This is a genomic window from Brucella pseudintermedia (genome assembly GCF_008932435.1).
GTDB classification, from domain to species: domain Bacteria; phylum Pseudomonadota; class Alphaproteobacteria; order Rhizobiales; family Rhizobiaceae; genus Brucella; species Brucella pseudintermedia.
In genome coordinates, this window is record NZ_WBWE01000014.1 from 56,696 (window position 1) to 111,696 (window position 55,001).

A 55,001-nucleotide genomic window follows, 5' to 3' on the forward strand; every position below is an offset into this window, starting at 1 on the left:
CAAACAAAAATCTGGAGCGGTTGGCGATTCAACCTGAATTCATCCCGCTCCAACAGGTTCTGACCCTAACATTTGGCACGGCTGCGCTCGTCGGCGACCCGCTTCAATATGGCAGGCGCCGCCTTGGGGTAACGTTCGGGAATCTGCGCGAAGGTCGCGCAGGCGACATCGCGATTATCCATTTTTTCCAGCGTCATGCCGAGCTTGAACATGTTTTCCGGCGCGCGCTTGGAATCGGGATAATCGCGCTGCGTATCGATGAACACGGTGGCGGCTTCCGGATAGCGGCCCTGACCGTAAAGCGATTCCCCCAGCCAGAAGCGCGCTTCCGCCGTGTTGGGATCAGCCGGATAGCGCTTCACATGCTCGCGGAAACCGGTTTCGGCTGCCTTGTAGTCGCCCGACATCAGATATTGATAGGACGCCTGATAGAGCGAATTGGGGTTATCGTCGGTGGGAAGCGATGCAACCGCATCGCCTGCCGCCGTTCCGCCCGCAGCCGGTCCCGGCTGTACCGCGCGCGGCGTGGCGTCGAGTGTTTCGCCGATTACATTGCCACTGGCGTCGAAGCGGATGGAGCCCAGCGTCTGCGGCGGCTCGCCGCGTGCCGGTCCGCCCTGTGCGGGCGCATTCGAATCAATAGCCATGGAATCGGCGCTGGAAGGCTGGCTGGCCGCCGTCTGCGAAGCGCCTTCGGAAACCCCGCCATCGAGGTTTCCGTTGTTGCCCTGATCCGAACCGGCATCGGCCAGCGACGTATTGCCGCCAGCCTGCTGAACATCCGTCTCGGCCCGTTTTCCGGTTTCCAGAAACTGGAAGCGGGTTTCGTTCGCTTCCTGCATTTTCTGCATCTGATCCTGCATTTCGAGGATCTGGAAGTTCATGGCCTCCGCCCGCGCGCTCAACGCGTCCGCGATCGCGGCCGCATTGCCGACGCCCTGTGCGCACAGATCGGCCCCCGGAGATGCCGCGGCGGGCGCGGTCTGGGCTGCGCTGCTCGAAGCAGGCGAGGTTATGCCATTCTTCTTTTCCAGTTCTTCAAACCGGAACTCATTGTCTTCCTGCGTCTTTTGCAGCTGATTGTCGGTGAACGAAATCTGGGCGTCCACATCCTCGACCTTGCCAGTCAGGTTGCGCACCAGTTCCTGCTGCAAGCCGGGGCTCTGATAGCCGCCGCCCTGCCCGCCGCCGCTACCATTGTCCCGCATGGCTTCATCAAGAATTGCCGTCGAGCCGATGCTGACGTGATGCGGTGCCCCGCCGCGCCCCTTTTCCAAGGCCTGGAAACGCGCTTCATTGTCGCGCTGGATTTTCAGCATCTTGTCGCGAAGCTGCAAGATGCGCGCATAGGACTGGGCATTTTGATGCGCCAGATTGCAGACCTGCTGCGAAAACTGATCCCCGCCGGGAGCACCTGCCTGCGCGAGCTGAATTTCCCCTTGCGAAGAAACAGATGCCGCCAGAGCCGGAGCACTCGCCAAAAGCGGCAGCATGGCAATTGCCAGCGTCACTTTCCTCATTGGTTTCCTCATTCCTTTGCCCCTGCAAATTCATCCATCCGGTTCCTGCGACCCGGATGATCGAGTGCCGCGCCTGAACAGACGCTGAATGCGTTTGCCGCACGATCAGCTCCGCTTTTAGAGCATTTCCAGCGAAAGTGCGAAGCGGTTTTGCGCCGCAAAATGCGAAAAGCGAAGGCATCTTGACGCTCACTATGACAGGGGTGACTTCGGCCAAAGTTTGTCAGAAAGCCCGCAAATGCGGTCCAAAACGAAAAAAGCGGCCCGAAAGCCGCTTTTCCGTAACACTATGCGATGCTCGCGGATTAGCTGCCTGCACCGTTGAGAACGGTGACGGCGCGGCGGTTCTGCGACCAGCACGAGTCGGCGTCGCAAACTGCGACCGGACGTTCGTTGCCGTAGGAGATGGTGCGCATACGGTTGGTCGGCACGCCGCGGGAAGCGAGGAAGTCGCGGGTGGCGGCTGCACGGCGCTGGCCGAGAGCGAGGTTGTATTCACGCGTGCCGCGTTCGTCTGCATGGCCTTCGATCGTGATCGAGTACTGCGGATAACGCTGCAGCCACTGGGCCTGCTTGGAAAGCGTCTGCTGCGCATCGGCGCGGATCAGCGAAGAATCGAGATCGAAGAAGATGCGGTCGCCGACATTGACCGTGAAGTCCTGAGCGGAACCCGGCGTCGCGGCACCTGCACCGAGACCCAGATCACCGGCATTGTTCGGGAGGTTCTTCTTGGATGCGCAACCGGCAACGGCGAGCGACATGAAAAGGGCGATAGCGATCGGGCTACGTGCAATCGACTGGATACGGCGCATGGGCCGGAGCTCCTTAAGATTTGATGTTCCTGCGTAACCATCCAATAATCATATTGAGGTTAAGACAGGCTCAAGAAGTATGGTTAATATTTTCTTGCTGCCTCAGCCCTTGAGGGCAAAATGCGGCAGAAACACGACTCGGGCCGAATGATTGTGGCAATTTGCCATGAAAAAGGCGCGAAACACCGGTTTCGCGCCTTCACATTCCATAACTGCCCGCAAAACCTATTCGAGCAGCGGCGACCACGCCGGGTCGGACGCGAAGTTCGGCGTCTGGATCTGGCGCTCGTTGCGGCCGGTCAGGTCGATGGTGAACAGCTTCGGACCGCCCGCTCCTGCAGCCTTGCGGAAGAACATCAGCACGCGGCCATTCGGAGCCCAGGTCGGGCCTTCATTGTGGAAGCCGGAGGTCAAGAGGCGTTCGCCCGAACCGTCGGTCTTCATGACGCCGATGGAAAACTGGCCCTGCGACTGCTTGGTGAAGGCGATCAGATCGCCGCGCGGAGACCAGACCGGGGTGTTATAGCTGCCGTCGCCCATGGAGATGCGGCGCGGATTGGAGCCATCGGCACCCATCACATAGAGCTGCGGACGTCCGCCGCGGTCGGAAGAGAAAACGATCTGCGACCCGTCCGGCGAATAGGACGCGCTCGTATCGATCGCCTGGCTGTTGGTCAGGCGCGTGGTCGAACGATTGCGCAGGTCCATCGAATAGATATTGGCGCTGCCGTCGTCCTGCAGCAGGCTCATCACGACCTTCTGGCCATCGGGCGAGAAGCGCGGCGCAATGGTCATGCCGGGGAAATTGCCGACAAGCTCGCGCTGGCCGGTTTCCAGTTGCAGCAGATACACCTTCGGCGAGCCGCCTTCATACGACATATAGGTGACTTCCTGACGGTTCGGCGAGAAACGCGGCGTCAGCGAAATGGCGCGGCCGTCGGAAATATAGCGCACATTGGCGCCGTCCTGATCCATGATGGCGAGGCGTTTCACGCGCTTCTGCGCCGAGCCGGATTCATCCACGAAAACGACGCGCGTATCGAAATAGCCCTTTTCACCCGTCAGGCGCTCATAGATGGCGTCAGCGATGATATGCGCGACGCGGCGCCAGTTGTCCGGCGTGGTGAAGAACTGCTGGCCGATCATCTGCTGGCCGCCGAACGTATCCCACAGGCGGAACTCGGCCTTGAGACGGCCATCGGGCTGCTTGGTGATGCGGCCCGTGACGAGCGCCTGCGCGTTGATGACCTTCCAGTCCTCGAAACGCGGAGCGGCATCCGGATTGGAAATCTTCTCGATGAAGGCGCCCTTGTCGATCGGCGCGAACAGGCCAGACCGTTCAAGATCGGCCGCGATGACCGAGGTGATATTCGGCCCGAGCTGGTCAGCCGAAAGGAAATCGGTGATGGCGATCGGCAGCGGCTCGATCACACCCTTGTTGATGTTGATTTCCACGACGGCGCGCGCCGGCATGGTGCAGACAAGGCTTGCGGCAATCATACACGCGAAAGCCGAAAAGACCGTCCGGATCTTTGTATTGATGATGCCGATTTTCATGTCTTCTGGGACCTCTTTGTCCTTGCAGTGGTTGGCGACCGGAAGCCCGGTCAGAACATTTCGCTCGGGTCGAAAGTGACGATCACTTCCGACCATGTATCATATTTGTCGACTGGCAGATTGTACGGTGCGCAGCGTGCGACAGCGCGCTTGGCGCTCTCGGCTGCTGCACGACCCACACCATCACCGCCGCCGCCCGATGTCACTTCCGGAACGCCCTGGATGGAGCCATCCTGATTGAGCTTCATCTTGACGGTCACGATCAGCCCCGGCGCGTCCGCCACACCGGCGGGAACGTTCCAGCACTTCGAAATCGCACCGCGCAGCGCGTCCATTTCGCTCTGGCTGAGCTTGGAGCCGCCGGTATTCTTCTTGCCGCCCAACGATGCCTGATCGGTGGAACGCTTGGCGCCGCCGCCTGCCGCCTTCTGCTTGTTGAGAAGGGCTGCAACCTCATCGGCAATCGCATCATTCTTCGACTGCGAAGTCTGCGAGGCGCTTTGCGTCTTCTTCTTTTCTTCCGGCTGCTTGCGCTCGTTGGTCTTGGCGGTCTGCGCCTGCGGCGGTTTCGGCTTTGCCTCCGGTGCAGGCACCTTGTCCGGCAGCTTCGGCGCCTCGGCATCCGGTGCTTCAGCCTGCTTTTCGATGGCTTCGGCCACCGGGTCAGGCTTCACTTCCTGCTTCGGTTCGGGTTTGGTCTGAACTTCGGTCGCGGGAACCGGCGTCGGCTTTTCCTCGGGCTTCGCCTCCGGCTTGGGATCAGGCTTCGGCTCCGGCTTTTTCACCGGTTCCGGCTGCGCCTTCGGCTCCTCGGCCGCCTCGATCGGTTTCGCCTTTGGATCGGGCCTTGGGGGCGTCGTGGTGTCCACGTCCTGATCGCCGACATTCTGGGCGTCGGGAACGGTTTGCGGCTTCGTCGTCGGGATCGGCGCGGCTTTTTCCTTCATGGGCGCTTTTTTGTCGCCCTGCTGGATTTGGGTTATCGACTCGATCGGTACGATATCGACCGGAAATGACTCCGAATCCTGCACGTCGAAAGCCTTCGGCGAGGAAAACGAAACCACTGCCAGCGCAACCGCAACGGCATGCAAGGCAACAGAAGATGTCAGGCCAGCCTTCATGATGGCGTCAGCTATCCTGCTCCTGGAGGGTCACAAGGCCGATATTCTTGAAACCGGCGGCGGAAATGCGGGCCATGACTTTCATGACGGTGCCGTAATCGGCAGCCTTGTCACCGCGCACGAAAATGCGCTCCTCATAGCCCGTCTTGGCGATGGCCTGGAGTTTCGGCACCACTTCTTCGATGGGGATTTCGGTTTCCTGCAGGTAGATCTTGCCCTCGCTGTTGACCGAAACGGTGATCGGCTGCGTGTCGGCGTTCATGGCCTTGGCCTGCGTATCGGGCAGGTCAATCGGCACGCCAACCGTCAGAAGCGGCGCGGAAACCATGAAGATGATGAGGAGAACGAGCATCACGTCGACGAACGGCGTCACGTTGATTTCGCTCATCAATGCCTTCTTGCGGCCGCGCCTGCGGCGTCCGCCCGACTGCATTCCCTGACTTCCGACCGACATGCCCATTGCAAGATTCCCGAAGGCTGAAACTACACTCGATGCTTGATGCCGCTTAATTACGCGGCGTCAGCTTCTCATCAATTTGGCGCGACAGTATGGCGGAAAACTCGTCCGCAAAACCTTCCAGCCGCCCGCCGATCTTGCCCGCATCCGCAGACAGCTTGTTGTAGGCGATAACGGCGGGAATAGCGGCGAGAAGGCCGATGGCCGTTGCCAGAAGCGCTTCGGCGATACCCGGCGCAACGACGGCAAGGCTGGTGTTCTTGGAAGCGGCGATGGCCTGGAACGAGGTCATGATGCCGACGACCGTGCCGAACAGGCCGATGAAGGGAGCAGCAGAACCGATGGTCGCCAGAAAGCCCAGTCGCGATTCCAGCTTTTCGCTTTCACGCGCCAGCGCGACATCCATGGCCTTGTCGATGCGCATCTGGAGGCCGATGGGAGAGCGGGCCCCCTTTTCGAATGACTTCTTCCACTCGCGCATCGCGGCCATGAAGATGGATGCCATGCCGGTGGTGCGGCGTTCACCGAGATTGCGATAAAGTTCTTCCAGCGACTGGCCGGACCAGAACGTCTGCTCGAAGCGATCAATCGCGCGCCGCGCCCGTCCGTAAGCAATCGTCTTGTCCACGATGATAGCCCAGGTCCAGATCGAAGCGAACAACAGGCCAAGCATAACGAGCTTGACGACCCAGTTCGCCTGCATGAACAGGCCCCAGAGGGTAACATCGGCGGCGGGGGCCGCTAACGCAACATTTTCCATCGATCTACCGTCCTCGAATCCAAACGCCCGGCCACTTGACCGGGCGGTATCGCAAATCCGTTACCCAGCGTCTGAAACCAGACACTCTAACCTTGCGCAGCTTTTCAACGTGAAGCCGTACCTGCCCGACGAGCGGCCGCCACTTCGCACCGCAACCGCCATCCCGGATTTCAACCTTAAATCCATCAGGCGCTTGTTACGGTTAATTTTGGTGAAAGGAAGGCGCTGCGCTTCAAGCCTGCCTCTCAACCGATTCCGTCAGGATGATTAATGGAATATTATGGTTAAAGATGCGTTAGCATCTGCCTAAATAGGACACACCCCAACAAAGGGGACGCGATTTCCCGGAGTTCAGCCCTTGCGGCTGTTGGTGAAGGCCTCTCGCCATTCATCGGGAATGCGGCGCGGATGGCCTGCCTTGGTGATCATCACCGCTTCTACCTTCGCTTCCGAAAGCAGGCGGCCCCCGCAGGTGATCTTCTGCGCCATGATGACCCGCGCGCCGCGAATTTCGCTGACGCGGGTTTCGATCAGAATGAGGTCGTCCATCTTCGCCGGCGATTTGTAGTCGATCTCCATGCGGCGAACGACCCAGACCATTTCCTCGCCGAGCGCGCCCTCGGCCAGCTCGATATGGTGAACGTCCTGCAAGCGCAGGAAGTCCGTGCGTCCGCGTTCATAGAATTCCAGATAGCGGCCATGATAGACGAAGCCGGAAAAATCCGTATCGGCATAATAGATGCGGGCATAAAGAAGATGCGCGCCGTCTTTGAGTTCGCCGGATACGGCCTGTTGCTGCTTGTCGGTCATTCGTCGTCCATGAAGAGGCCGTATTGCGACTGCTGGATGATTTCAGCGGGCGCAGGCAGTCCCAGATGCTGCCAGGCGACAGCCGTGAGCACCCGGCCACGCGGCGTGCGTTGCAAAAAACCCTGCTGGATTAGATAGGGTTCGATAATGTCTTCAATCGCATCACGCGGCTCGGACAGGCCCGCGGCGATGGTTTCGATCCCCACCGGACCGCCGCCAAAATTGCGCGCGATGATATTGAGATAGCGCCGGTCAAGCTGATCCAGCCCCCGATTGTCCACTTCCAGACGCGATAGCGCCTCATCGGCGATCTTGCGGTCGATGATATCGGCGCCTGCGACCAGCGCGAAATCGCGGACGCGGCGCAACAGCCGTCCGGCAATGCGCGGCGTGCCACGTGAACGGCGGGCAACTTCCACCGCGCCGTCCGGCGAAATGCCCATCTGCATGATGCGCGCGCCACGTCGCACAATATATTCCAGTTCCTCGACCGTATAAAAATTGAGCCGCACCGGAATGCCGAAACGGTCACGCAGCGGCGTGGTCAGGAGGCCCAGACGGGTCGTTGCCGCAACCAGCGTGAACTTGGCCAGATCGATCTTGACGGAGCGCGCCGCCGGTCCCTCACCGATGATGAGATCGAGCTGAAAATCCTCCATCGCCGGATAGAGAATTTCTTCAACTGCCGGGCTCAGCCGATGAATTTCGTCGATGAAAAGCACGTCACGCTCTTCGAGATTGGTCAAGAGCGCCGCCAGATCGCCCGCCTTGGCGATGACCGGGCCGGAAGTGGAGCGGAAATTGACGCCGAGTTCCTTGGCCATGATCTGCGCCAGCGTCGTCTTGCCGAGACCGGGAGGGCCAACGAACAACACATGATCCAGCGCCTCGCCGCGCACCTTGGCGGCTTCAATGAAAACTTTCAGATTGGCGCGCGCTGCCGCCTGGCCGACGAAATCGTCGAGCGTTTGCGGGCGCAGCGTATTGTCTTCGTCTACGCGGCTGTCGGCATTGATGAGAGGGTTGCGGTCGCTCATGCCTTCCTCCTCGCATGAACATATCGTTCAGGCAAGTCTCTCGCCCGGCAGTCCATCATCGGGAAAGTTCCTTCAAACCCAACCGGATGAGCTTTGCCGAATCGGCATCCTCGCCCGCCTCTTTCAGCGCAGCGGCAACGGCATTCGCCGCCTGATCGCGCGAATAACCAAGATTGGAAAGCGCAGATACTGCGTCAGCCACCGGCGCAGGTGCTGCGCCCGCGCCAAGCTCCTGCTTGAGCCCGATCGTGCCGCTCGCATCACCGGCAAAGGCAGGCGCCTTGTTCTTCAATTCCGTGACGATGCGCTCCGCCACTTTCTTGCCGACGCCCGGCGCGCGCGACACCATGGCGATGTCACGCAGCGCAATCGCATTGGCGAGTTCGGATGGCGACAGCGTGCCAAGCACGGCAAGCGCCACTTTCGCCCCGACACCCTGCACGCTCTGCAACAGGCGGAACCATTCGCGCTCAAGCTGACTGGCAAACCCGTAAAGGCGGATCATGTCCTCGCGGACATAGGTTTCGATGAACAACACCGCCGCCTCGCCTGCGCCACCCAGATTGCCCAGCGTCCGCGCCGAGCAAAAAGCGACATAACCGACACCATGCACGTCAATGACCGCATGATCCTCTGCGATTTCATCGATCACACCCTTGAGTTTACCGATCATGGCCACCTACGCGATAAGTTGTTGCAACCGGCGCGCACTGGCGATGCTCTGCCGGTGATGCGCATGGCAAATGGCGATGGCAAGCGCATCGGCGGCATCGCTCGTATCGAAGGATGCGCGCGGCATCAGCACTTTCACCATCATGTGAATCTGCTGCTTTTCGCCATGGCCGACGCCGATCACCGCCTTCTTGACGGCATTCGGCGCATATTCGGCAACCGGCAGTCCGGCCTGCGCCGGGGCCAGCAGCGCAATGCCGCGCGCCTGCCCCAGTTTCAGCGTCGCCGTTGCGTCCTTGTTGACGAAAGTATGCTCGACCGCCGCCTCGTGCGGCATATATTCGTGCAGGACTTTGGAAAGCCCCTCATGCAACTGGCAAAGGCGCGATGCGAGATCCATCTCGGCATTGGAGGTCACAGTTCCCGAGCCGATGAAATGCAGTGAATTGCCAAGCGATTCGACAATGCCCCAGCCGGTGCGGCGCAGGCCCGGATCGATACCAATGATGCGAATCGTTTCTTTCATAAGCGAACCCTATCCTCAGACGGATTCACTTGACAGCAGAAAAGTGAACAAAAGAGAAACATGCGCCCCGCAGGACGCATATGTTCAATGGTTATGAAGCGCCGAAAGCAGTTTTTAACAGCACGATCTGTTCCGAAACCGGGTTGCCGCGCGGCACACCTTGCAACGAAACCACCTCGCCGTAGACTTCACGGTCCATGCGGCGCACGCGGGCCTGCAGGCGCATGGACCGCTCAACCAGTTCCACGAATGCGGCGGGCAGTTCGGACCAGCCCTGCGCGGCTTCACCCGCCGACGGCGTGTCGAGGCGCACCTTGGCCTTTTCGGCGGCAACCTGCTGGCGGGACATTTCCCCGCTGCGCGCCGCGCGCTGGAGCAGCAGCCAGGAAGCAATCTGCATGAGGCGCGTGGTCAGCCGCATCGATTCGGCGGCATAAAGCGTCGCGGCCACGCGCGACAGGTTGCGCGCATCCTCGCGGCCCTCCCCATCAAGGTAGCTTGCCGCTTCCTCGACCATATCCATGCCTTGCGTATAGATCGGCTTGAACGAATCCGAGAAGACCATGCGCTCCGCGAGGCTGATCATATTGCTCGGCATCTGACCCTGTTCGCTAATCACTGCTCTGCCACCTTGCATGACCGCCGGTATCGGCGGCCCATTCCGTTGCCGCATACGCCTGTGGGATTCTCCAGACGGATGCGAATGAAACCATTGAACCGCTGTTCGACCATGGGGGAGGCTGGGACGGAACAGCTACGGTAAACAAGTCCACGACAAACTGCACCTTCATGCACGGTCGCGCAAGTTTATGTTTAACGTTCGGTTAACATTTTCAGGAGCTTTTAAAGAAAGTCCGCAAATAGAACGGATCGAAGGGCATTCCGTTCCGCCCCATGGCATGTGGAAAATCGATGTTTGCGGGATGTGCAGCAAAAAGCGCATAAAAAAAGAGCCGCAAGGGCGGCTCTCAGGAGTTTAACAGGGAGGCGTCAAACAGAGTGGCTAAACCACTCGGTAAGAATCCAGCCGAACTGGATGTAAACCATTTAACACCGTTAAGATTAATGAATGGTTAATTCCGGTCCCGCACTGTGGATAATCTCACGCGGGACAGCACTTTCCCTCAAGGAAAAGCCGCCCGAAACGGGGCGGCTGATCACTGCTCAATAACGCTGCATCGCAGGCTTGGTGCCTGAGGCAAGCTGCATCTTGACCGGTTCGGCAGCGGGCACGACGGGCTTTGCCGAAGCGGGCGCGCCCTTCTTGCTCCAGCCGATGGTCGGCAGCCATTCCAGATAATAGGCCAGCGCGAACTGCATCACGATGCCGGTTGCGATCAGCAGCGTGTCATATGGCAGGCCGCCGGGATTCACGAGCTTCATCACCTGCGCAACCATCGCCAGCAGCGTGCCGGCAATGAAGACCGGCAGCGAATGCTTGCCGAGAATGGCGAGCGGATTATCCGGCGCGGTGCGGGCGATGTTGTTCAGCGTCGGGACGACAGCAATGAGATAGGCAATCGCCAGCACGTGCAAAAGGCGCGGACCGGACAGGAAGGTCTTGTCGAAGCCGGTGATGACCATGGGCATCCCCATGGATGCATCGATGCCCCAGAGCGGGATGCGCACCCAAGCCAGCGCCAGCACCAGATAGCCGACGGCAAGGCCGATGAGCAGCGGATGCTTCGGCAGTTCGCCGCCGCGACGCACATGCATCACGCCTGCGATACCGATCGCGAACAGGAACTGCCACGACAGCGGGTTGAGGAACCAGACGCCCTCTGTCGGATAGTTGACGGGTGCCACATGATAGAGGCCCGAAAGGAACCACACCGTGCCGGAAACGCCAAGCATCAGCGGCAGGCTGATGCGCGCCAGCAGAAGCAGGATCGGCGTCAGGACCAGCATGACGGCATACATGGACAGAATGTTGTTATAGCCGAGCTGGTGCCCCATCGTGACGATGCCGAACAGCGCCTCGACCGGATGCTTGACCAGCGGGGCGATGTTGATCTGCGTGAGCAATTCCGAACGCTTGAGGAAAAGCGCGGCGGCGGCGAAAATGGCGATGGTCGCCATGGTCGTCATGATATGCGTGGTATAAAGCACGCCCGCGCGTCGCCACATCTTGAGCGACATGAGCAGCCGGTTGCCGGGAGCGAATTTCGATCCATAGGCGAGAGCCACGGCCATGCCGGAAATGAGCACGAAGGCTTCTGCCGAATCGGAGAAGCCGAGATTCTTATGTGTAATATGCTCGTAGATTGTGCCGGGCACATGGTTGATGAAGATCGTCAGCAGCGCGAGCGCACGGAACACGTCAATGCGCGTGTCGCGCATTTTTACGGTCGGTGCGGGCAACGCCTGTCCAGCGGTCGCAATGTTCATTTACCAGCCTGCCTATCGTTTAGGGAAAGTACCTGCACTTGGGATTGCGAGACTTTCCAATCTTCTTCGTGTCATTCCGAATGATGGTCGCATGTGCGGCCGGAACGGTTTCACACGTTTGTCGGGTCCTTCAGCGCCCGATCTCTGTGCGGGTTATATATCGGTAAATACGAGCAGAACCGGGTTGGTTCCGATCAACTTTCGTTCCAGTGGATAACATTATGGTAACCCGGACAGACGCGAACCGAAGGGCGCTCAGCCAATGAATACTTGCCGAAGCGCGGTCGCCTCGCATAAATGCGATAAAACAAATGGATAGAGCGCCGCTTCCGTTTCCGGTAAACACAGTGCTTCCATTGCCCGAATTCCATCACGTTTTTCCCGTTAGGCTTCGTTCATGAACACGCCCGCTCACCAGACTGAAACAGACCGCTGCCGCATCGTGCTGGTCGCGCCCCCGCTTGCCGACGGCGCGGCGCTCGCAAAGCTTTTGACGGCTGCGCTCTCGGGCGGCGACGTTGCGAGCGTCATTCTCGACACCGGCGATCTCGACGAGGCCACCTTTCAGGCCGCAGCCGAAAAGGCCATCCCCGTCATTCAGGAGAAGGGCGCTGCCGCGCTTATCCTCAATGATACCCGCATCGCAGGGCGCGTCGGGGCGGACGGGGTCCATATCGAAGGCAAGGCCGCCGATCTGGCCGAAGCGATAGAAAAGCATACGCCGAAGATGATTGTCGGCACCGGCAATCTGCGCGACCGCCATGGCGCGATGGAAATCGGCGAGTTGCAGCCCGATTACGTGTTCTTCGGCAAGATCGGTGCGGACAACAAGCCCGACGCCCATCCGCGCAACCTGTCGCTCGCTGAATGGTGGGCGCAGATGGTGGAGATTCCCTGCATCGCGCAGGCCGGAAGCGCGCTGGAAAGCATCATCCCGGCTGCCGAGACCGGCGCGGATTTCGTGGCGCTCGGACGTGCCGTCTTCGACGCCGCAGACCCTGCGCAGGCTGTCGCGGAAGCCAACCGGCTTCTTGATGAAAAAGCGCCGCGTTTTGAAAACTGATTCCTTCATCAAGGTCTTGCCGATGCCCATGAAGAGCAAACTTCTTCTCGCTGCTGTTCTGACATTCGCTCTGCCGGTCCTGCCTGCCTCGGCAGCAAACGAGCCTGCGCACAGTCAGAAAAGCGGCCAGCACGGCAAGAAGGCCGACAAGCAATCCAAGCCGGTCATGCTGCCGCAACCGGCAACCACGGAACCGATGCCGCACATCGATCCGAGCCGTTTCGGCGACAAGCCGGCAGACGAGGCTTTCGGGGCATTCCAGCGCGGTCTTTACCTGACCGCCTTCAATCTGGCCAAGCCGCAGGCCGAAAAGGGCGATCCGGCATCGCAGACGCTCGTCGCGGAGATTTATGCACGCGGCCTTGGCATTGCCGCCAATCAGAAACTGGCGGCGGAATGGTATGAGAAAGCGGCCAATAACGGGGTTGTCGAGGCGCAGTTCCGCTACGCGGCCCTTCTGCTTCAGGGCACCTACACCAAAAAGGACCCCGTCAAAGCGGAAGAACTAATGAAGAAGGCCGCCGAGGGCGGCAACGCCATGGCACAATTCAATTACGGCCAGATGCTGATGGTGAAGACACCGGGCAAGCCCGGCCTCGATCTCGCCTTTCCCTGGTTCGAGAAAGCAGCCGAGGCCAAGCTTGCCGACGCGCAATATGCAGTCAGCCAGATTTACGCCAATGGCACCCCCACCATTCCGCGCGACGACAAGAAGGCGCGCGTCTATCTCCTGCTTGCGGCTGCGCAAGGATATGACACGGCGCAGTTCGACCTTGGCCGCTGGCTGATCGAAGGGCGCGGCGGCGACCGCAATTATGAACAAGGTTTCGGCTGGATGCAGCTCGGCGCGCAGCGCGGCATGGTGATGGCGCAGGCATGGCTCGCCCGCCTCTATCGCGACGGCATCGGCACCGAGGGCGATCAGGTCAAGGCGGCGGCCTGGTATATCGTCGCCCAGCGCGCCGGTTTCCGCGCGCCGGACCTCAATGACATGATGGACGGACTGGCTGACGATCAGATCAAGCAGGCTATCGAAACCGCCAACAGTCTGCGCGTCCGCTGATTTTGGGCGAATTATCAGGCCAGACCCGCTCTCTTTTCGTGGTCAGGCTTGCGTCAGGCGCAGTTTTATGGTCTTGGAGACCCGATTATCGCGGTTCGAGTATAAGGCAGGTGCGCAATCTCCGGGACAACACCGGACGGTTGCCTTTTCGTCGTCATGCACCGGACCGCACATGGTTTCACATTTTCATTCCGGATCAAGCTCATGAAGATCAATGGTAACGAAATCCGCCCCGGCAATGTCATCGAACATGCTGGCGGCCTGTGGGTTGCGGTCAAGACCAATGCCGTCAAGCCAGGCAAGGGCGGCGCCTATAATCAGGTCGAACTGAAGAACCTTATCAACGGCACCAAGCTTAACGAACGTTTCCGCGCCGCTGAAACCGTCGAGCGCGTTCGTCTGGAGCAGAAGGATTTCTCGTTCCTCTACGAACAGGGCGACGCGCTGATCTTCATGGACACCGAAACCTACGAACAGCTTGAGCTGGCCAAGGATTTCGTTGGCGACCGCGCTGCCTTCCTGCAGGACGGCATGATGGTCACCGTCGAACTTTACGAAGAAAAGCCGATCGGCATCCGCCTGCCGGATCAGGTCACTCTCGCCATCACCGAAGCCGATCCGGTCGTCAAGGGCCAGACCGCCGCTTCGTCCTACAAGCCGGCTGTGCTTGAAAACGGCATCCGCATCCTCGTTCCGCCGTTCATCGAATCGGGCGAACGCGTGATCGTGGACACCAACGAACTGACCTACGTCAGCCGCGCCTGATCCGTCTTGGACTTTGGCGGCGTCCTCCGGGACGCCGCATGTCGTATCACTGCGACCGTTCTTTCTCAGATCGCTCAATTCCCCGACCGCCCACCGCACATGTTTGTGGCTGGACGTTCGCCCCCTCTTTTTACTAACTGCGTGATCCCTCTCCCAAATCCACGCTTCGGGATCGTGCTTACAAGGACAATGAAATGGCCCGCTCAGCCCTTCTCAACGTTATGGTACAGGCCGCTATGAAGGCCGGCCGCAGCCTCGCCCGCGATTTTGGCGAAGTCCAGAATCTTCAGGTTTCCCTCAAGGGCCCCGGCGACTATGTCAGCCAGGCGGACCGCCGCGCCGAAAAGATCGTCTACACGGAATTGAGCCGCGCCCGCCCGGATTACGGCTTCCTGATGGAAGAATCCGGCGAGATCGAAGCCAAGGACGGACAGCATCGCTGGCTGGTCGATCCTCTGGACGGCACCACGAATTTCCTGCACGGCATTCCATTCTTCGCAGTGTCCATCGCGCTTGAGCGGCAGGGACAGATCGTGGCTGGCGTCATCTACAATCCGGCCATGGACGAGCTTTACACCGCAGAACGCGGCGGCGGCGCATTCCTCAACGACCGTCGCCTGCGCGTCGCGTCGCGCAACAAGCTGGTCGATTCCGTCATCGGAACGGGCATCCCGCATCTGGGTCGCGGCCATCACGGCCATTATCTGGTCGAACTGCGCAACGTCATGGCCGAAACCGCAGGCATTCGTCGCATGGGTGCTGTCGCGCTCGATCTGGCCTATGTCGCGGGCGGTCGCCTCGACGGTTTCTGGGAAGACGGCATGCACCCCTGGGATCTCGGCGCAGGTATGCTGATGATCCGCGAAGCCGGCGGCTTCGTCTCGGACAAGAAGGGCGGGCAGGATATTTTCGGCACGAAAACCATCGTCGCTGGCAATGAGATCATTCAGAAAGCCTTGCTGAAGACGATCAACAAGCCGATCTGATTTCAGAGCGCGTTCCGGGCTTTTAAATCAGCGCGTCGCATGAAAGCGGCGCGCTGAAGCATTTTTGCCTTCATTATTTCGTAACCAGACGATTCCGCTTCACGAATTAATGAAGTAGGCTCCAGTTCAAACACGCGACCATGGAGCGCAGCGCATGAGCGATTTGAGACTTTCCCGGGACCGTCTGGATGAGGGACGCGATTACGACCCCTACCGCTTGTCGAGCCCGCGCGTCGTCATTCTCTCCATGGTGATCTTCCTCATCATCGTCGCCTTTCTGGCTGCGATCCTGATGCGCCAGATCCATACGTTTTTCGTCACCAATCCCGGCCTTAACGGGCTTATCCTGGGCGTTCTGCTGGTTGGCATCCTGCTCGCTTTCGGGCAGGTGCTGCGGCTACTGCCGGAAATCCGCTGGGTCAATTCCTTCCGCGAGGGCGACCGCGACAACGCCACGCGACCGCCCGTCCTGCTCGCGCCGATGCGCGCACTCATCGGCCGCCGCCAGTCGATGGCGCTTTCCACTGCCTCCATGCGCTCGATCCTCGATTCCATCGCGACGCGTCTGGATGAAAGCCGCGATATATCGCGCTATCTGATCGGGCTCCTGGTGTTTCTGGGCCTCCTTGGTACCTTCTGGGGGCTTCTGGAAACCGTCGGCTCCATCGGGCGCACCATCCAGACCCTCGACCCCAATTCTGGCAGCACCGGCGACGTTCTCGATGCCCTGAAAGCCGGATTGCAGGCCCCGCTTTCCGGCATGGGCACGGCTTTCTCATCCTCGCTGTTCGGTCTTTCCGGTTCGCTGATCCTCGGCTTCCTCGACCTTCAGGCGGGCCGCGCGCAGAACCGTTTCTATACGGAGCTGGAAAACTGGCTTTCCTCCGTCACTGACCTTGGTTCGGACCTGTCCGGCGATCATCATGGCGGCACGGAAGAAATCCGCGTTCTGGCGGACCGGCTGCAAAACCTGCATGGTGGCGATGCATCGACCCAGCGCACCACAGCGGCCCTTGCCAATCTTGCCGAAGGCATACAGGGCCTCGTCAAGAACATGCGCAACGAACAGCAGATCATGCGCGACTGGGTGGAAAAACAGGCGGACGAGCAGAAGGCTATCCGCCATACGCTCGACCGTCTGACCAAGGCTATCGGCGAACGGCAGCACAATCGCAGCGACAAGCCGGAGTAAGACGCCATGGCTCTTGCCCGCAACCGCCGCTCACAAAGGCATGTCGATTACTGGCCGGGCTTCGTTGACGCGCTGACGACGCTGCTGCTCGCCATCATGTTCCTGCTAACCGTCTTCGTGCTGGCGCAATTTCTGCTCAGCCGGGAAGTGAATAACAAGGACAGTGTTCTTGCGCGCCTCAATAGCCAGATACAGGAACTGACCCAGCTCCTGTCGCTGGAACGCAGCAATTCGCAGGACATGCAGGACACCATCGCCAATCTGCAAGCGTCGCTTTCCACAGCCGAAAGCGAGCGCTCGCGCCTGCAAAGCCTGTTGAACGCAGGCAGCGGCGCGGGCGCTGCCGCCGAAAAGCGCGCTGGCGAATTATCCGAAAGCCTTGAAGCGGAAAAGCAGGTGAGCGCCCGCGCCCTTAGTCAGGTGGAGCTGCTCAATCAGCAGATTTCGGCGCTTCGCCGCCAGATCGCGGCGCTTGAGGACGCGCTTAACGCTTCTGAAAACCGCGACCGCGAATCGAACGCCAAGATCGCCGATCTCGGCCGTCGTCTGAATGTGGCGCTGGCACAGCGCGTGCAGGAACTGAACCGCTATCGCTCGGACTTTTTCGGACGCCTGCGCGAAATCCTGTCGGACAAAGAAAACATCCGTATCGTCGGCGACCGTTTCGTCTTCCAATCGGAAGTGCTGTTCCCGACCGGCTCGGCCGATATCAATCCGGCTGGTCAGGACGAGATGAAGAAACTCGCCGATGCGGTCAACCAGCTCAATCAGGAAATCCCCGACGACATCAACTGGGTGCTGCGCGTCGACGGCCATACGGATAACGTGCCGCTGGCAGGCACCGGACGCTTCCGCGACAACTGGGAGCTTTCATCGGCCCGTGCCACCGCCGTGGTCAAGTTCCTGATTGCAAATGGCGTCCCGGCCAACCGGCTCGTTGCCGCGGGTTTCGGGGAATACCAGCCGCTCGACGCCTCCGACACGCCGGATGCCCGCGCCAAAAACCGGCGCATCGAGCTGAAATTGACCGAACGATAGGATGAGAACGGGAAGGCAAAGCCTTTCCCGTCATTTCATGGCAAAGGCTTCCGCGCCCGCATCGAATTGCAGCTTGGCGAGGCGGGCGTAGATGCCGCCCTTTTCGACAAGGCTTTGGTGCGTACCCTCTTCGACAATATGGCCATGGTCGAGCACGAGAATGCGGTCGGCCTTGAGCACGGTCGCAAGGCGATGCGCGACGACAAGCGTCGTACGGTCTGCCATCAGGCCATCGAGGGCCTTTTGCACCAGCATTTCGCTTTCAGCGTCAAGCGCCGATGTCGCCTCATCGAGCAGAAGGATGGGCGCGCCGCGCAGGATGGCCCGCGCGATGGCGATACGCTGGCGCTGTCCGCCTGAAAGCGTCACGCCGCGTTCGCCCACTTCCGTATCATAGCCCTTGTCGAGCGCCATGATGAAATCATGCGCAAGGGCGGCCTTCGCCGCCGCCACGATTTCCTCATCGCTCGCGCCCGGCCTGCCAAAGGCGATGTTTTCGCGCACGCTTGCTGCGAAAATCGCCACGTCCTGCGGCACGGTTGCTATGCCTGCGCGAACGGCCTGCGGATCGGCATCGGGCAAGGCCACGCCGTCAATCAGTATCCTGCCGGATTGCGGATCGTAATAGCGCATGACGAGCGCAAAGATCGTGCTTTTGCCTGCACCGGACGGACCGACAATGGCAACCGTCTCACCGGGTTTTACCGTGAAGCTGACGCCATTCAGTGACGGCGCATCAGGCCGCGTCGGATAGGAGAAGTGCACCGACTCGAACACGATCTCGCCGCGTGGCGGCACCGGCATGGCAACGGGCTTCAAAGGCGCGGCAATGCCCGGCTGCTCATCGAGAATTTCGACAAGCCGCTCCGTTGCGCCTGCGGCCTGCGCCAGCTCTCCGCCCACTTCCGACAAAGCCCCGAAGGAACTGCCCGCGAAAACGGCATAAAGCACGAATTGGCCGAGCGTACCGGCTGACATCGTACCGGCCAGCACATCACGCGAACCGAACCACAGCACGGCCACGATACTGGAGAAGATCAGGAAAATAGCGAAAGCCGTCAGAATGGCCCTCGCCTGAATGGAAGAGCGCGCTGCCTGGAAAGATTTTTCCACCGCGCTGCCAAACCGCCCCACCACCATCTTCTCGTTGGTGAAGGCTTGCAAGGTGCGCATCGCGCCAATCTGTTCGCTGGCATAGGCATTGGCCTTTGCCAGCATGTCCTGCGTCATGCGCGAGCGCCGCCGTACGGAGCGTCCGAAGGCGATCAGGGGAATGACAATGACCGGGATTGCCGCGATAACCAGCGCGGAAAGTTTTGGGCTCGTGACAACCATCATCGCCAGCGCGCCGACGCCCAGAATCATATTGCGCAGCGCCACGGACGCCGTAGCGCCGACCACGGACTTGATCTGCACCGTGTCGGATGACAGGCGCGAGACGATTTCTCCCGACTGCGACCGGTCGAAAAATTCCGGCGAAAGCGCCGTCACATGCGAAAACACTGCATTGCGCAAATCCGCCACCACCCGCTCACCGAGCGAGATCACGAAGAAATAGCGCAGGCCCGATGCCAGCGCGAGAACGAGCGCCAACGCTACGAGCATACCGAAGTAATTGTTGACGAAGATCGCATTCGAGCCGGTGAAGCCATGGTCGATCATGCGGCGCAGCGCGACCGGCACGGCAAGGGTCGTCACCGCAGCCAGCACCAGCGAAAAGAGCGCACCTGCAACCAGCCCCTTATAGGGCGCGAGGAAGGGCCCCATTCTCTTGAGCGGCTTCAGCGAGCGGCGTTTGCGATTTTCATTTGCAGTCAATTCGTGATTCATATCAATTTCAGTATCCCGGTCGGCCATTCTTGTGTTTGCGCCCTTGTTATTACCGTGCGCCTGATGTATAGGCTCGCCAACCCTTTTGGAAGCCGTTGCCGGTAGGTAATGGGTCTTCATATCTGCCATTGGGCGAAAGTGCCGCAGTTTCGATAGTCAAGGCTGCGCTTTTCACCCCAGACTTTCAGGATTGAGAAGATGAAAGCCAATATCCATCCCGACTACCACACCATCAAGGTCGTGATGACCGATGGCACCGAATACACGACCCGCTCGACCTGGGGCAAGGAAGGCGATACGATGAACCTCGATATCGACCCGACCACCCATCCGGCCTGGACGGGCGGCTCGCAGACCCTGCTCGATCGCGGCGGTCGCGTTACCAAGTTCAAGAACCGTTTCGGCAATCTCGGTATCTAATCCGGTTTGCATGGTTCAAAAGCCCCGCTTCGGCGGGGTTTTTTATTGCCTGAAATTGGCGGCCCGGCATAAAAAAACTCCCGGACAAGCCGGGAGTTTCGAAAATCAGTGAGCGTCAGAAATCAGGCGCTCAGCTTTTCCATGACTTCGTCGCTGACTTCGAAATTCGTGTAGACGTTCTGCACGTCGTCGTCGTCTTCAAGCACGTTGAGAAGCTTGAGAACGGAACGGGCCTTTTCCTCGTCCAGCTCGGTATTGGTCTGCGGCTTCCAGATCGTCTTGATCGATTCGGCTTCGCCGAGCGAAGCTTCCAGAGCCTTTGACACGTCGCCGATATCCTCGAAGGCGCAGATGATGACGTGCTCTTCCTCGCCGGACTGCACATCGTCAGCGCCAGCTTCGATGGCCGCTTCCATAACCTTGTCGGCGTCGCCGACAGTGGCCTTGTAGACGATTTCGCCAACACGGTCGAACATGAAGGACACCGAACCGGTTTCGCCCAGCGCGCCGCCCGACTTGGTGAAGGCTGCGCGCACGTTGGATGCCGTGCGGTTGCGGTTGTCCGTCAGCGCTTCCACGATGACCGATACGCCGCCCGGACCGCGACCCTCGTAGCGCACTTCATCATAGTTCTCGCCGTCATTGCCGGCGGCCTTCTTGATGGCGCGCTCGATATTGTCCTTCGGCATGGACTGCGCCTTGGCGTTCTGGATCGCCAGACGCAGGCGCGGGTTCATCGCAGGGTCAGGCAAACCCTGCTTGGCGGCGACGGTGATTTCGCGCCCGAGCTTGGAAAACATTTTCGACCGCACCGCATCCTGACGGCCCTTGCGGTGCATGATATTCTTAAACTGTGAATGGCCGGCCATGGCACCCCTGTTCTGTTTAAAATGCTGCGCACGGAAGCGTCACGCATGAAACAGAGATCAAGCAGAGAGGGCCGCATGTCCGGCCACAGTGCTTTCCGTGCAGAATGGCGGCGTTATAAGGAATTGCGGCCCATTCGTCCAGCAAAAGCGCCACTAACATCGATTCCCTGTCAATAAAGGCAATATCGCTCGACCCCGCAGGCAAAGAAGATTATCTATAAATTCATGATTCAGTCTGCCCACAACATCCCCGGCGAAACCATCGCAGCCCGCATCAGCCGCATCCTGGCCGACCGCATTATCGCGGGCGAAATCGAGCCCGGCACAAAACTGCGACAGGATCACATCGCCGAAGAATTCGAGACCAGCCATGTGCCGGTCCGCGAAGCGTTCCGGAGGCTTGAGGCCCAGGGCCTCGCAGTGTCGGAACCGCGCCGCGGTGTCCGGGTCGCGTCCTTCGATATCAGTGAGATCAAGGAAGTGGCGGAAATGCGGGCCGCGCTGGAGGTTCTGGCGCTGCGCCATGCCGCACCGCACATCACGCAGGCAACGCTTGACGCCGCCGAACAGGCAACGCTTGAAGGCGACAAGTCACGCGATGTCAGAAGCTGGGAAGACGCCAATCGCCGCTTTCATCGGCTCATACTCGAACCGTGCAAGATGCCGCGCCTGCTCGCCGCAATCGATGATCTTCATGCCGCGAGCGCACGGTTTCTTTTCGCCACATGGCGTTCGGAATGGGAAGCCCGTACCGACCACGACCACCGCGCCATATTGCAGGCGCTGCGCCAGAACGATGTCGACAGCGCCGCCACGATCCTCGCCCGGCACGTGCAATGGATCGGACACCGCCCGGTCAAGACAGCATCGGGCAAGACGCGCGATTCGTTCGCGATTGTCGGCTGACGCCGCCGCATCCTGCCAACCTGCTTCAAGCGCCCTCCCGCACCGCGCAATTTGATGCGCCGGGAACAGCTCTTGCGCGCAACGTCCACCGCAATGCGCAGTGCTTTTTTTCTCCACCTCTTGCGTTTATCGTCAGGAGCTTTAAAAATATATAGATCGAATCTCAATTTTATCTATAATTAGAGGAAGCCATGACGACTATTTCTCAAACGCGCCCGTCCTTCAGCCCGCTTAATCTGGAAGCCCGTTCCCCGGCAATGCGCCTTGCAGCCGTTGCATTGGGCACGCTGGTTCTCGCCGTCTCGTCGCAGATCGAAGTTCCGATGATCCCGGTCCCGATCACGCTGCAGACCCTGATCGTTCCGCTGATCGGCGCGCTCTATGGCTGGCGCCTTGGCATGGCCACGGTTCTGGCGTGGCTCGGCGAAGCCATGATGGGCCTGCCGGTTCTGGCTGGCGGCGCGGGCGGCATCGCGCATTTCGCAGGCCCGACCGCTGGCTATCTCGTGTCCTTCCCGATCATCGCCGCCCTCACCGGCTATCTGGCAGAACGTGGCTGGAACGGCAACCGCGTCGGTCTCGCATTCGTCTCGTTCCTTATGGCCAACGTGATCTGTCTCGCTCTGGGTGCGGTCTGGCTTTCGAGCATCATCGGCTTCGAAAAGGCTATCGCCCTCGGCGTGGCGCCTTTCCTCATCGGCGGCCTCATCAAGTCGGCCCTCGGTGCAGCAATCCTCAAGGCGGCAGCACCAAACCGTTGACCATACGTCTGCGCGGCCATCATCTTCTTTGCATGCTGACTTATGTCGGCAAGGGCTACAGCCCGGCTTTCGTGGAAAACTACGATGCGATTGCCGGGCGGCTGAGCCGGGGAGAAGATATTCTTCTGGTCGATGGCCCGGATGACATCTGTGCGCCCCTGCTCTGCGGGGGCGCCGAGGGCAATTGCCATTGCTACGACGCTAGTGTCCGGATACGCGACCAGCTTGCAATGGAGGCGGTGGGCGAACTTTTCGGCCAGACGCTTTCCACGCAGAACGCTTTCGATCTTGACGCGGAGCGGCTTGCCGCATTGCGCCGTGCTTTTGCAAAAGGCACGTTGCGCAAAGCCTGCGAGGGTTGCGAGTGGTCCGACCTCTGCACGAAAATTGCCACGGATCAGTTTCACGGCGTTAAAATAACAAGGCCACCCAGCCCGGCATGAGATGGGTAGCCTTTCCATAAAACCTTACTGCTGGTTCTTCCGCTTTCGCCGGGCCAGCATGTTGAGCGCCTCGACCAGCGCCGAAAAGCCCATGGCGGCGTAGATATAGCCCTTCGGCACATGGAAGCCGAAACCATCGGCTATCAGCGTCATGCCAATCATCAGCAGGAAGCCCAGCGCCAGCATGACAATGGTCGGGTTGGCCGCGATGAAGCGCGACAGCGGATCGGCCGCAAGCAGCATGACGGTGACGGCCGCGACCACCGCAATGACCATGATGGCGATCTCGTCAGTCATGCCGACGGCGGTGATGATCGAATCGACCGAGAAAACCAGATCGAGAATGAGGATCTGCACGATGGCGGCGCCCATGGTGAGCTGCGCCACCTTGCCGCCGATATTTTCCTTGCCATCATGGGGATCGACCGTGTGGTGAATTTCCTTGGTCGCCTTCCAGACAAGAAACAGGCCACCGGCAATCAGGATGATGTCACGCCATGAGAAGCCGTGACCGAACGCCTCGAAAATCGGGTCCTTGAGCTGGACGATGATCGAGATGGTGAAAAGGAGCGCCAGGCGCAGAATAAGCGCCGCACCGATACCGATGCGCCGCGCACGGGCCTGCTGCGAAGCGGGAAGCTTGTTGGTGAGGATCGAGATAAAGATCAGATTGTCGATACCGAGGACGACTTCCATCGTCACCAGCGTGACCAGCGCGGCCCAGCCCGCGGGGGTCGAAAGAAATCCCAGATACTCGGTAAGAAAATCCATCAGGCGGCGTCCCCTTGCAAAAAAACTCGTTGCAAGGAGATAGGAACGCGAAAAGCCCGTTCAAAGGGCAGAAAGCCGCCAGATTAAAATAGACGCCCGCTAGCAGATAACATCATGCTTCGACTGAAAATAAGACGTTATCGCCAGAACGCCGGAACAGTTTCTTCCAGATGAGGACCGATGCGCAAGGGAGCGGCCTTTTCTGCAAGCCCGGTACGGTCCGAAATCTCGATGCCGACGCCGCAGACGGTAGCAGGACCGTTCGCCGCCTCGAAACGGCCCTTCGGGACTTTGGACAGGAAACGGTTGAGCGGCTCTTCCTTGTCCATGCCGAGCGATGAATCATAATCGCCGCACATGCCCGCATCCGACATATAGGCCGTGCCATTGCGCAATATCTGGCAATCGGCGGTCGGCACATGCGTATGCGTGCCGACAACGGCGCTGGCGCGACCATCGACAAAGTGGCCGAAACACTGTTTTTCGCTCGTTGCTTCGGCATGAAAGTCGAAGAAGACAGCATCGGCCTGCTCCCCGAGCGGGCAGGCTTCCAGAATTTTCTCGGCAGCGATGAACGGATCGTCGAGATCAGGATGCATGAACACGCGGCCCATGATATTCGACACCAGAACGCGCGCGCCGTTTTTGGCGATATAAAGCCCCTCGCCTTTTCCGGCAGTCCCCTTCGGGAAATTTGCCGGACGCAAAAAGCGGTCCTCGCGTCTGGAGAAATCCAGCGCCTCGCGCTGGTCCCAGACGTGGTTACCGGTCGTCACCACATCGGCGCCGGCGCGAATGGTGTCGTGGAAAATCTCTTCGGTAATGCCGAATCCGCCCGCGGCGTTCTCACCGTTGACGATGACGAAATCCAGCTTCAGATCGGAAATCAGCCCTGGCAGTTTTTCATATACTGCGGTGCGGCCCGACCGGCCCACCATATCACCAAGAAAAAGCAATCTCATGAAACCGCCTTATAAACCTGCGCCAAGCGAACGCAAGCCGCTTTCAGTCAAGATCTGGTTGAGCGCGATATCATGCGGCTCATCGGGCACATGCTCGACTTCCTGACAGTCGAAGGCCATGCCGATCAGAAGCGGCTGCAAGCCGCGCTCGGCAAAACGCGCCAGCGCGCGGTCGTAATGCCCGGCTCCATAGCCGAGCCGATGCCCGCGACTGTCGAAACCGGCAAGCGGCATCAGCATGATCGCCGGATCGACGAGCGGCGCATCGTCTCCCGGCCCCATCGTGCCGAAACCGGTCTGCACCAGCTCGGCATCCGGCAGATATTCACGAAAGGCAATCGTTTCCTTGTCCAGAACGATGGGGAGGCAGAGCCGTGCGCCCCTCGCGCGAAACGCCGACAAAAGCGGGCGCGGATCGATTTCGGACCGGATCGGCCAATAGCCCGCGATCAACGTACCCTCGGGAACATCAATTGCGGCTTCACCGTTTTTTGCCGCAGCCAGTGAAGCCTCGTAGTGATAACGTGGATCGAGCGCATCGCGAATCGCCAAAACCCTGCGCCTGAGTTCCTGCTTTTGAATGGGATCGCGTTCCGCCGCCGTCATTCCAAGCCACTCCCTGCTGCCGTGTTCCGTCATGCAGTGGAACCGCAATACGACAATCCGTCAAGTGACTCCAACCGCCCCTTGAGCGATCTTCTCGGAGCGATCGCGAATGACCTTCAAGACAACGCCATGGAAGTCATTCAGGAACAGTTTGCCCCACAGGTCGCAATAAAAATCGATCGGCGTTGCGATCCGGTACTGGGTCGTCAGCGTAAGGCGCGTATGGCCGTTCGCCAGCGGTTCAAGACTGTAATTGCCTTGCGCGAGCTTCAGATAGGTGCTGTCGACCTTGATATGCGCTTCCACCTCCGGCGGAATGGAACCGGTGCCGAAGCGGAAGTCCCAAGCCAGCAACCGATCTTCTTCCCATCGCGTGACGATTTCCTGAAAATTGACGCCACGTGTCCACCGGAGCTGCCGCACAGCCCCGACGCCCTCCCCTTCCAGCCGCGCATCGACCGGCTGCGGCACGCCCAATATGCCATGACTGAAGGTCCACGACAGTTCATCCGGGCGCACGTTGCGAATCTCGACCGTCTGCCGCCACACGACTTCCGGCGGGGCCGCGATCTCGACGATTGTCGTGACGGAGCTGTCATGCGGAGCATAGGTCATCTGCAGTTCGGCAGGCAGCACAAGCAGCGGTAGTGCGATGACCAGCGTGGTCGAGCGCCGCGAGCGAAACTGCCGGATGCTCCATAAGGTCACCGCCGAACCGAGCGCCGAAAACACCATGAAAAACGGAGCGGCCATGGCCACGCAAATGCCGGCTTCATGGAAAAGGACCATGCTGGTGATGACGAGTCCAGCGATGATGGCCCACCCCATGCGGACATGCCGCCACAGGCTCTTTTGCGCGCGTGGATCGGACAGGCAGGAAGCAAGGCTCGCCACCGCCATCGGCAGCAGCGCCAGCCCGGCAATGACCGGCATCGCGTCCATGTAATGGCGCGACCAGATCATGACGTAAAGCAGAAGCCCGTAGACGAATGCGACGGGTATCGCGACGGCCAGTCTTTCCGATGTTACGGGCGATGCTGTTTCGGGAGATTTCATCAAGAAGCGCAAATGGTTGGAATCTGCGCCTGTTTACGAACAAATTGTCCGCCAGATCAAGCTCATAGAGGAGCTGCGGCAAATCGAGAGAAGAAAGCGGCGACCACGACGACCGATGGTAGTGATTGATCCCGGGAACCTACAAAGTAGGTGGGCGCCATATGCGAAAGCCCGCAAGCCTTCACAGGGACAGCTCCCTTAGAGATCAATAAGGCCCCGGGGATGCTGTTACACCTGTCGGGAAGCGCAGTTCGCCAGCGACCAATATAGTATCTGCCGGACGGGAACGCCAGTGGCTTGCGCTGGCTTGACAGGAAATCTTTTCAGAAAAATCCGGACGGTGATCAGGGCAGGATCATGGTCCTGACCCTAGCTGTTTCGCGGCGCAATGCGCGATGCCACCTGCTCGATGCGGGACGCCACTTCCGTCAGCAAGCCGGTCAGCGCGGCATCGTTGCTGTCGGCGCGCCCCAAAGCCTCATCGCGTGAGCGGCGCAGCGTCTCGGCCTCGTTCTCCAGCCCCGTGATGCGCTTCTGCATCTCGGCCAGCTCATCCATCACCATGATGCCCGCCATGACGGTCAGGCGCAGATCGCCGATTTCGCCGAAGGACGATTTCAGATGGGTCACATACTGGTCGAAACGGTCGGCAAGCCCGGACAGATGCTCCTCCTGCCCCTCGTCGCAGGCCATACGGTAAGCTTTGCCATCGATGGTAACGGTAACGGTCGCCATGGTAGCCTCCTATCGGTCCAGAACGGCGCGGATTGTCTCCATGGCGGTCACGAGACGACGCGAAACCTCGCGGTTGGCGGCTTCCAACCGCTCGGCGCGCGCTTCGGACTGATCGAGTTCCTGGGCAAGACGGCTGCGATCCGCATTCATGCGCTGCACCTCTTCCTCGGCTTCGGCGAAATCGCCTTCCTTGTCCAGCCGCAGGTCAACCGCCTGTTCAAGCGCGTTGAGTGCCTTTTCGAGCCGTTCCAAGACTTGCCTGAGGGTCGTATCGGGTGCCATCCATGTCCTTTCCAATGCCAATCGCAAGCCCTATTCAGGGACATCGAATCGCGCCTGCGGGACGGGCATCTTTGAAAAGATTGTAATAATCGACTGCCCGATAAGCAACAAATGAGGGGCATATACGAGCGTTCATACACCGTTATCGGTGCAAAAACGGCTTTTCGGTGATTGCATATAAGCTGCCAGCGTTACTCAATCGATTAGTCGCGGACAGTTTATTACCCAAAACTCATCGGTTTATTGACTCCTTATGTGCAGGTGCTATGTGTCCCGATGCCTTCTGGAGCGTGATCCTAAAACGCATGAAGCCGTTTTCGATACGGATCGTGCTCAGGCAAAAGGCATCGCCGCAACCCCGTTAACCCCTCCCAAGGAAAGACGGCTGAGACCATGACCAATTCCGACAAACAAAACCAGATGGCAAACGCAATCCGCTTCCTCTCCATGGACGCGGTCGAGAAAGCCAATTCGGGCCATCCCGGCCTGCCGATGGGCGCAGCCGATATAGCGACGACGCTTTACACCCGTTTCCTCTCGCACGACCCGCAGAACCCGCATTGGCCGGATCGCGACCGTTTCGTGCTTTCCGCAGGCCACGGCTCGATGCTGCTCTATTCGCTGCTCTATCTTTCGGGCTACGAAGACATCACCATCGACGAGATCAAGAACTTCCGTCAGCTCGGTTCGCGCACGGCAGGGCATCCCGAATATGGCCACGCCGCCGGTATCGAAACGACGACCGGCCCGCTCGGCCAGGGCATTGCCAATGCAGTCGGCATGGCGCTTTCCGAACGCATCCTCAATGCGCAGTTCGGTGACAGCCTCGTCAACCACTATACCTATGTGATCGCCGGTGACGGCTGCCTCATGGAAGGCATCAGCCAGGAAGCAATCGCGCTTGCCGGTCACCTGAAGCTGAACAAGCTGATCGTGTTCTGGGACGACAACAACATCTCGATCGACGGCCCGGTCACGCTTTCCGACAACACCGACCAGCCAGCCCGTTTCGCCGCTTCCGGCTGGAACACCATGGCTGTCGACGGTCATGACCAGGACGCCATTGCCAAGGCCATTGAACTCGCCAAGGTTTCCGACAAGCCGACGCTCATCGCCTGCAAGACGACCATCGGCTTCGGCGCACCGAACAAGGCTGGCACCAACAAGGTGCATGGCTCGCCGCTCGGTGCGGAAGAAATTGCCGCCACCCGCAAGGCCCTTGGCTGGAGTGCAGAACCGTTTGTCGTTCCGGCTGAAGTTCTGGACGCATGGCGTGTGGCTGGCCTCAATGCGGCCAAGAAGCGCCAGGAATGGGAAAAGCGCCTTGCTGCGGCCGACGCTGAGACCCGCGCTGAATTCGAGCGCCGGATGCGTGGCGACCTGCCTGCGAACTTCGATGCAACCATCATCGAATACAAGAAGAAGCTTTCCGCCGACAAGCCGAAGGTCGCGACCCGCAAGTCTTCGGAAATGGCGCTGGAAGTCATCAATGGCGTTGTGCCGGAAACCATCGGCGGCTCTGCCGACCTCACCGGCTCCAACAACACCAAGACGAGCCAGACCAAGGCTGTGACGCCGGAAGATTACGGCCAGCGCTACGTCCATTACGGCATCCGCGAACACGGCATGGCTGCCGCCATGAACGGCATGACGCTGCACGGCGGCCTCATCCCCTACGGCGGCACCTTCCTGACCTTCTCGGATTATTGCCGCCCGGCCATGCGTCTTTCGTCGCTGATGGGCATCCGCACCATCTATGTCATGACCCATGATTCCATTGGTCTTGGCGAAGACGGCCCGACCCACCAGCCGGTCGAGCATCTGGCTGCGCTGCGCGCTATTCCGAACCACAACGTGTTCCGTCCCGCCGACGCGGTCGAAACCGCCGAATGCTGGCAGATTGCCCTGCAATCGAAGAAGACCCCGTCGACGCTGGCGCTCACCCGCCAGAACCTGCCGACAGTCCGCACCGAGCATCGCGACGAAAACCTGTCGGCCTACGGCGCCTATGAGCTTGCTGCGGCAAGCAAGGACGCCAAGGTGACGATCTTCGCAACCGGCTCGGAAGTGGAAATCGCGCTCAAGGCCCGCGACCTTCTGGAAGGCAAGGGCATCGCGACCCGCGTCGTTTCCGTCCCCTGCTTCGAGCTTTTCGAACAGCAGAGCGACGCCTACAAGACGGCAACCATCGGCGACGCGCCGGTGAAGGTGGCCATCGAAGCAGCAATCTCGCTCGGTTGGGAACGCTTCATCGGCGAAAACGGCATCTTCATCGGCATGAAGGGCTTCGGCGCTTCGGGTGAGATCAACGATCTCTACAAGCATTTCGGCATCACGGCAGAACATGCCGCCGAAGCTGCGGAGAAGAAGCTCAACGCCGCATGATTTGGAAAACGCCGGCGTTGTCAAAACGTCGGCGTTTTATTTTGACCCGCAATTATGCACATCGGGAGAATGAAAGAAAATGGCAGTTCGCGTCGCAATCAACGGCTTTGGCCGCATCGGTCGTAACATCCTCCGCGCCATCGTCGAGTCGGGCCGCACCGATATCCAGGTCGTCGCCATCAACGATCTCGGCCCAGTCGAAACCAATGCGCATCTCCTGCGCTATGACAGCGTTCATGGCCGTTTCCCCAAGGAAGTGAAGGTTGCAGGCGACACCATCGACGTCGGCTATGGCCCGATCAAGGTTCACGCCGTCCGCAACCCGGCTGAACTGCCGTGGAAGGAAGAAGGCGTCGATATCGCTCTGGAATGCACCGGCATCTTCACCTCGCGCGACAAGGCCGCCATGCATCTAGAAGCAGGCGCCAAGCGCGTCATCGTTTCGGCTCCTGCCGATGGCGCCGACCTGACCGTCGTCTATGGCGTCAACCACGACAAGCTGACCAAGGATCATCTGGTCATTTCCAACGCCTCGTGCACCACCAACTGCCTTGCGCCGGTGGCTCAGGTCCTCAACGATGCCATCGGCATCGAAAAGGGCTTCATGACCACGATCCATTCCTATACGGGCGACCAGCCGACGCTGGACACCATGCATAAGGATCTCTACCGCGCCCGCGCAGCCGCTCTTTCCATGATCCCGACCTCGACGGGCGCAGCCAAGGCTGTCGGCCTCGTCCTGCCGGAGCTCAAGGGCAAGCTCGACGGCGTCGCCATCCGCGTGCCGACCCCTAACGTTTCGGTCGTGGACCTGACCTTCATCGCCAAGCGCGAAACGACTGTCGATGAAGTCAACAATGCGATCCGTGCCGCCGCCAATGGCCGCCTGAAGGGCATTCTCGGCTACACGGACGAGCCGCTCGTCTCGCACGACTTCAATCATGACTCCCATTCCTCGGTCTTCCACACGGACCAGACCAAGGTCATGGAAGGCACCATGGTGCGCATCCTGTCGTGGTACGACAATGAGTGGGGCTTCTCCAGCCGCATGGGCGATACCGCTGTCGCCTTCGGCAAGCTGATCTAAGCTTCCGATCATGTTTCGCGCCCTTCTCCCCACCGTTGCGCGCTGGCGTCCGCTGGAAGGAGAAGGGCTCGAACATCTCAATCTCGGTCTCACGGGCCGCACGATCCATGCCGAAAGCGTGGTGATTGGCGATCGCGGCAGCGCCCCTTACGGCGTGCGCTACAGCATCGACTGCAACAGCGCCTGGCATGTCCTCCATTTCCTGATCGAAACCACGTCCGGCCACCGGCTGGAGCTTGTTTCCGACGGCGAGGGCCGCTGGAAAACGATGGCTGGCGATGCACTGCCCGAATTTGACGGCTGCATCGATATCGATCTGGCGGGAACACCCTTCACCAACACGCTGCCGATCCGCCGCCTTGGCCTGACACCGGAAAGCGGCACCGTTCAGCTCGACATGCTTTACGTGCCGTTTGACAGTTTCCGCCCGTTGCGCGACCAGCAGCGCTATACTTGTATCGAGGAAGGACGGCGCTATCGTTACGAGGCAGCCGACCGCACCTTCACCGCCGAATTGCCTGTCGACGAGGACGGGCTTGTTACCGACTATCCAACCCTTTTCCGGCGCCTGCCTGTCTGAGCGATCCCTGCTCCACCGGCACCCGAAAGACAGTTATGGGAGAAAGACCATGAGTTTCCGCACTCTCGACGATGCCGACGTCAAGTCCAAGCGCGTACTGGTCCGCGTTGATCTCAACGTGCCGATGGCGAATGGCGAAGTGACCGACCTGACCCGTATCGAGCGCATCGTGCCGACCATCGCCGAACTTTCTCGGAAAGGCGCCAGGGTCATCCTGCTCGCCCATTTCGGTCGTCCCAAGGGCGTTGCTTCGGATGAGAACTCTTTGAAGCACGTCGTCAAGCCGCTCTCCAAGGTTCTGGGTCACGGCGTTCATTTTGCCGAGGACTGCATTGGCGACAAGGCCAAGGCCGCTGTCGATGCGCTCAAGGACGGCGACGTTCTGCTTCTGGAAAACACCCGTTTCCACAAGGGTGAGGAAAAGAACGATCCGGAATTCGTGCAGGCGCTCGCCGCCAATGGCGATCTTTATGTCAACGACGCCTTTTCCGCCGCCCACCGCGCCCATGCCTCGACCGAAGGTCTGGCGCATGTCCTGCCTGCTTTCGCTGGCCGCGCCATGCAGGCCGAACTCGAAGCGCTGGAAAAGGGTCTCGGAAATCCGGCCCGCCCGGTTGTCGCCATCGTCGGCGGCGCAAAGGTCTCGACCAAGCTCGACCTCCTGTCAAACCTGATCGAGAAGGTCGATGCGCTCGTCATCGGCGGCGGCATGGCCAACACCTTCCTTGCAGCCAAGGGATACGATGTCGGCAAGTCGCTCTGCGAACACGAACTCGCTTCGACCGCCCGCGAAATCATGGCCAAGGCCGAAACCACCAAATGCGCGATCATCCTGCCGGTCGACGCCGTTGTGGGCTGGCACTTTGCAGCCGACACGCCCAATCAGACCTATGGCGTCGATGCAGTGCCGAGCGATGGCATGATTCTCGATGCAGGCGCGCTTTCGACCGACCTGATTGCCTCGGCTATCGATGACGCCGCCACCCTTGTCTGGAACGGCCCGCTCGGTGCTTTCGAACTGCGTCCATTCGATGCCGCCACGGTCAAGACCGCCAAGCACGTCGCAGCGCGCACCAAGGCAGGCAAGCTGGTTTCGGTCGGCGGCGGCGGCGATACGGTCGCAGCCCTCAATCATGCAGGCGTTGCCGACGACTTCACCTATATCTCGACCGCAGGCGGCGCCTTCCTTGAATGGATGGAAGGCAAACCGCTTCCCGGCGTCGATGTGCTGAAGAAATAATGCAATAAATCATATCCACATGAGCCCGGTTGATGCCGGGCTTATTTTTTGGGCGTCAGTTTCAACAGCCGCCCCGGATTATCATCCTCAATCAGCCAGATGGCGCCATCCGGCCCGACAGCCACGTCGCGGATACGGTTTTCCATTTCAAACCGCTCGGCTTCATCCGCCTTGCCGTCCTTGTCGATCACGACCCGCACCAACGACATGACCGAAAGCCCTCCGATGAGTGCCGAACCGCGCCATTCGGGGAACATATCTCCGTCATAAAAGGCAAGTCCGGCCGGGGCGATAACCGGCGTCCAGTAGACCAATGGCGGCTCGAATTCGGGGCGCGTGCTGTGGCGCGGGATCGGCCTGCCGCTGTAATTGTCTCCGTTGGAGACCAGCGGCCAGCCGTAATTGAGACCCGGCTTGATGAGATTGAACTCGTCACCGCCCCGCGGCCCCATCTCATGTTCCCAGAGTTTTCCATCGGGACCGAAGGCGAGCCCGTAGGGATTGCGATGGCCAGTCGACCATGTCAGCGCCCGCACACCGTCCGCATCGGCATGCGGATTATCCTTCGGAACGGAACCATCGAGATTCATGCGGAGAATTTTGCCCATCGGCGCTGCATCGTCCTGTGCCGTTGCCGGCAACATGCGATCGCCGACGGAGAAGAACAGATGTTTGCCGTCCGGCGCGAAGGCGATGATGCCGCCCGGCTGTCCGCCGCGCGCCGCCGCATCCTGCTTCCAGATGGTGGTCCTGTCCTTCAGCGCTGCCTTGCCGTCACTTTCATCCAGAACAGCGCGTACCAACACCACACTGCTGCCACCCTCCGCCGGTTCATTATAGGAAAAATAGACCGCCCTGCTCTTCTCGAAGTCAGGCGCGGGCGCAATGTCGAGCAGTCCGTTCTGGCCGCCAAAGGCCACTTCCGGCACACCATCGACGGCGGTCTTGTCACCCGTTTGCGTGACGATGAAAACCTTGCCGCCTTTCTCCGTCAGCAAAAGCCTGCCATCGGGCAGGAAGGCGATTGCCCAAGGCGTGTCGAATTCGGCAACGGGAGTTGCAGCAAACGGGGCATTTGATGCAGCTTGCCTTCCGCCAGCGTTGATGCTCTCCGCCGAAGCATTCAGCACCGGCAGCACAACCATCGATGCAGCCACCGCAAAAGGCAGGCTAAATAGGACGCGTCGCATATTTCCTCCTCAAATCTCATCGACCGGAAACAGGCGGGGTTTCCTCACTGGTTTCTTACATGGGGTCCAGGCCCCGGATATAAAACCAGTTTCGGCAAAAAACTGCGACAGGAAGTATGAAATACCTAAACCGTTTGAAAAATATTTCAATCGTTTCAAAGACTTGCGTTCGCCATAGTTTTAACCAACACTCCCTCATCGCCTTGACAGAAGGAGGGATGCATATGACTGATCGTCTTGAAGATATTGCGATTGCACTGGTCACGGCAGGAAAAGGCATTCTCGCTGCCGACGAAAGTTCGGGCACCATCAAGAAGCGGTTTGACGCGATCCGTCTCGAGTCCACCGAAGACTCGCGCCGCGACTATCGCGAAATGCTGTTCCGCGCCGACGATGCGATGAAGAATTATATTTCAGGCGTCATTCTCTATGATGAAACGATAAGGCAGAAAGCCAAGGATGGCACACCGCTTGTTGAAATCATCCGCAACGCTGGCGCGATTCCGGGCATCAAGGTCGATGCGGGCGCGAAGCCGCTAGCGGGTTTCGAGGGCGAAACCATCACCGAGGGACTGGATGGCCTGCGCGAACGGCTTGCGGAATATTATGGCCTGGGTGCGCGTTTCGCCAAATGGCGCGCTGTGATTTCCATTTCCGATGGCCTGCCGACATGGGGGGCGGTGAAACAGAATGCGCAGGCGCTCGCCCGCTATGCAGCGCTTTGTCAGGAGGCGAACATCGTCCCCATCGTCGAGCCGGAAGTGCTGATGGATGGCAAACCGGGCGATCACACCATCGACCGCTGCTATGACGTAACGGAGTGGGTCCTCAAGACGGTATTCAGCGAACTCTATGATGCCCGCGTCAGGCTGGAAGGCATAATCCTGAAGCCGAACATGGTAGTTGACGGCAAGAACGCCCGCAAGGCTTCTGTTGAGGAAGTAGCGGAAAAGACCGTCCGCGGTTTCCGCAACACGGTTCCAGCAGCGGTTCCCGGCATCGCCTTCCTCTCTGGAGGCCAGACCGGCGAAGAAGCGACGGCCCATCTTTCCGCGATGAATGCCGGCTTCGACATGCCATGGAAAATGACTTTCTCCTATGGCCGCGCATTGCAGGCGGCAGCACTGGAAGCCTGGGGCGGCAGGGACGAGAATATCGCGGCCGGGCAACGCGCCTTTGCCCATCGCGCAAGGATGAACGGCCTTGCCGCCACCGGAGGCTGGAAAAAGGAACTGGAAAAGGCGGCCTGAGCCGCCTTTCATCCCTTGTGCAGGTGGTAGCCGACCGCCAGCGCCATCACCAGGATGGCGATGGCGGCGATTTTCCAGAAATCACCGCGCCGCTTCAGGCCGGGCAGTCCCAGCGGTTTGATGATGTGGAGGCCCATCAGAAGAACGAGCAGCACGGGCAGGATTTTTGTCACAGGTCACCTCTCTGCCTCCTTGTGCCGCAGAGAGGCGTCTGCAGCAAGACGGATCGGGACAGACGATTTGCCCGCATGCTTCATTCTTCATCTTAAGTTTCATGGACGCGTTACCGTGCGAAGGCGTAAACTGCAGATGGAGGGGATGAGCGCACGGAGGCGATGGGCTGAAAAAGGAGGCCGTCTTCCGTTTTCGTCATCAGACTAATCACGCGCCCGCCGCTGGCGCTGCGCGTGCTTCTGGGAGGAAGAGCATGACTTCGAAATATGCCGAAACCTATGCCGCATGGCAGGCCGATCCTGAACGCTTCTGGGCTGAAGCGGCGCAGGCAATCGACTGGTTCAAGCCATGGGACCGGGTTTTTGCGGGCGACGAAGGCGTCTATGGCCGCTGGTTCAAGGGTGCTGAGTGCAATACGTGTTATAATGCGCTTGACCGCCATGTCGCCAAGGGGCGCGGCGAGCAGGTCGCGCTGATCTATGAAAGCCCGGTGACCGGCAAGGTCCGGAAGTTCACCTATCGCGAATTGCTGGAAGAAGTGGAAGCGCTCTCCGCCGTCATGCTTGACAACGGTGTGACAAAAGGCGACCGCGTTCTCATCTATATGCCGATGGTCCCCGAAGCAGCCGTCGCCATGCTGGCCTCGGCCCGCATCGGTGCGGTCCATTCGGTGGTTTTCGGCGGATTTGCCGCCAACGAACTTGCCACCCGCATCGACGACGCCAAGCCGGTGATGATCATCGCCGGGTCCTGCGGCATCGAGCCGACACGCGTGGTGCCCTATCAGGCCATGCTCGACAAGGCGATTTCACTTGCGCATCACAAGGTTGATCATTGCATCATCCTGCAGCGCGAACAGCACCGCCACGAACCGGTGGCAGGCCGCGACATCGACTATCGCGAGGCCGTCGATGCAGCGCGCGGTCGCCATGTTCCTTGTACGCCGGTAGAGGCGACCGATCCGCTTTACGTGCTCTACACCTCCGGCACGACCGGCGAGCCGAAAGGCGTCGTGCGCGACAATGGCGGACATATGGTGGCGCTTGCCTGGTCCATGAAACATGTTTTCGGCGTCGAACCCGGTCAGGTATGGTGGGCCGCGTCCGATGTGGGTTGGGTCGTCGGCCATTCCTACATTGTCTATGCGCCGCTGATCCATGGCGCGACCAGCATTCTGTTCGAAGGCAAGCCGGTCGGCACGCCGGACGCGGGCATCTATTGGCGCATCATCGCGGAGCACGGCGTCGAGGTGATGTTCACCGCGCCGACGGCGCTGCGCGCCATCAAGAAAGACGATGCGGACGGCAATTTCGTGCGCCGCTACGACCTTTCAAAATTCCGCGCCCTTTATCTTGCGGGCGAACGCGCCGACCCGGATACGATTCACTGGGCCGAAAACCTGCTGGGCCGTCCGGTGATTGATCACTGGTGGCAGACGGAAAGCGGCTGGCCCATGGTCGCCAATCCGCTCGGCCTCGGTCTTCTGGAAACCAGATACGGTTCTCCCGCCGTCTGTCTTCCGGGGTACGACATCCGCGTGCTTGATGATGAAGGCCATGAACTCGAACGCGGCCAGCTTGGCAATATTCTCATCAAGCTGCCGCTGCCGCCGGGTTGCCTGCCGACGCTCTGGAATGCGGACGAGCGCTTCCGCAAGGCCTATCTGAACGAGTTTCCGGGTTACTATAAGACCGCGGATGCGGGCTATATGGATGAGGACGGTTATCTCTACATCATGAGCCGCACAGATGACATCATCAATGTCGCCGGCCATCGCCTGTCGACGGGCGCGATGGAAGAGGTGCTTTCGAGCCACCCAGACGTTGCCGAATGCGCGGTGCTGGGCATTTCCGATCCCCTGAAGGGGCAGGTTCCCTGCGGTTTTCTGGTCCTGAAATCCAACATCGAACGCGATCCGCAGGAGGTGGAGAAGGAATGCGTCAGCATGGTGCGTGACGTCATCGGTCCGGTTGCAGCCTTCCGGCTGGCACTGACCGTAAAACGTCTGCCGAAGACGCGCTCCGGCAAGATCCTGCGTTCTACAATCCAGAAGATCGCCGACGGTCAAGAATGGAAGATGCCGGCCACAATTGACGACCCGGCCATTCTCAATGAGATCAGCGCTGTTTTGCGCGAACGTCACACTGGCCTCGCTTTCGCCTGATCCGTTCCCGGCTATTGACCGGCGGTTTCCGCCGGTCCACTCTCCGTGTAAACTGGAGAGCAATCATGCAATTAGAAGGCAAGGTGGCCATCGTCACCGGCGCTGCCCGCGGCATCGGCTACGCCATAGCAAAGCGCTTCCTGATGGACGGCGCAAGTGTCGTGCTATCGGATATCGACAATGCCGCAGCCATGCGCGCAGCCAGGGATCTGGAACAGTTTGGCCCGGTGCATCCTATGGCGGCGGACGTTGGCGACAAGCTCGACGTCCACAATCTCCTGACCTTCACGCTGACCAATCTGGGTGAGATCGATATTCTCGTCAACAATGCCGGTATCGTTCATCAGGCGGATTTCCTCGATCTCAAGGAAGAAGATTTTGACCGCGTGATGCGGGTCAATCTGAAAGGTGCGTTTCTGTGCGGACAAGCCGTGGCAAAACGCATGGTGGAGCGGGTCGAATCGGGCGGCGATCCGGGCACGATCATCAACATGTCGTCGATCAATGCCATCTTCGGCTTGCCCGAGCAGCTCGCCTATTCCGTCTCCAAGGGCGGATTGAACCAGTTGACACGCGCCATGGCAGTAGCGCTCGCGCGGTGGGGGATTCGCGTCAATGCGATCGGCCCCGGCTCCATCGAGACAGACATGCTGTCCGCCGCAAACACGGACGCCGATGCCCGCGACACGATCCTGTCGCGAACGCCGCTCGGACGCATCGGCCAAGCTTCTGAAATTGCTTCGATAGCGTCATTTCTGGCATCAAGGGATGCAAGCTATGTGACGGGCCAGACCATCTATGCCGATGGCGGGCGCCTGCCTCTCAGCTATAAGGCGGCACCACGCTTCAAGGCGTGACATTGCGATCCGGGTCCATTGGTATGATAATAAAGGGCGAATTTGCTCCTGACAGATAGCTGTCAGGAGGGGTGTGCGATACTGCGTATCCAAGGATGAGGGAGTTTTCACCATGGCACTCGCAATCGCACCATTGATCGCAGTTTTGAAGGAATACAGGCGCAGGCAGGACGAGCGCCGCCGGTTTATTCGCACCCAGCGCGTCCTCGACGGCCTGCCGAAAGACCTGCGCAAGGATCTGGGCTGGCCGGATCGTTATCTGGAACAGCGCAAAATCAGATATTGCAACGGAGAATAAAACGGAATGCGCCGCGCAGACCGCCTTTTCCAGATCGTTCAGCACCTGCGCGGTGGCAGGCTTGTCACCGCGCGCCAGTTGGCCGAACGGCTGGAAGTCTCCGAACGTACCATCTACCGCGACATTTCCGATCTGCAGTCCACCGGCGTCCCCATCGATGGCGAAGCTGGCGTCGGCTATATTTTGCGGCAGGGTTTCGAACTGCCGCCGCTAATGTTCACGCGCGACGAAATCGTTGCCCTTGTCGCAGGGGCGCGCCTCATCCGCGCCTGGGGCGGCGTCTCCATGGCGCGCGGTGCGGAAGAGGCTCTCGTCAAGATCGAAGCCGTCCTGCCCAAGGAAGAGCGCGCCCGCATCACCAGCACGCAGATTCACGCGCCAACGGCACGCATCAGCATGGACGAGCGCCGCATCATCGATGCGGTGGAACGCGCCGTCGATCAGGGCAATGTACTCAATATCCGCTATCGCGATCTGGAATCGCGTGAAAGCGAGCGCGATATTCGCCCGCTCGGCCTTTGGTTCTGGGGAAAGGTCTGGACGGTTATCGGCTGGTGCGAATTGCGCAACGCCTTCCGCACATTCCGCACCGACCGCATCGTGGAGGCGAGCGATGCAGGCCGTCTCTTCCGGGCCGAACGCGGCAAGACGCTCGCAGATTTCTACCGCCTCATGGAACTGAGCGAATATAACGCCTTCAAGGACTAAGTAGCTCCCAAGACAAAAGAAAAAGCCCGGCTGATAAAACCGGGCTTTTTGGCATTTCGGCAAAGCGATTTCTTGTCCGGACTATTCTTCGTCCTCGTCGTCGGTGTTCGCGCCCTTGAGCGAAGAAAGCTTGGCGAAAACCTTGTCCGCATCGAGCTCGTCTTCCGCTGGCTGCTCGTCACGATAGTCGAAATTCTCGGTCGCCGAAGCTGGCAGCAGGGTGCTGTCTGCTTCCGGCGTGGCCGGGCGGTTGCGCGATGCACGTTCGACTTCGATGTCGAGATCGATCTGCGAACAAAGGCCGAGCGTCACCGGGTCCATCGCGGTCAGGTTGGCCGAGTTCCAGTGGGTGCGGTTGCGAATCTGCTCGATGGTCGACTTGGTGGTGCCGATGAGGCGCGAAATCTGCGCATCCTTCAGTTCAGGATGATTACGCACCAGCCAGAGAATCGCATTCGGACGGTCCTGACGCTTGGAAAGCGGTGTGTAACGCGGACCCTTGCGCTTGGCTTCGGGTACACGAACCTTCGGTTCGGCAAGCTTCAGGCGATAATATGGGTCCTTTTCGCCCTTCGCAATTTCTTCACGCGAAATCTGGCCAGTGATGACCGGATCCAGACCCTTGATGCCCTGCGAAGCTTCACCGTCGGCAATAGCCTTCACTTCCAGCGGATGCAGCTTGCAGAAAGCAGCAATCTGGTCAAACGACAGCGCCGTATTATCAACAAGCCAAACGGCCGTTGCCTTCGGCATGAGAAGCTGGGTGGCCATTAGATATAATCCTTCTGTTCGTCCGCTCCGGTGGCGCGGGACGTGGGCAAAACCACAATTTCCGGGAAATCACGGTCTATATATCGTTTTTTTGTCGCCAGAGCAAGAATGGCTCTCAGGCTTAAGCAATATCGAGAACGATCTTGCCGATATGTCTTCCCTCCTCCATTCGTTCATGCGCGCGCCAGGCATCTTTCAGCGAAAAGATCATGTCCATCACGGGAGCCACGCGGCGCTGCGCCAGAAGCGGCCAGACCTTTGTCTCCAGTTCCCGCGCAATGCCAGCCTTGAAATCGACGGGCCGCGGACGCAGCGTGGAGCCGGTATGGGTCAGACGCTTGGTCATCAACAGCGCGAAATTGGCTGTGGCTTTCGCACCATTGAGAAAAGCAATCTGCACGATGCGGCCATCTTCGGCAGCCGCCTTGTAATTGCGGTCAACATAATCACCGCCGACCATATCGAGAATCACATCGACGCCCTTGCCTTTGGTCTCTTCCTTCACGACCTCTACAAAGTCCTCGTCGCGATAGTTGACGGCGCGATCTGCCCCGAGTTTCAGGCAGGCGTCGCATTTTTCCTTCGAGCCGGCAGTCGCGATGACGGTCGCGCCGAACGCCTTGGCCAGTTGGATGGCCGTCGTGCCGATCCCCGACGAGCCGCCATGGATCAGCAACGTCTCCCCCTTCTTCAACGCTCCGCGCTCGAACACATTGTGCCAGACGGTGAAGAAAGTCTCCGGGATCGCAGCCGCTTCGATATAGCCATAGCCGGAAGGCAGCGGCAGGGCATTGGTTTCATCCACGACCGCATATTCGGCGTAACCGCCCCCAGCCAGCAATGCGACTACCTGATCGCCGGCCTTGAAGCGCTTCACCCCGCTGCCGACGGCAACGATATCACCGGCAATCTCCAATCCCGGAATATCGGACGCACCGGGCGGCGGTGCATATTGTCCGAGCCGCTGCAAAACATCCGGGCGGTTGACGCCGGCGGCACGCACCCGCACCAGAATTTCACGCTCCTTGGGTTCGGGCACCGAGCGCTGAACAGGACGAAGCATATGCGGTCCGCCAGGTTGTGAGATCTCGATAGCAGTCATCTGGGAAGGCAGGTCAGCCACCATGTTCAAACACTCCATTCAGATTTCGTACCCTAAGACGGTGGGCAGGCACCCCATTCGCATCGTCGCACAAATGCCGCATGACGGATGCAAGACATCGCGTTAGGGAAATCGTCATCGATTTTCCCAAATATATATGCGACGATTCAAGGTGTTAAATCTTTTCTGAGCCATCATTGACCACGGAGGACGGCTATGAGCGGTTTCGATGAGGATGTGGCGAAGCCCCGCAACAGCGTGGCGCTGAGCGAGGAGGAACTGTCACTGCTTTCGGTCACCGAGATCGACCAGCGCATTGCCCTGCTGCAGTCCGAAATAGAGCGGCTAAAGGCAGAACGCCTCAAGAAAGGCGACAGCCGCGCGGCGGCGGAAGCATTGTTTCGATAGGGAGATTTCGTCAACGGAAATGGCTGGCGGAGCAAAATCGTCGGAACCATTTCCAGACGAAATGTTTAGGAACAATAGTCACTGATCGCAATGGCCGCTTTGCATCGACGGTCCAGCTTCAAATTGCGGGATAGAATTTTGCGCATTTACATTCAGGTTCTGGCCCTCCTTTGCGGCACAGCCTTCCTTCTCATCGCTTCGGGACTTCACGGTCTTCTGCTGCCGCTGCGCGGCGGCGCGGAAGGATTTTCGGTCACATCGCTCGGCATGCTCGGCACCACCTGGGCAGGCGGTTTCGTTGCGGGCTGCCTGTTCGCGCCGCGCCTGGTGCGCCGCGTCGGTCATGTACGGGCATTCGGCTGCTTTGCCGCATCGGCTGCGATCATTGCGCTGCTTTCCGGCGTTTTTGTCGATGCAACGATCTGGGTGATCCTGCGCGCCTTTACCGGGTTTTCCATGGCCGGCGCCTTCATGGTCATCGAAAGCTGGCTGAACGAGCGCGCGACCAACGAATCGCGCGGCAAGATTTTCGGCATGTACATGATGGTCAACTATGGAGCCACCATGACCGGGCAGATGCTGGTGGCGGCAGGCGATGTGCGCTCCGATCATCTGTTCATGATAAGCGGCATCTTCTTCTGTCTGGCCCTTATCCCGACCGCGATTTCCACGGCTGTCAGCCCCAAGCCGCTGACAGAAGTGCAGCTCGATCTCAAGGCGCTCTATAATAATTCCCCCGCCGCCTTCGTGGGATGCATCCTGATCGGTATCGCTAATGGCGCATGGGGTACGCTCGGAGCCGTTTTCGGCGCGAAATCCGGCATTTCCACCACCGAAATCGCCTTGATGGTGAGCGTTACCATCGCGGCCGGTGCCTTGATGCAGATTCCGATTGGACGCATTTCCGATCTGGTCGACCGGCGTTTCGTGCTGGCAAGCGTTGCGGCTTTGGCGGCCCTTGTTGGCCTCGTCGCCTTTCTCGTCGCGCCTTCCAGCGGCCCCGTCATTATCGTCATGACCGGCTGCTACGGCGCGCTCGCCTATGCGCTCTACCCGGTTGCGGTCGCCCATGCGAACGATCACGCGACATCGGAAAGCTTCGTCAAAGTATCAAGCGGACTTCTGCTCCTTTACGGCTTCGGCACGATGCTCGGACCGCTGCTGGCGGCGGCGGCGATGGATATTTTCTGGCCGTCCGGCCTCTTTGCCATCACCATGCTCTCGCATATTTCCATCACCGGCTATGCGCTGTTCCGTTCCCGCAAGCGCGCATCGGTTCCCAAGGAGGACAAGGACCAGTTCAAGAGCATGCCGTCAGAACGCGGCGCGACGCCGGAAGCGCTGAACCTCGATCCCAGAGCGGAAGCGGAAAGCTGATTTGCGTGTCCTGAGAAACGCAGGAGCAATCGATTTTATGGAATAAAACAATATGGTCGGCGGCTGTGCCACAGCCGCCAGGACTGCGTTTCGGCGTCTTCACCCTTGGCCTGCGGTCCCCGCCATCAATGGAGATTGCAGGGCCCCGACAACAACCGCGGCTCATCTGAGCCGTTCCGTTTCTGTGTCGATGGCTTGAGACGCCTTACCCAACCGCGATCAAGGCGCGGTTTCCCTGTCAGTGGCGTGTTACCTGGGATCTCAGTTTTTCGATCTGGTCCTTGAGCATGAGTTTCTTGCGCTTGAGAGATGCAACATGCAGGTCATCCATTGCCGGTGACGCCAGGGCTTCGGAAATTTCCTGCTCCAGAGCGCCATGCTTCTTTTCGAGCGTGGCAAGATGGGACTCGATAGCCATCATCAGATCTCCTTTGATTGATTTCCCTGATTTACGAGACAGCGTGGACCTCGTTTACCCCCGCCATCCCGCCATTCTACCTGCATGAGCGCCCGGCACATCTCCTGTATCTCCGGGCCAAACACGCAGTCCCGGCTGTCAAGGATGCGGTGTTGCTTGTCGCCTTCGACAGCCGCGTCCATGACAGAACCATGACAGTTTGGCACGAGTTTGATGCAAAGTCGATTTTGTCGTGGTAGCATTTTCCTGACGCGAAAAATGTGATAAGGGCTTCGCCGGAAACGGGCTGACGCCGCACCTTTTATGGTTTGGCGCGGCCCGTAAAACTATTCAACAGAACGGGGCACCGCATGTCCGATCAGGAACAGGCCGAAATCAGATTGGCCGTCGCACGTCTGAAACAGGAACACGCGGATTTCGATGCTGCCATAAACGCCATGATAGCGGTTGGCTGCGACCAGTTGCGCGTCCAGCGCATGAAAAAGAAAAAGCTCGCAATCAAGGACAAGCTGCAGGAAATGGAAGATCGGGTGATCCCCGACATCATCGCCTGAATGTCCATAACGATCCATAATGAGAGCCGGGGTTCGCCCGGCTTTATCATTTCAGCATCATCACCAACCTACATGAAAGAAGCGGAGCAGGAAGATCAATGAGCGTTACTGCCGATGTCGCCATCATCATGGGAAGCCAGTCCGACTGGGAAACCATGCGCCATGCAGCGGACACACTCGAAGCACTCGGCATTTCCTTCGATGCCCGGATTGTTTCCGCGCATCGCACCCCTGATCGCCTCGTTGCCTTTGCCAAGGGCGCCAAGGCAGAAGGTTTCAAGGTCGTCATCGCGGGCGCTGGCGGCGCGGCCCATCTGCCGGGCATGGCCGCAGCCATGACGCCGCTTCCGGTCTTCGGCGTCCCGGTTCAGTCCAAGGCGCTTTCAGGTCAGGATTCGCTGCTCTCCATCGTCCAGATGCCAGCAGGCATTCCTGTCGGCACGCTGGCCATCGGTCGCGCCGGTGCGGTCAATGCCGCACTGCTCGCCGCAGCCGTCCTGGCGCTTTATGACGACGCACTTGCAGCCCGTCTCGATGACTGGCGCGCGGCGCAGACGGAAAGCGTGGCGGAACGCCCTTCGAACGAGGCCTGATATGAACACTTCTGTACTGAAGCCCAGTGCAACCATCGGCATCATCGGCGGCGGGCAGCTCGGCAGGATGCTTGCCATGGCCGCAGCGCGTCTCGGCTTTCAAACCTTGATTCTGGAGCCGCAGGCCGATTGCCCCGCCGCGCAGGTCGCCAATCGCCAGATCGTAGCGGCCTATGACGATCCGGAAGCGCTTGCGGAACTTGCCGCAGCTTCCGATGTCATCACCTATGAATTTGAGAATGTCCCGGTCAGCGCCGCCGATAAGCTGGCCGAAACGGCTCTGGTTCTGCCACCGCCAGCCGCATTGGAAGTTTCGCAGGACCGATTTACAGAAAAGCAGTTCCTCAATGAAAGCGGCATCGAGACGGCTCCCTGGCGCCTCGTGGACGATGAAGAGACCCTGATTGCGGCTCTGGGAGCACTTGGGCAGCGCGGCATACTCAAGACGCGGCGCCTAGGCTATGATGGCAAGGGACAGGTCCGCCTGACATCGCTCGACGAGAGCGAAGCCCACAATGCGATTCTTGCCATCAATCGCGCCCCGGCAATTCTCGAAGGATTCGTCGATTTTGATCGCGAGGTCTCGGTGATCGCAGCACGTGATCGCAACGGCAACGTCGCAATCTTCGATATTGCCGAAAACGTCCACAAGGATGGAATCCTTGCCACCTCCACGGTACCGGCTGCGATTTCAGGGAATACAGCGGCAGCTGCTCGCGAAGCCGCTACAAAGCTTTTGAATGCGCTTGATTATGTCGGCGTGCTGGGGCTGGAATTCTTCGTCCTGAAGGATGGAACGCTGCTGGCAAATGAATTTGCCCCGCGCGTTCACAATTCCGGCCACTGGACCGAAGCGGCCTGCGCCATTTCGCAATTCGAGCAGCATATCCGCGCCATTGCCGGATTGCCTCTCGGCAGCACCGAACGCCATTCCGATTGCGTGATGGAAAACCTGATCGGTGACGACATCGACAAGGTGCCCGCGATTCTCTCTGAAAAGGATGCGGTGCTGCACCTTTACGGTAAGAAGGAAGCACGTCCGGGCCGCAAAATGGGCCATGTGACCCGCATCCAGCCTCGCAAAAAATGATGTTCATCGGGAATCCCGTCGATTCCCAATGAATCTTTTGCCGCCTGCCAAGAATTTCAGCTCCCAGGTCCTGAATCTGCCGCTCAGGAGTTGACATTTGCCTGAAACCTTGTGTATTTCGACCAACCCTTCGGGCATCTAACAGTGCCTGTAACCAATTGGCGCCTCGGGCGCCTGTTTTTATGAAGCCCCGCGGCATCCGCCGTCCACGGGCCAACAAGACCGGTGATTGACATGAAGATCAAGAACTCGCTTAAAGCGCTTAAGGCCCGTCATCGCGACTGCCAGCTGGTCCGCCGCAAGGGCCGCGTATACATCATCAATAAGACCGCCCCGCGCTACAAGGCTCGTCAGGGCTAATCTTATTTCTGATTTTGCATTTGACGTTTCGCTGCGCATGATAAAATCTATGCGCATGCGGAACGTTTTTGCATTTCTGGTTTCTTCTTCTTTGTTCGCATCGCCTGCTGCGATTGTTCCATCGGCTTATGCCGAAGTAGCACCCGGCAAAGTGCCACTCACAGCGCCGCTGACGCCAGTTCAAACCGGGCCCGATAGCGAGCAGAAACCGGCCCCGGATACCGCCCAGACATCTGAAGAGCGTCTCGACAAGCTCTTTGCCGATCTTCGCCGTACAACGGACGAAGCCAAGGCGCGGCGCATTGCTTCACAGATCAATACGCTGTGGTCGCAATCGGGCAGCGCAACCGTCGATCTCCTGATGCAATGGGCGAACGCGGCGATGCTGGAGCGGCGCTATCCGTCGGCCATCGACTTCCTGAACGAAGCAATCGCGCTCGACCCGGAATATGCGGAAGCATGGAACCGCCGTGCTACGGTCTATTTCCTGCAAAAAGACTATGCCCATGCCATGTACGACATCAATCGCACGCTGGAGCTGGAACCCCGCCATTATGGCGCGCTGACCGGCATGGCAGCCATATTGCGCCTGCGCGGCCTCAAGGAACAGGCCTTGAAAGCCTATGAGCAAGCTCTGATCGTCTATCCGATGATGCGCGACGCACAGAAGAACTTCAACGATCTGGCGGACGAGCTGACCGACACGCGCACTTAGAGCAGCCCTGCTTCCTCCAATTCATCTCAATTCAAAGCAAAAAACGCGCTCCGAAGGGGCGCGTTTTTTTGGATGCCGAGCACCGGAAGCGCAAAACACGCCATTTGCAGGCCGTCACGGCCGGAATATCGTCAGATAATCCGATCTGAATAAATCAGATCGGATCAAGTCGTTTCTTCCGCATTATCCGACGCATCGAAGCGGGATCAGAAATCAGTCCAGTGGGCTGATTTCCCGCGTAGGCGCTTCGCACTTTTGCTGGAAATGCTTCAAATGCCTGATTTGCCGTCCGGACCAATATAGGCGATGCGCAGCATGTTGGTCGCGCCGGGCGTTCCGAATGGCACACCGGCGGTGATGATGACGCGGTCGCCTGCCTTGCCGAACTCCTCATGGAAAACGATTTCGCAGGCATGGTTGACCATGTCTTCCAGATCATGCGCGTCTGCGGTCACAACGCAATGCAGGCCCCAGACGAGGGACAGCTTGCGCGCCGTATCGACAACCGGCGACAGGGCGATAATCGGCGTGCGCGGACGCTCGCGGGCAGCGCGCAGGCCGGTCGTGCCGGACGCGGTATAAGTGACGATGGCAGAAAGCTTCAGCGTTTCCGCGATCTGGCGCGCAGCAAGCGAGATTGCGTCGGCGCCTGTCGGCTCCGGCGCCGCGCGCTGCGCATCGATGATGGTCGAATAAGTCGGTTCCTTTTCCACCTGTTCCGCGATGCGGTTCATGGTGGCAACGGCTTCGACCGGATACTGGCCGGAAGCGGATTCCGCCGAAAGCATGATCGCATCCGCACCTTCGAACACGGCGGTCGCAACGTCGGACACTTCGGCGCGGGTCGGGACCGGAGCGGTGATCATCGATTCCAGCATCTGCGTGGCGACCACAACCGGCTTGCCGGCGCGGCGTGCCTTGCGGGTAATCTGCTTCTGGATGCCCGGAACGCTTTCAAGCGGCATTTCAACGCCGAGATCGCCGCGCGCAACCATCAATGCGTCGGAAAGCTCGATAATCTCATCGAGACGCGTCACGGCCTGCGGCTTCTCGATCTTCGACATCAGTCCGACCTTGCCGCGCGAAACCTTGCGCACTTCGGCCAGATCTTCCGGACGCTGAATGAAGGAAAGCGCAACCCAGTCGATTTCTTCCTTCAGAACGGCATCGAGGTCCTTGCGGTCCTTTTCCGTCAGCGCGCCGACGCCGAGCGTCGTATCCGGGAGGCTGACGCCCTTGCGGTCCGAAATGCGCGTCCCCGAAATCACCTTGCAGCGGATCGACTTGCCGTCGCTCGCCTCTGCCACGAGGTGCAGCTTGCCATCGTCAATGAGCAGGCGATGACCCGGCTCGACAGCTTCGAGAATTTCCGGGTGCGGAAGATAGACGCGAGTGTCATCGCCGGGCGCTTCGTTGTTGTCGAGGGTGAAGGTCTGGCCGGGAACGAGATCGACCTTGCCGTCCTTGAACTTGCCGACACGCAGCTTCGGACCCTGAAGATCGGCCAGAATGCCGATCGGACGGCCCAGTTCCTTTTCCACATTGCGAATGCGCTTGACGAGGGTGCGCATCAGATCATGGTCGGCATGACTCATGTTGATGCGGAACACATCCGCGCCTGCCTCAAACAGCTTGCGGATGACGGCTTCCTCGCCTGACGCCGGACCTAGCGTGGCGAGAATCTTGACCTTGCGGTTGCGCTTCATTGACTATTCGTTCCTGTAACAGTGGGGTTTTCTGTCGGCGTTTCATCGGTGAGCTGAACCATCCAGCTCGATTGTTCCCCGGTGTCGTATTCCTGGAAGCCGTTGCGCTGGAAACCGCGCGCGAAGCAATCCTGGACGCCAGTAATACGGAATTCCTTTTCGGCCACGCACATGTTGACCTTGCCCTCCCAGCGCCCGCCGCCCTGGGCGTCTTCGGCGTAGAGGTAGTAATAACGGGACGAAAGCGGACCTTCGAGCAGCGTTTTGCAGGCAGCGCCTTCAATATGCCACCAGCCTTCCGTCACCCAGCCGGTCTTGGCCCGGTAGCCGATGGCAACGCCGACCAGGTTCTGGGTTGCATTGCATACGCGGAAATCCGCCCTGGCCTCTATGGATGTCATGCCCAGCGCAGTTATCAGCACCCCGGCAAACAAAACTAGAGATCGTGGAAGTCGCATACGCAGAACCCCTTCAGCCCGCTATCGGTTTTATCGAACAATTTGTATTGCACAAGGAAATCCATCTCGGGGATGTCCCGTTTCGGGTTGCTCTCTTTTCGGCAGTTTCGCCTTTGATGTCAACGCAATCCCATTGATTACAGGTACTCTCGGTCAAAGAATGATCGTTGCAATCCCGGCTTTCTCATGACAGACCTGAAACAGCTTCCCGCACAACACAGAAATAATTTCACAGCTCAGCCTCGGATTCCGTCCTATGCCGCTTCAATCCGGTCCAACCGCTTCGACGCCATTCTCGCCGGCACACACTATCGACGGAGATTTCAGCCTCGGCCTGCTCCTGACCGCCGACCATGCACGGCGCGATGTTCCAGCCGAATATGGCACGCTTGGTTTGCAGACAAGTGAATTCGACCGTCATATCGCCTATGATATCGGCGTTGAGAATTTGACGCGCAGGCTTGCCAGCCGTTTGGACGCGCCAGCGGTCCTCGGCGGTTTTTCGCGCCTCCTGATCGATCCCAATCGCGGAGAGGACGATCCGACGCTTATCATGCAACTGTCCGACGGCGCGGTTATCTCCGGCAACTATCCCATGTCCGCAGGCGAGCGCGAGGAACGCCTCCAGCGCTTCTATCGCCCCTATCACGATGCAGTGGCACGGGCGAGCGAACGCGTGGCGGCGGAAAGCGGGGCAGCGCCATTCATCGTTTCGGTCCATTCCTTCACCCCGCGCTGGAAAGACAAGGCCCGCCCCTGGCAGATCGGCCTGCTCTGGGATAAGGACGACCGCGCCGTAAAGCCTCTGCTGGCGCTGCTGCGTGAAAACCGTGACCTGACGGTTGGCGATAACGAACCCTATGACGGCGCACTCAAGAACGACGCCATGTACCGCCATGCGACTGCGAAGGGGTTTGCTCATGTCCTGATCGAAGTCCGTCAGGACCTGATTGCCGATGACAGGGGGGCTGCTGAATGGGCCGACAGGCTTGCCCCCATGATCGCGCAGATCAACACCCTGCCCGGCATTCATGCGGTGCAGCATTTCGGCTCGCGTGCCGATAGGAGCAGATAACGGACCTGTCAGGAACGGCTTTGCCCGCTATCCACAGGGCTTGACCCGTCAAACCGGGTCGTGCATCGAAAAAGGCTCTTAATTTTGCCTGCGACTCGCGGGAAAAACGGTCCAGACTTTCAAGAAGCGGTTTCGCGCCATGCGCCTCCGCCTCATCATTGACTTTGAATTGGAGAACTCCTCGTGAGCGACGACATTACCAGCGAAGCCCAAACGATTGCTGTCGGCCAGTTGCGCGCTTTCATCGAGCGCATCGAGCGCCTGGAAGAAGAAAAAAAGACCATCGGCGACGATATCAAGGAAGTTTACGCGGAATTGAAGGGTTCGGGGTTTGACAGCAAGGTCGTGAGGACCATTATTCGTCTGCGTAAAAAAGAAGACCATGAACGTCAGGAAGAAGAAGCCATGCTGCAGCTCTATATGGACGCGCTTGGCATGAGCTGATTTCGGCTCTTCCGGAGCCTTCCCTCTTCCTGAAATCGAAACCCGACGGATCGCCTGCGATTCGTGATCAGAGGAATGGGATAGGGTCTATGGAATTCAGGAAGCTCGGACGTACCGAACTCAATGTTTCGCCGCTTTGCTTCGGCGGCAATGTATTTGGATGGACGGTCGACGAAGCGACATCGTTCTCGCTTCTCGACCGTTTTGTCGATGCGGAATTCAATTTCATCGACACAGCCGATGTCTATTCCGCATGGGCACCGGGAAATGTGGGCGGCGAATCCGAAACCATTATCGGCAACTGGCTGAAATCCCGGGGCCTGCGCGACAAGGTCGTTATCGCCACCAAGGTCGGCGGCGAACTGGGTCCTGACGAAAAGGGCCTCTCCCCGGCCTATATCCGCAAGGCGGTGGACGCTTCCCTCAAACGGCTGCAGACGGATTATATCGATCTTTATCAATCGCACTGGGACGATCCGGAAACGCCCTTTGAAGATGTGCTCGGCACCTACAAGGAGCTGATCGACGCTGGCAAGGTGCGGGCCATCGGCGCGTCCAATCTCACGCCGGAGCGGCTGGTCGAGGCGCTGAATGTCGCCCATGCGCATGATCTGCCGCGCTATGAAAGCCTGCAACCGCTTTATAATCTCTATGATCGCGCGGATTTCGAAAACGGGCTGGAAAAAATCTGCCGTGAGAACGAGCTCGGCGTTATTTCCTATTATTCGCTGGCTGCGGGATTTCTGACCGGAAAGTACCGGTCCGCTGGCGATCTCGGGCAAAGCGCACGCGGAAAATCGGTTGAGAAATATCTGACGGATCGCGGTTCACGCATCATCGCGGCGCTGGATGATGTGGCCCGCAATCTCGATGTCACGCCTGCGCAGGTCGCAATCGCATGGCTCATCGCACAGCCGTCCGTCACAGCGCCCATTGCCAGCGCCACGCGCTCGGCCCAGCTTGGCGAACTTATCGCCGCAGCCGAATTGAAGCTTAGCGACGATGAAATCGCCTTGCTGAACAAGGCGAGCGGTTAAGGCATGTCTCCCGAAAGTGGGAACCGGTTTCGGGCAGAAAGACATGCGTAAAACAAATCCAAAGCATCGAAGGGTAGTCTTACCCTTCGATTTCCTCGCGCAGCATTTCCAGTTCCAGCCATTCTTCTTCCATGGCCGCATTTTCTGCGCGCTTTTTCTCAAGCAGATCGGCGGTCTTGGCGAAAAGCGCAGGGTCCTTGGCATAAAGCTGCGGGTCGGCAAGCTTGCCTTCCAGCACCGCGATTTCCTTGGCCAGCGCATCCATCTTTCCGGGCAGCGTCTCAAGCGCGAATTTCTGCTTGTAAGAGAGCTTGCGCTTTTCCTCACGTTTGGGCTGGGATGCGCTTTCTTCGCCCTTGCCGTCGGCACTTGAGCCGGATGCCTTGACCGAGCGCCGGTTCAGTGCCTGTTCCTTGCGCTGCGCCATCATGTCGGCATAACCGCCCGCATATTCCAGCCAGCGCCCGTCACCTTCTGGCGCAATGACCGAAGTAACGGTGCGGTCCAGAAAATCGCGGTCGTGGCTGACCAGAATGACTGTGCCCGGAAAACCGGCGACCAGCTCCTGCAGCAGATCGAGCGTTTCCATATCGAGATCGTTGGTCGGCTCGTCGAGGATCAGCAGATTGGCGGGACGCGCCAGAACGCGGGCCAGCATCAGGCGGGCGCGTTCGCCGCCGGAAAGCTCGCGGATGGGCGTGCGCGCCTGCTCCGGCTGGAACAAAAAGTCCTTCATATAGGATACGACATGCCGCTGCTCGCCATTGACGACAAGGCTTTCGCCGCGCCCGTCCGTCAGATAATGCGCCAGCGTCTCGTCCAGATTGAGGCTTTCGCGCTTCTGGTCGAGTTCGGCCATTTCGAGATTGACGCCAAGCCGCAACGTGCCTGAATCCGGCGCAAGCTTGCCGGTCAGAAGCGACAAAAGCGTCGTCTTTCCCGCACCGTTAGGCCCGACAAGACCGATACGATCGCCGCGCTGCACGCGGATCGAAAAATCCTTGACCAGTACGCGCTCGCCATAGGCCTTGTTCAGCCCCTTGGCTTCAATCACCAGCTTGCCGGATTCCTTGGCATCGCTTGCCGCCAGAACCGCGGTCCCTTGCGCCTTGCGATGATTGCGGAAATCGGCACGCATGGAGTGCAGTTCACCGAGGCGGCGCATATTGCGCTTGCGGCGCGCCGTGACGCCGTAACGCAGCCAGTGCTCCTCGCGCGCAATCTGCCGACCGAGCTTGTGGTGGTCACGCTCTTCTTCTTCCAGCACCTTGTCGCGCCATTCCTCGAAATGGCCAAAGCCCTGCTCCAGACGGCGCGTGATACCGCGATCCAGCCAGACCGTGGCCCGGCTGACATTTTCCAGAAAGCGCCGGTCATGCGAGATCAGCACGATGGCCGAGCGAATCTGACGCAGCTCGCCTTCCAGCCATTCGATGGTAGTGAGGTCCAGATGGTTGGTCGGCTCGTCGAGCAAAAGCACATCGGGCTGCGGCGCGATCACACGCGCAAGGGCAGCGCGCCGCGCCTCGCCGCCGGACAGATGATCCGGCTTCTCTTCGCCGGTCAGCCCCAGATGCTCGAGAAGATAGGTGACGCGATGCGGGTCGTCGGTCGGACCCAGCCCTGCTTCCACATAGGCGCGCACATTGGCAAAGCCGTCCATATCCGGTACCTGCGGCAGATAACGCACGGTTGCACCGGGATGCTTGAAAACCTCGCCCGATGTCGCCTCCACCATGCCCGCGGCAATCTTCAGCAGGGTCGATTTACCCGAACCGTTGCGACCGACCAGCGCTATGCGGTCGCCCTCGCTCACCGAAAGGCTCGCATCCTCCAGAAGCGGCGTGCCACCGAAGGTTAGCTTGATCTGGTCGAGGCGAAGGAGTGGTGGTGCCATGGTTCTCTTCGATAAACAGGATTGAAAATTCCGCCCTGCTTGTCCGCGACAAAAGCCGTTCTGTCAAATGGAACGGCAAGAAAAGAACCGTGAAAACAAACAGGCCGGGTTTCCCCGGCCTGTCGGCAAACTGATTATTCGGCTATTGCAGGCCCGGCTATTACTGGCAAGGCGCTTCGTATACGCGGCCATATGGATCGCGGTAACGGCAATACTGCACACCGTTGCGGGTCTGGGCTGCACCGAGCAGCGTACCGGCAACCGCACCGATCGCAGCACCCGTGAGTGCACCGCGGCCATTGCCGCCGATTGCGCCACCGGCGAGAGCGCCCAGAGCCGCGCCGCCAACACCGTAACCGGCCGTGCGCTGTTCATTCGTCGTGCATGCAGCCGTTGAGAACGCGAGCACGCCAGCAACAGCAATCATCGTAAGACGTGACTTCATTGAAACATCTCCTACAAGAGTTGAACTAATCACCGACTTTGCGTCCCCAACTTCGGCGTAAAGCAGATGACACCCGCTTGACCCATTTACAATACGTTTCACTTGTCAGCGTCAAGCTCTTTCGATTGGTAAGGTTAGCGGCCTTAATGCGGTCGATCCTCCATCGCCAGATTGGCGACGAGTATCGCTAGTCCAGAATGCACGGTAACGCGAAGTGTTCCACGAACCACGTTGGAAACCGTCCATGACGAGCCAAATGGCAGTGTCACATTATCTAACGGCCACTCCGCATTCGTGATCGACAGTCCTTCGATAGTGCTGAAATTAATCACACTGAAAGGCGTCCCATCCGGGAAATCATAAACAAAATCGCCGGGCGGCAAGGGCCAGGCTTCTTCGTAACCGCTCGACAGAAGCACGTTCCGCCCTTTGGCGGCCTGCGCCGTCGCCATGGTCAGATGCAAAAGCGTGTGGTCGGTGCGCTGCCCGCCGAAGGCGCCGCACAGGATGACCCGCTCCGCCCCTCGCGCATAGGCTTCCTCGAAAGCGAGCTCTCCGTCAGTCATATCCTTGGCGGAGGGGAACGTCTTTTGCGGGATGTGACCATATCGAGCGCGAAACTCTGAGGAGGTCGAATCGAAATCGCCAAGCCACAGCTCCGGTTCGACACCAAGAGCGGCAGCATGCCTGATCCCGCTATCGGCAGCCAGGACCCGCGCGCCCGCGATCTGGCGCTTGAGGCGATCGGTCACGGTGAGATCGCCGCCAAGAAGAATGACGAATGTGCTCATAAGCCGCTCATAACACGGGCAAATCCGCGCCGGAAGCCTGCATTCGCGCCATTGCCAACTCTTGCCCTTGCCGTTGCGAAAGATTATTGTCGCAACCGCTCTAACGGGGTGCCGTCTGCTTTCGCGGATGGCTGAGAGGCCCAAAGCATTTCCAGCAAAAGTGTAAAGCGATTTTGCGTTCGGAAATTCCTGAAAAACGGCCAACCCGCTGAACCTGATCCGGTTTGCACCGGCGGAGGGATTAGACGCTCCATAAACGGCGCTCGATCCTCTTGTAACAACAGAAAGGAAGTGCCGTGATGCGGCTTTTATCTTTGCTGGCCTTTTCATTTTCCGCAGCCGTTGCTTTCACGGCTTCTGCACAGGCGAAAGACAAGCTCACCGTCTATACCTATGACAGTTTCGTTTCCGAATGGGGT

General features: G+C 59.3%; 60 protein-coding genes, 1 other RNA gene and 1 riboswitch (1 of these 62 cut by a window edge). Of the genes, 30 read left to right on the plus strand and 31 right to left on the minus strand.

The genetic code is table 11. The features are described from left to right. Window positions 1–65 precede the first annotated feature (65 nt). From ybgF to F9K78_RS17960, 12 genes are all read right to left on the minus strand, one after another. Entirely contained in the window at window positions 66–1,532 is a 1,467-nt protein-coding gene (gene ybgF, locus F9K78_RS17905) for a tol-pal system protein YbgF (protein WP_121986125.1), read from the minus strand. Window positions 1,533–1,825: 293 nt separating this feature from the next. Next, the gene (gene pal / locus F9K78_RS17910; protein WP_006473326.1) at window positions 1,826–2,332 is read right to left on the minus strand and encodes a peptidoglycan-associated lipoprotein Pal; all 507 of its coding nucleotides are present in this window, start codon (window positions 2,330–2,332) and stop codon (window positions 1,826–1,828) included. 225 nt (window positions 2,333–2,557) lie between these two features. Then, entirely contained in the window at window positions 2,558–3,889 is a 1,332-nt protein-coding gene (gene tolB, locus F9K78_RS17915) for a Tol-Pal system beta propeller repeat protein TolB (RefSeq protein WP_121983320.1), read from the minus strand. A gap of 50 nt (window positions 3,890–3,939) precedes the next feature. Continuing rightward, complete coding sequence (locus F9K78_RS17920; protein ID WP_121986126.1) at window positions 3,940–5,010, minus strand: cell envelope integrity TolA family protein; 1,071 nt, start codon at window positions 5,008–5,010, stop codon at window positions 3,940–3,942. 7 nt (window positions 5,011–5,017) lie between these two features. Next, the gene (tolR, locus tag F9K78_RS17925) at window positions 5,018–5,470 is read right to left on the minus strand and encodes a protein TolR (RefSeq protein WP_151682531.1); all 453 of its coding nucleotides are present in this window, start codon (window positions 5,468–5,470) and stop codon (window positions 5,018–5,020) included. A 46-nt stretch (window positions 5,471–5,516) separates the two neighbouring features. Further along, a complete protein-coding gene (gene tolQ / locus F9K78_RS17930) occupies window positions 5,517–6,227 on the minus strand; it encodes a protein TolQ (RefSeq protein ID WP_121983322.1) in 711 nt (236 codons plus the stop codon). 351 nt (window positions 6,228–6,578) lie between these two features. Next, window positions 6,579–7,037: a YbgC/FadM family acyl-CoA thioesterase gene (locus F9K78_RS17935; protein WP_121986127.1), complete on the minus strand. Its 459-nt coding sequence runs from the start codon at window positions 7,035–7,037 to the stop codon at window positions 6,579–6,581. Continuing rightward, entirely contained in the window at window positions 7,034–8,074 is a 1,041-nt protein-coding gene (gene ruvB, locus F9K78_RS17940) for a Holliday junction branch migration DNA helicase RuvB (RefSeq protein ID WP_121986128.1), read from the minus strand. Before ruvB ends, F9K78_RS17935 begins: the two co-directional genes overlap by 4 nt. A 55-nt stretch (window positions 8,075–8,129) precedes the next feature. Further along, window positions 8,130–8,747: a Holliday junction branch migration protein RuvA gene (gene ruvA / locus F9K78_RS17945; protein WP_121986129.1), complete on the minus strand. Its 618-nt coding sequence runs from the start codon at window positions 8,745–8,747 to the stop codon at window positions 8,130–8,132. Window positions 8,748–8,753: 6 nt separating this feature from the next. Continuing rightward, window positions 8,754–9,272, minus strand: coding sequence for a crossover junction endodeoxyribonuclease RuvC (gene ruvC, locus F9K78_RS17950; protein ID WP_010661380.1), 519 nt, complete (start codon window positions 9,270–9,272; stop codon window positions 8,754–8,756). Window positions 9,273–9,363: 91 nt separating this feature from the next. Beyond that, a complete protein-coding gene (rcdA, locus tag F9K78_RS17955; RefSeq protein WP_121983412.1) occupies window positions 9,364–9,870 on the minus strand; it encodes a protease adaptor protein RcdA in 507 nt (168 codons plus the stop codon). Between the two features lie 566 nt (window positions 9,871–10,436). Beyond that, the gene (locus F9K78_RS17960) at window positions 10,437–11,660 is read right to left on the minus strand and encodes an OpgC family protein (protein ID WP_121983326.1); all 1,224 of its coding nucleotides are present in this window, start codon (window positions 11,658–11,660) and stop codon (window positions 10,437–10,439) included. A gap of 397 nt (window positions 11,661–12,057) precedes the next feature. Between F9K78_RS17960 and F9K78_RS17965 the strand changes: the two genes are divergently transcribed. From F9K78_RS17965 to F9K78_RS17990, 6 genes are all read left to right on the plus strand, one after another. Beyond that, window positions 12,058–12,723, plus strand: coding sequence for a thiamine phosphate synthase (locus F9K78_RS17965; RefSeq protein WP_121986130.1), 666 nt, complete (start codon window positions 12,058–12,060; stop codon window positions 12,721–12,723). Window positions 12,724–12,751: 28 nt separating this feature from the next. Then, complete coding sequence (locus tag F9K78_RS17970) at window positions 12,752–13,786, plus strand: tetratricopeptide repeat protein (RefSeq protein WP_121986186.1); 1,035 nt, start codon at window positions 12,752–12,754, stop codon at window positions 13,784–13,786. A 204-nt stretch (window positions 13,787–13,990) separates the two neighbouring features. After that, window positions 13,991–14,551, plus strand: a complete 561-nt coding sequence (efp, locus tag F9K78_RS17975) for an elongation factor P (protein WP_121986187.1) — start codon at window positions 13,991–13,993, stop codon at window positions 14,549–14,551. A 194-nt stretch (window positions 14,552–14,745) separates the two neighbouring features. After that, window positions 14,746–15,537: an inositol monophosphatase family protein gene (locus tag F9K78_RS17980; protein ID WP_121983328.1), complete on the plus strand. Its 792-nt coding sequence runs from the start codon at window positions 14,746–14,748 to the stop codon at window positions 15,535–15,537. A gap of 154 nt (window positions 15,538–15,691) precedes the next feature. Continuing rightward, window positions 15,692–16,729, plus strand: a complete 1,038-nt coding sequence (locus F9K78_RS17985; RefSeq protein ID WP_121983329.1) for a MotA/TolQ/ExbB proton channel family protein — start codon at window positions 15,692–15,694, stop codon at window positions 16,727–16,729. Between the two features lie 6 nt (window positions 16,730–16,735). After that, window positions 16,736–17,767: a peptidoglycan -binding protein gene (locus tag F9K78_RS17990; protein WP_121983330.1), complete on the plus strand. Its 1,032-nt coding sequence runs from the start codon at window positions 16,736–16,738 to the stop codon at window positions 17,765–17,767. Window positions 17,768–17,797: 30 nt separating this feature from the next. Here the strand turns inward: F9K78_RS17990 and F9K78_RS17995 are convergent, their stop codons facing one another. Beyond that, complete coding sequence (locus F9K78_RS17995; RefSeq protein ID WP_174813570.1) at window positions 17,798–19,726, minus strand: ABC transporter transmembrane domain-containing protein; 1,929 nt, start codon at window positions 19,724–19,726, stop codon at window positions 17,798–17,800. 69 nt (window positions 19,727–19,795) lie between these two features. Between F9K78_RS17995 and rpmE the strand changes: the two genes are divergently transcribed. Then, the gene (gene rpmE, locus F9K78_RS18000; protein ID WP_006467736.1) at window positions 19,796–20,017 is read left to right on the plus strand and encodes a 50S ribosomal protein L31; all 222 of its coding nucleotides are present in this window, start codon (window positions 19,796–19,798) and stop codon (window positions 20,015–20,017) included. A 122-nt stretch (window positions 20,018–20,139) separates the two neighbouring features. Here rpmE and F9K78_RS18005 read toward each other — a convergent pair whose 3' ends face one another. After that, window positions 20,140–20,886: a YebC/PmpR family DNA-binding transcriptional regulator gene (locus F9K78_RS18005; protein WP_121983332.1), complete on the minus strand. Its 747-nt coding sequence runs from the start codon at window positions 20,884–20,886 to the stop codon at window positions 20,140–20,142. Between the two features lie 225 nt (window positions 20,887–21,111). Here F9K78_RS18005 and F9K78_RS18010 point away from each other — a divergent pair, with 225 nt between their 5' ends. The 3 genes from F9K78_RS18010 (at window position 21,112) to F9K78_RS18020 (ending at window position 22,996) form a co-directional block, all read left to right on the plus strand. Beyond that, window positions 21,112–21,792, plus strand: a complete 681-nt coding sequence (locus F9K78_RS18010) for a GntR family transcriptional regulator (RefSeq protein WP_121983333.1) — start codon at window positions 21,112–21,114, stop codon at window positions 21,790–21,792. A gap of 191 nt (window positions 21,793–21,983) precedes the next feature. Then, window positions 21,984–22,553 carry a biotin transporter BioY gene (locus tag F9K78_RS18015; protein WP_122066795.1) on the plus strand — a complete coding sequence of 190 codons (570 nt, stop codon included), beginning with the start codon at window positions 21,984–21,986 and terminating at the stop codon, window positions 22,551–22,553. Next, window positions 22,550–22,996 (plus strand): DUF1284 domain-containing protein, encoded by a 447-nt coding sequence (locus tag F9K78_RS18020; protein WP_121986133.1) that lies wholly within the window; start codon window positions 22,550–22,552, stop codon window positions 22,994–22,996. The genes F9K78_RS18015 and F9K78_RS18020 overlap by 4 nt, the downstream gene beginning before the upstream one ends. 24 nt (window positions 22,997–23,020) lie before the next feature. Here the strand turns inward: F9K78_RS18020 and F9K78_RS18025 are convergent, their stop codons facing one another. The 7 genes from F9K78_RS18025 to F9K78_RS18055 form a co-directional block, all read right to left on the minus strand. Continuing rightward, window positions 23,021–23,767 carry a TerC family protein gene (locus F9K78_RS18025; protein ID WP_121986134.1) on the minus strand — a complete coding sequence of 249 codons (747 nt, stop codon included), beginning with the start codon at window positions 23,765–23,767 and terminating at the stop codon, window positions 23,021–23,023. A gap of 137 nt (window positions 23,768–23,904) precedes the next feature. Next, window positions 23,905–24,729 carry a TIGR00282 family metallophosphoesterase gene (locus F9K78_RS18030; protein ID WP_121983337.1) on the minus strand — a complete coding sequence of 275 codons (825 nt, stop codon included), beginning with the start codon at window positions 24,727–24,729 and terminating at the stop codon, window positions 23,905–23,907. A gap of 9 nt (window positions 24,730–24,738) precedes the next feature. Continuing rightward, a complete protein-coding gene (locus F9K78_RS18035) occupies window positions 24,739–25,335 on the minus strand; it encodes a 5-formyltetrahydrofolate cyclo-ligase (protein ID WP_121986135.1) in 597 nt (198 codons plus the stop codon). 60 nt (window positions 25,336–25,395) lie between these two features. Further along, window positions 25,396–26,391, minus strand: a complete 996-nt coding sequence (locus tag F9K78_RS18040) for an SRPBCC family protein (protein WP_121986136.1) — start codon at window positions 26,389–26,391, stop codon at window positions 25,396–25,398. Between the two features lie 97 nt (window positions 26,392–26,488). Next, a non-coding RNA gene (gene ssrS, locus F9K78_RS18045) (6S RNA) lies at window positions 26,489–26,647 on the minus strand. Window positions 26,648–26,760: 113 nt separating this feature from the next. Then, the gene (locus F9K78_RS18050) at window positions 26,761–27,126 is read right to left on the minus strand and encodes a cell division protein ZapA (protein WP_121983340.1); all 366 of its coding nucleotides are present in this window, start codon (window positions 27,124–27,126) and stop codon (window positions 26,761–26,763) included. 9 nt (window positions 27,127–27,135) lie between these two features. Then, window positions 27,136–27,408, minus strand: a complete 273-nt coding sequence (locus F9K78_RS18055; protein ID WP_006473231.1) for a DUF4164 domain-containing protein — start codon at window positions 27,406–27,408, stop codon at window positions 27,136–27,138. A 393-nt stretch (window positions 27,409–27,801) separates the two neighbouring features. On the opposite strand from F9K78_RS18055, the gene tkt reads away from it, so the two are divergent. From tkt to F9K78_RS18075, 4 genes are all read left to right on the plus strand, one after another. Beyond that, window positions 27,802–29,793: a transketolase gene (tkt, locus tag F9K78_RS18060; RefSeq protein ID WP_121986137.1), complete on the plus strand. Its 1,992-nt coding sequence runs from the start codon at window positions 27,802–27,804 to the stop codon at window positions 29,791–29,793. 79 nt (window positions 29,794–29,872) lie between these two features. Next, the gene (gene gap, locus F9K78_RS18065) at window positions 29,873–30,880 is read left to right on the plus strand and encodes a type I glyceraldehyde-3-phosphate dehydrogenase (RefSeq protein WP_021588015.1); all 1,008 of its coding nucleotides are present in this window, start codon (window positions 29,873–29,875) and stop codon (window positions 30,878–30,880) included. Window positions 30,881–30,890: 10 nt separating this feature from the next. Continuing rightward, a complete protein-coding gene (locus F9K78_RS18070; RefSeq protein WP_121986138.1) occupies window positions 30,891–31,460 on the plus strand; it encodes a putative glycolipid-binding domain-containing protein in 570 nt (189 codons plus the stop codon). Window positions 31,461–31,509: 49 nt separating this feature from the next. Continuing rightward, a complete protein-coding gene (locus F9K78_RS18075) occupies window positions 31,510–32,700 on the plus strand; it encodes a phosphoglycerate kinase (protein ID WP_121983343.1) in 1,191 nt (396 codons plus the stop codon). Between the two features lie 41 nt (window positions 32,701–32,741). Here the strand turns inward: F9K78_RS18075 and F9K78_RS18080 are convergent, their stop codons facing one another. Further along, window positions 32,742–33,890, minus strand: coding sequence for a PQQ-dependent sugar dehydrogenase (locus F9K78_RS18080; protein ID WP_121986139.1), 1,149 nt, complete (start codon window positions 33,888–33,890; stop codon window positions 32,742–32,744). 224 nt (window positions 33,891–34,114) lie between these two features. Between F9K78_RS18080 and F9K78_RS18085 the strand changes: the two genes are divergently transcribed. After that, on the plus strand, window positions 34,115–35,140 hold the full coding sequence (locus F9K78_RS18085) for a class I fructose-bisphosphate aldolase (RefSeq protein WP_121986140.1): 1,026 nt from the start codon (window positions 34,115–34,117) through the stop codon (window positions 35,138–35,140). A gap of 8 nt (window positions 35,141–35,148) precedes the next feature. Here F9K78_RS18085 and F9K78_RS21955 read toward each other — a convergent pair whose 3' ends face one another. Beyond that, entirely contained in the window at window positions 35,149–35,313 is a 165-nt protein-coding gene (locus F9K78_RS21955) for a hypothetical protein (protein WP_162929811.1), read from the minus strand. A 254-nt stretch (window positions 35,314–35,567) separates the two neighbouring features. On the opposite strand from F9K78_RS21955, the gene F9K78_RS18090 reads away from it, so the two are divergent. The 4 genes from F9K78_RS18090 to F9K78_RS18105 all read left to right on the plus strand — a co-directional run bounded on the left by F9K78_RS18090 (window position 35,568) and on the right by F9K78_RS18105 (window position 39,341). Further along, on the plus strand, window positions 35,568–37,478 hold the full coding sequence (locus F9K78_RS18090) for a propionyl-CoA synthetase (protein WP_121986141.1): 1,911 nt from the start codon (window positions 35,568–35,570) through the stop codon (window positions 37,476–37,478). Between the two features lie 65 nt (window positions 37,479–37,543). Then, on the plus strand, window positions 37,544–38,335 hold the full coding sequence (locus F9K78_RS18095; RefSeq protein ID WP_121983347.1) for an SDR family NAD(P)-dependent oxidoreductase: 792 nt from the start codon (window positions 37,544–37,546) through the stop codon (window positions 38,333–38,335). A 112-nt stretch (window positions 38,336–38,447) separates the two neighbouring features. Further along, window positions 38,448–38,633: a hypothetical protein gene (locus tag F9K78_RS18100; protein WP_121986142.1), complete on the plus strand. Its 186-nt coding sequence runs from the start codon at window positions 38,448–38,450 to the stop codon at window positions 38,631–38,633. 6 nt (window positions 38,634–38,639) lie between these two features. Further along, window positions 38,640–39,341 carry a helix-turn-helix transcriptional regulator gene (locus F9K78_RS18105; protein WP_006467756.1) on the plus strand — a complete coding sequence of 234 codons (702 nt, stop codon included), beginning with the start codon at window positions 38,640–38,642 and terminating at the stop codon, window positions 39,339–39,341. Between the two features lie 81 nt (window positions 39,342–39,422). On the opposite strand, the gene F9K78_RS18110 is transcribed toward F9K78_RS18105, so the two are convergent. Next, on the minus strand, window positions 39,423–40,112 hold the full coding sequence (locus F9K78_RS18110) for a DUF1013 domain-containing protein (RefSeq protein ID WP_121983349.1): 690 nt from the start codon (window positions 40,110–40,112) through the stop codon (window positions 39,423–39,425). A gap of 121 nt (window positions 40,113–40,233) precedes the next feature. Next, the gene (locus F9K78_RS18115; RefSeq protein ID WP_121986143.1) at window positions 40,234–41,238 is read right to left on the minus strand and encodes an NAD(P)H-quinone oxidoreductase; all 1,005 of its coding nucleotides are present in this window, start codon (window positions 41,236–41,238) and stop codon (window positions 40,234–40,236) included. Window positions 41,239–41,430: 192 nt separating this feature from the next. Here F9K78_RS18115 and F9K78_RS18120 point away from each other — a divergent pair, with 192 nt between their 5' ends. Next, a complete protein-coding gene (locus tag F9K78_RS18120; RefSeq protein WP_121983351.1) occupies window positions 41,431–41,622 on the plus strand; it encodes a DUF1192 family protein in 192 nt (63 codons plus the stop codon). A gap of 138 nt (window positions 41,623–41,760) precedes the next feature. After that, the gene (locus F9K78_RS18125; protein WP_121983415.1) at window positions 41,761–42,999 is read left to right on the plus strand and encodes an MFS transporter; all 1,239 of its coding nucleotides are present in this window, start codon (window positions 41,761–41,763) and stop codon (window positions 42,997–42,999) included. Window positions 43,000–43,237: 238 nt separating this feature from the next. Here the strand turns inward: F9K78_RS18125 and F9K78_RS18130 are convergent, their stop codons facing one another. Beyond that, a complete protein-coding gene (locus F9K78_RS18130; RefSeq protein WP_021588029.1) occupies window positions 43,238–43,420 on the minus strand; it encodes a YdcH family protein in 183 nt (60 codons plus the stop codon). A gap of 347 nt (window positions 43,421–43,767) precedes the next feature. Between F9K78_RS18130 and F9K78_RS18140 the strand changes: the two genes are divergently transcribed. The 5 genes from F9K78_RS18140 to F9K78_RS18160 all read left to right on the plus strand — a co-directional run bounded on the left by F9K78_RS18140 (window position 43,768) and on the right by F9K78_RS18160 (window position 46,729). Beyond that, window positions 43,768–43,971, plus strand: coding sequence for a YdcH family protein (locus F9K78_RS18140; protein ID WP_006471281.1), 204 nt, complete (start codon window positions 43,768–43,770; stop codon window positions 43,969–43,971). Between the two features lie 98 nt (window positions 43,972–44,069). Further along, entirely contained in the window at window positions 44,070–44,564 is a 495-nt protein-coding gene (gene purE, locus F9K78_RS18145; RefSeq protein ID WP_121986144.1) for a 5-(carboxyamino)imidazole ribonucleotide mutase, read from the plus strand. A gap of 1 nt (window position 44,565) precedes the next feature. Continuing rightward, window positions 44,566–45,654, plus strand: a complete 1,089-nt coding sequence (locus F9K78_RS18150) for a 5-(carboxyamino)imidazole ribonucleotide synthase (protein ID WP_121986145.1) — start codon at window positions 44,566–44,568, stop codon at window positions 45,652–45,654. Window positions 45,655–45,888: 234 nt separating this feature from the next. After that, complete coding sequence (gene ykgO / locus F9K78_RS18155) at window positions 45,889–46,014, plus strand: type B 50S ribosomal protein L36 (protein ID WP_006467766.1); 126 nt, start codon at window positions 45,889–45,891, stop codon at window positions 46,012–46,014. 37 nt (window positions 46,015–46,051) lie between these two features. After that, window positions 46,052–46,729 (plus strand): tetratricopeptide repeat protein, encoded by a 678-nt coding sequence (locus F9K78_RS18160; protein ID WP_121986146.1) that lies wholly within the window; start codon window positions 46,052–46,054, stop codon window positions 46,727–46,729. A 269-nt stretch (window positions 46,730–46,998) separates the two neighbouring features. On the opposite strand, the gene pyk is transcribed toward F9K78_RS18160, so the two are convergent. Both pyk and F9K78_RS18170 read right to left on the minus strand, forming a co-directional pair. Continuing rightward, window positions 46,999–48,435 carry a pyruvate kinase gene (gene pyk, locus F9K78_RS18165; protein ID WP_121983356.1) on the minus strand — a complete coding sequence of 479 codons (1,437 nt, stop codon included), beginning with the start codon at window positions 48,433–48,435 and terminating at the stop codon, window positions 46,999–47,001. Next, complete coding sequence (locus F9K78_RS18170; RefSeq protein ID WP_006467769.1) at window positions 48,432–48,893, minus strand: DUF1036 domain-containing protein; 462 nt, start codon at window positions 48,891–48,893, stop codon at window positions 48,432–48,434. The genes pyk and F9K78_RS18170 overlap by 4 nt, the downstream gene beginning before the upstream one ends. Before the next feature lie 256 nt (window positions 48,894–49,149). Between F9K78_RS18170 and F9K78_RS18175 the strand changes: the two genes are divergently transcribed. The 3 genes from F9K78_RS18175 (at window position 49,150) to F9K78_RS18185 (ending at window position 51,449) form a co-directional block, all read left to right on the plus strand. Beyond that, window positions 49,150–49,968: an N-formylglutamate amidohydrolase gene (locus F9K78_RS18175; RefSeq protein ID WP_121986147.1), complete on the plus strand. Its 819-nt coding sequence runs from the start codon at window positions 49,150–49,152 to the stop codon at window positions 49,966–49,968. 183 nt (window positions 49,969–50,151) lie between these two features. Next, window positions 50,152–50,412 (plus strand): DUF2312 domain-containing protein, encoded by a 261-nt coding sequence (locus F9K78_RS18180; protein WP_002964837.1) that lies wholly within the window; start codon window positions 50,152–50,154, stop codon window positions 50,410–50,412. A gap of 89 nt (window positions 50,413–50,501) precedes the next feature. Then, window positions 50,502–51,449 carry an aldo/keto reductase gene (locus F9K78_RS18185; protein ID WP_121986148.1) on the plus strand — a complete coding sequence of 316 codons (948 nt, stop codon included), beginning with the start codon at window positions 50,502–50,504 and terminating at the stop codon, window positions 51,447–51,449. Between the two features lie 79 nt (window positions 51,450–51,528). Here F9K78_RS18185 and F9K78_RS18190 read toward each other — a convergent pair whose 3' ends face one another. The 3 genes from F9K78_RS18190 to F9K78_RS18205 form a co-directional block, all read right to left on the minus strand. After that, the gene (locus F9K78_RS18190; RefSeq protein ID WP_121986149.1) at window positions 51,529–53,346 is read right to left on the minus strand and encodes an ABC-F family ATP-binding cassette domain-containing protein; all 1,818 of its coding nucleotides are present in this window, start codon (window positions 53,344–53,346) and stop codon (window positions 51,529–51,531) included. Window positions 53,347–53,506: 160 nt separating this feature from the next. Beyond that, window positions 53,507–53,791 (minus strand): glycine zipper 2TM domain-containing protein, encoded by a 285-nt coding sequence (locus tag F9K78_RS18200; protein ID WP_121983360.1) that lies wholly within the window; start codon window positions 53,789–53,791, stop codon window positions 53,507–53,509. A 143-nt stretch (window positions 53,792–53,934) separates the two neighbouring features. Continuing rightward, complete coding sequence (locus F9K78_RS18205; RefSeq protein WP_121986150.1) at window positions 53,935–54,582, minus strand: thiamine diphosphokinase; 648 nt, start codon at window positions 54,580–54,582, stop codon at window positions 53,935–53,937. Between the two features lie 94 nt (window positions 54,583–54,676). Beyond that, window positions 54,677–54,840, plus strand: a riboswitch (TPP riboswitch). 41 nt (window positions 54,841–54,881) lie between these two features. Here F9K78_RS18205 and thiB point away from each other — a divergent pair. Further along, window positions 54,882–55,001, plus strand: the 5' end (the start) of a protein-coding gene (thiB, locus tag F9K78_RS18210) for a thiamine ABC transporter substrate binding subunit (RefSeq protein WP_121986151.1). It continues 885 nt past the right edge of the window; 120 of the gene's 1,005 nt are visible here — the first part of the coding sequence; the start codon lies at window positions 54,882–54,884; its stop codon lies off the right edge, out of view.

Excerpts from the sequence above, each read along its gene's own strand:
- ybgF (WP_121986125.1), bottom strand. The coding sequence starts at position 1,532 with ATGAGGAAACCAATGAGGAAAGTGACGCTGGCAATTGCCATGCTGCCG.
- pal (WP_006473326.1), bottom strand. The coding sequence starts at position 2,332 with ATGCGCCGTATCCAGTCGATTGCACGTAGCCCGATCGCTATCGCCCTT.
- tolB (WP_121983320.1), bottom strand. The coding sequence starts at position 3,889 with ATGAAAATCGGCATCATCAATACAAAGATCCGGACGGTCTTTTCGGCT.
- F9K78_RS17920 (WP_121986126.1), bottom strand. The coding sequence starts at position 5,010 with ATGAAGGCTGGCCTGACATCTTCTGTTGCCTTGCATGCCGTTGCGGTT.
- tolR (WP_151682531.1), bottom strand. The coding sequence starts at position 5,470 with ATGGGCATGTCGGTCGGAAGTCAGGGAATGCAGTCGGGCGGACGCCGC.
- tolQ (WP_121983322.1), bottom strand. The coding sequence starts at position 6,227 with ATGGAAAATGTTGCGTTAGCGGCCCCCGCCGCCGATGTTACCCTCTGG.
- F9K78_RS17935 (WP_121986127.1), bottom strand. The coding sequence starts at position 7,037 with ATGACCGACAAGCAGCAACAGGCCGTATCCGGCGAACTCAAAGACGGC.
- ruvB (WP_121986128.1), bottom strand. The coding sequence starts at position 8,074 with ATGAGCGACCGCAACCCTCTCATCAATGCCGACAGCCGCGTAGACGAA.
- ruvA (WP_121986129.1), bottom strand. The coding sequence starts at position 8,747 with ATGATCGGTAAACTCAAGGGTGTGATCGATGAAATCGCAGAGGATCAT.
- ruvC (WP_010661380.1), bottom strand. The coding sequence starts at position 9,272 with ATGAAAGAAACGATTCGCATCATTGGTATCGATCCGGGCCTGCGCCGC.
- rcdA (WP_121983412.1), bottom strand. The coding sequence starts at position 9,870 with ATGCCGAGCAATATGATCAGCCTCGCGGAGCGCATGGTCTTCTCGGAT.
- F9K78_RS17960 (WP_121983326.1), bottom strand. The coding sequence starts at position 11,660 with ATGAACATTGCGACCGCTGGACAGGCGTTGCCCGCACCGACCGTAAAA.
- F9K78_RS17965 (WP_121986130.1), top strand. The coding sequence starts at position 12,058 with ATGAACACGCCCGCTCACCAGACTGAAACAGACCGCTGCCGCATCGTG.
- F9K78_RS17970 (WP_121986186.1), top strand. The coding sequence starts at position 12,752 with ATGAAGAGCAAACTTCTTCTCGCTGCTGTTCTGACATTCGCTCTGCCG.
- efp (WP_121986187.1), top strand. The coding sequence starts at position 13,991 with ATGAAGATCAATGGTAACGAAATCCGCCCCGGCAATGTCATCGAACAT.
- F9K78_RS17980 (WP_121983328.1), top strand. The coding sequence starts at position 14,746 with ATGGCCCGCTCAGCCCTTCTCAACGTTATGGTACAGGCCGCTATGAAG.
- F9K78_RS17985 (WP_121983329.1), top strand. The coding sequence starts at position 15,692 with ATGAGCGATTTGAGACTTTCCCGGGACCGTCTGGATGAGGGACGCGAT.
- F9K78_RS17990 (WP_121983330.1), top strand. The coding sequence starts at position 16,736 with ATGGCTCTTGCCCGCAACCGCCGCTCACAAAGGCATGTCGATTACTGG.
- F9K78_RS17995 (WP_174813570.1), bottom strand. The coding sequence starts at position 19,726 with ATGGCAGATATGAAGACCCATTACCTACCGGCAACGGCTTCCAAAAGG.
- rpmE (WP_006467736.1), top strand. The coding sequence starts at position 19,796 with ATGAAAGCCAATATCCATCCCGACTACCACACCATCAAGGTCGTGATG.
- F9K78_RS18005 (WP_121983332.1), bottom strand. The coding sequence starts at position 20,886 with ATGGCCGGCCATTCACAGTTTAAGAATATCATGCACCGCAAGGGCCGT.
- F9K78_RS18010 (WP_121983333.1), top strand. The coding sequence starts at position 21,112 with ATGATTCAGTCTGCCCACAACATCCCCGGCGAAACCATCGCAGCCCGC.
- F9K78_RS18015 (WP_122066795.1), top strand. The coding sequence starts at position 21,984 with ATGACGACTATTTCTCAAACGCGCCCGTCCTTCAGCCCGCTTAATCTG.
- F9K78_RS18025 (WP_121986134.1), bottom strand. The coding sequence starts at position 23,767 with ATGGATTTTCTTACCGAGTATCTGGGATTTCTTTCGACCCCCGCGGGC.
- F9K78_RS18030 (WP_121983337.1), bottom strand. The coding sequence starts at position 24,729 with ATGAGATTGCTTTTTCTTGGTGATATGGTGGGCCGGTCGGGCCGCACC.
- F9K78_RS18035 (WP_121986135.1), bottom strand. The coding sequence starts at position 25,335 with ATGACGGCGGCGGAACGCGATCCCATTCAAAAGCAGGAACTCAGGCGC.
- F9K78_RS18040 (WP_121986136.1), bottom strand. The coding sequence starts at position 26,391 with ATGAAATCTCCCGAAACAGCATCGCCCGTAACATCGGAAAGACTGGCC.
- F9K78_RS18050 (WP_121983340.1), bottom strand. The coding sequence starts at position 27,126 with ATGGCGACCGTTACCGTTACCATCGATGGCAAAGCTTACCGTATGGCC.
- F9K78_RS18055 (WP_006473231.1), bottom strand. The coding sequence starts at position 27,408 with ATGGCACCCGATACGACCCTCAGGCAAGTCTTGGAACGGCTCGAAAAG.
- tkt (WP_121986137.1), top strand. The coding sequence starts at position 27,802 with ATGACCAATTCCGACAAACAAAACCAGATGGCAAACGCAATCCGCTTC.
- gap (WP_021588015.1), top strand. The coding sequence starts at position 29,873 with ATGGCAGTTCGCGTCGCAATCAACGGCTTTGGCCGCATCGGTCGTAAC.
- F9K78_RS18070 (WP_121986138.1), top strand. The coding sequence starts at position 30,891 with ATGTTTCGCGCCCTTCTCCCCACCGTTGCGCGCTGGCGTCCGCTGGAA.
- F9K78_RS18075 (WP_121983343.1), top strand. The coding sequence starts at position 31,510 with ATGAGTTTCCGCACTCTCGACGATGCCGACGTCAAGTCCAAGCGCGTA.
- F9K78_RS18080 (WP_121986139.1), bottom strand. The coding sequence starts at position 33,890 with ATGCGACGCGTCCTATTTAGCCTGCCTTTTGCGGTGGCTGCATCGATG.
- F9K78_RS18085 (WP_121986140.1), top strand. The coding sequence starts at position 34,115 with ATGACTGATCGTCTTGAAGATATTGCGATTGCACTGGTCACGGCAGGA.
- F9K78_RS18090 (WP_121986141.1), top strand. The coding sequence starts at position 35,568 with ATGACTTCGAAATATGCCGAAACCTATGCCGCATGGCAGGCCGATCCT.
- F9K78_RS18095 (WP_121983347.1), top strand. The coding sequence starts at position 37,544 with ATGCAATTAGAAGGCAAGGTGGCCATCGTCACCGGCGCTGCCCGCGGC.
- F9K78_RS18100 (WP_121986142.1), top strand. The coding sequence starts at position 38,448 with ATGGCACTCGCAATCGCACCATTGATCGCAGTTTTGAAGGAATACAGG.
- F9K78_RS18105 (WP_006467756.1), top strand. The coding sequence starts at position 38,640 with ATGCGCCGCGCAGACCGCCTTTTCCAGATCGTTCAGCACCTGCGCGGT.
- F9K78_RS18110 (WP_121983349.1), bottom strand. The coding sequence starts at position 40,112 with ATGGCCACCCAGCTTCTCATGCCGAAGGCAACGGCCGTTTGGCTTGTT.
- F9K78_RS18115 (WP_121986143.1), bottom strand. The coding sequence starts at position 41,238 with ATGGTGGCTGACCTGCCTTCCCAGATGACTGCTATCGAGATCTCACAA.
- F9K78_RS18120 (WP_121983351.1), top strand. The coding sequence starts at position 41,431 with ATGAGCGGTTTCGATGAGGATGTGGCGAAGCCCCGCAACAGCGTGGCG.
- F9K78_RS18130 (WP_021588029.1), bottom strand. The coding sequence starts at position 43,420 with ATGATGGCTATCGAGTCCCATCTTGCCACGCTCGAAAAGAAGCATGGC.
- F9K78_RS18140 (WP_006471281.1), top strand. The coding sequence starts at position 43,768 with ATGTCCGATCAGGAACAGGCCGAAATCAGATTGGCCGTCGCACGTCTG.
- purE (WP_121986144.1), top strand. The coding sequence starts at position 44,070 with ATGAGCGTTACTGCCGATGTCGCCATCATCATGGGAAGCCAGTCCGAC.
- F9K78_RS18150 (WP_121986145.1), top strand. The coding sequence starts at position 44,566 with ATGAACACTTCTGTACTGAAGCCCAGTGCAACCATCGGCATCATCGGC.
- ykgO (WP_006467766.1), top strand. The coding sequence starts at position 45,889 with ATGAAGATCAAGAACTCGCTTAAAGCGCTTAAGGCCCGTCATCGCGAC.
- F9K78_RS18160 (WP_121986146.1), top strand. The coding sequence starts at position 46,052 with ATGATAAAATCTATGCGCATGCGGAACGTTTTTGCATTTCTGGTTTCT.
- pyk (WP_121983356.1), bottom strand. The coding sequence starts at position 48,435 with ATGAAGCGCAACCGCAAGGTCAAGATTCTCGCCACGCTAGGTCCGGCG.
- F9K78_RS18170 (WP_006467769.1), bottom strand. The coding sequence starts at position 48,893 with ATGCGACTTCCACGATCTCTAGTTTTGTTTGCCGGGGTGCTGATAACT.
- F9K78_RS18175 (WP_121986147.1), top strand. The coding sequence starts at position 49,150 with ATGCCGCTTCAATCCGGTCCAACCGCTTCGACGCCATTCTCGCCGGCA.
- F9K78_RS18185 (WP_121986148.1), top strand. The coding sequence starts at position 50,502 with ATGGAATTCAGGAAGCTCGGACGTACCGAACTCAATGTTTCGCCGCTT.
- F9K78_RS18190 (WP_121986149.1), bottom strand. The coding sequence starts at position 53,346 with ATGGCACCACCACTCCTTCGCCTCGACCAGATCAAGCTAACCTTCGGT.
- F9K78_RS18200 (WP_121983360.1), bottom strand. The coding sequence starts at position 53,791 with ATGAAGTCACGTCTTACGATGATTGCTGTTGCTGGCGTGCTCGCGTTC.
- F9K78_RS18205 (WP_121986150.1), bottom strand. The coding sequence starts at position 54,582 with ATGAGCACATTCGTCATTCTTCTTGGCGGCGATCTCACCGTGACCGAT.